Here is a 56,261-nt window from a genome sequence, read left to right on the forward strand (position 1 = left end):
CTCCGGCTTTTAACAGCAGGTTGGAGCCGTAGGCCATGGCAGAGACCATTTCACCCAAGTACACCTTCGTGAAAGAGGGTGTTTTTTACTTCAGTCGCCGCATCCCCAAGGAGCTTTGCCGCTACTACTCTTCTTCTCGGATCGCATTTTCTTTGCGTACTCACTCGGTAAACGTAGCGGCGACGATAGCAAGAAGAGCAGCTGATCAACTGGATGAGTATCGGTTTCATCTGAAGTCGAAGGATGCGCAACTGCGTGGAAAGTACATGTTGCGTCTTGGCGCAGCCAACTCCGCCGTAGCGCCAGTTGTTCTAAACGAGACTTCTGCTGCTTCTGTGCTGTTGTCAGAGGCAGTCGAGATTTTTCTTACACAGAAAGGTCAAGGACGCCCCGTGACGTTTCACCGGGGTGCCGAGAGAACGTGCGGCTACGTGATTGATGCCTGTGGCGACAAACACCTTGAAGTCTATATCAAAGCCGACGTGAACGGGTGAACAACCTGACGGTCTGACCGCGGATTACCTGATCAGGTCGGGCTTCCCGGCGATCTGGTCAGGTGAGCACAAGCAGTTTGCTGAACTCAGATCTACAGACCCTCCCAAGGTCACCAAACTCGTACCGCCGGAATGGCGAACTGAGACTGCGGCCCGAAATCGACCATTGTTGCGCATAAACTCGGGTCTCAGCTGGAGTAGCCGGATGATAACCTGCTGAAAACACGCGCTAATAGGCGGCCAAATTCTCAGTGCGTGATTCTAGAGAAAATCATGGCTGGGGTGGTAGGATTCGAACCTACGATACACGGTACCAAAAACCGCTGCCTTACCACTTGGCTACACCCCAACAGTGAGCGGCTATCTACGATTGTTGTTGGCGGGGATCAAGAGCGTTTTGTCAAAAAAACTCAGGTTGAACCGATTTTTTTCAGGGCAGTCATTGGGTGTCGATCAACACGGCTCCGGTCCGGTTTCCATCCTGCACCATTGCATGCGCAGATGCGCATTCTTCCAGTGCAAAGACCTTTTGAACAGGGCAGGTCAAAGCGCCATCCGTCAATGCCTTGTGAAGGGTCTTCACGGCATCGGTACGAAGATCCAGCGGAAGAAGGTAAATCAAAATGGTCTCAAGCGTCATGGCTTTGAACATCATCGGTCCGAATGGAAACGCGGGGGCCATGTCTTGGGCAGAGCCATAGGCGTTGATGCGACCGTTCTCGGCAATGACCGCGGCGTTTGTTTGAATATTCCGGCCGAATTCGACGTCGATAATTCGGCCGATTGTCTTTCCTTCATTTGCATCGAGAATTTCGGAGGAAAGATCCTTGCTGGCGTAATCAATCACGATATCTGCGCCGGCTTCTCGGACCCGGTCAAAGTTGCGAGGGCTGGCGGTCGCGATCACGCGCGCGCCTGCCCATTTGGCAAGCTGAACGGCCAGAAAGCCGACGGTGCCCGCGCCACCGTGTATCAAGATCGTTTGCCCATCGGGACAGCCGCCTGAAAACACCGCGTGGCAGGCGGTAAGACCGGGAATGCCCAGAATCGCGCCGGTCTGCATCGACACCGCATCCGGCAGAGCCACGGCCTGGGCATCGGGAAGGGTGATGTGGCTGGCGGCGGTGCCGAAAGGGCGTTGCCATTGCCCGTTCCAGATCCACACGCGCTGCCCGATCCGAGATGCGGATACTCCGTCGCCAACGGCCGAAATCACACCAGCGCCGTCACTGTGCGGGATGATCAGGGGGAACGGAGGCTCTGTCACGCCCGGTCTGGTCCCGGCGCGGGCTTTGACGTCGGAAGGGTTCACTCCGGAAAAGGACAGCTCTACCGTGACCTCGCCCGGACCCGGCGGGACCGGAGGGAGGTCCTTTATCCGCAGGACATCGGCCGGGTCTCCGAAGTTGGAATATGTAACTGCGCGCATGATCGCCTCCGTTTTGGTCGAGTTTCACAGCATATCGGCAGGAAACTCAAACACCTTGTCGCGTGTCCGCAACGCGGGGGAAGGTCGGCCCTGTGGTTATTCGCGAATCTCGGACGGGTCGACCCCCCAAAGGTTCGACTTCAAGGTCCAACCCCGATACCCGCCGGCGGTGATCCGGCACCAGTCCAGCGAACAGGTTCCCAGTCGGGCCACGACCCCGGATTCGAAATGCGCATTCACGGGGGAGGTCGGATCGGGTCGGGCATAGACAGGCAGCATTTCGGATTCAATCAGTACTGTCCGAACACCCGACAACAGGGCGTAGTGAACCCAGCCTCCGGCGCCGTCGCGGTCCTGAACCCGTCGCCAGTTGCCGTATTCGGCAGTGACTTGAAGCGGCATTCCGCGCCGTTTGAACACCCAGTCGATTCGATGTGTCAAAGAAGGTCCGCGTCGCACGTTGCCTTCTGCTGCTTTCATCGAGACATAACGGGGCAGGGGGAGGTTGGTGACGGATCCTCGTTTCACGTCGGCATGAGCAGCCCATGCGCCGAACATGATCAGAAATACGGATAGTGCCGCCAGACAGCGGCGATTTACCGGTCGAATACCACTCACTGACTGCCTGCTCTTATGCCTGTTGATCCGGTTCCGAAAAAAGGTCGACTCAATGCCAAAGGGGTTCTTGTGCCCCGCCTTATCCTGCGCCACGATGCCATGGCGCGCGTCCGTTTGCAAAGCAGTGGGAGGGCCGAGGTGCCAAGAGAACGTTTGAGTGTTGTCGTTACGCGACGGTTGCCCGAAGCGGTCGAAACACGTTTGAGCGAGTTGTTTGACGTGCGCTTGCGCGACGATGACACTCCGATGACGCGCGAAGAACTGGTGGCCGCAGTGCAGGACGCCGATGTCCTGGTGCCTACGGTGACTGATGCGATTGATGGCGGTCTGCTGGGGCAGGCGGGCGAAAGGCTGAAGCTCATCGCCAATTACGGTGCCGGTGTCGACAATATTGACGTGTCCACAGCGCGCCAGCGTGGGATTCTGGTGTCGAACACGCCGGGGGTTCTGACCGATGACACCGCCGACATGACCATGGCCCTGATTCTGGCCGTTACCCGACGCATTCCCGAAGGTCTGAGCGTGATGCAGCAGGGAGATTGGTCCGGCTGGGCGCCCACCGCGTTTCTGGGAGGCCGTATCGGTGGTCGTCGTCTGGGCATTCTGGGCATGGGCCGGATCGGGCAAGCGGTGGCGCGGCGTGCGAAAGCGTTTGGAATGCAGGTCCATTATCACAACCGCCGCAGGTTGCGCACCGAGACCGAGCAGGAGCTGGAGGCAACCTATTGGGAAAGCCTCGATCAGATGGTCGCGCGGATGGATGTGATCTCGGTCAATTGCCCCTCAACGCCGTCGACCTTCCATCTGATGAACGCACGTCGTCTGAAACTGATGAAACCCTCGGCAGTGATCGTGAACACGTCACGTGGTGAAGTTGTGGACGAAAACGCTCTGACCCGGATGATCCGCGCAGGTGAAATTGCGGGGGCGGGGCTGGATGTCTACGAACAGGGCACTGACGTGAACCCGCGCCTGCGGCAGCTGCCCAATGTGGTTCTGTTGCCTCATATGGGATCAGCCACGCTCGAGGGCCGGGTGGAGATGGGCGAGAAGGTCATCATCAACATCAAGACCTTCGAAGATGGCCACCGACCGCCGGATCAGGTTGTGCCAGCAATGCTCTAGCGCTCTGGAAAGGAGCAGGAATGGACGTCTATGAAGGAGGGTGCCGTTGTGGAAATCTGCGCATCAGGGCTTCGGGTCGTCCTCTGCGGGTCGGAATCTGTCACTGTTTGGACTGCCGCAAGCATCATGGCGCGGTTTTCTATGCGGCGGCCGTTTTCCCGGACGACAGAATAGAGGTTTCCGGCGAAGCGCGTAGTTATGCTAACAGGTATTTTTGCCCCGGCTGCGGCTCTCCGGTCTTTGCGCGCAGCGGAACCGAAGTGGAGGTGCATCTTGGATGCCTTGATGCGCCAGATCAGTTGGCGCCAACATATGAAAGCTGGGTCATCCGGCGTGAAGCTTGGTTGCCCGAGTTCCGCGGTATGACCCGCTATGATCAGGATCGATTGGTGGGCGACGCAAAGGCTTAACGCGTGCTGCGGACGCCGGCCATTTGCTGATGGCGTGCAGGTTGGACTTGTTCAGAGCGTGTTCGGCGCGCAGTTTTGATAATCAGGGATGTATCGGAGGATTTGATCAGATGAGACGTGTTTCAGTTCTACTGTTTTCTGCATTTTGTTTTGCAACTCCGGGGGTCGCTCAGGAAGCGGCCGATGCCGTTGCGCCCGAAACGGCCACGGAAGGGCAGGTACAGGCCATGACCGACGAGGTCATCGCGGCGCTCGAGGCCAAACTGGATGGCGTTCCGGTCACGTCCCAGAACTGGATGGTCGCCGCGGCCAACCCGCTGGCGGTGGAAGCCGGTGCCAGAGTATTGCGCGCAGGTGGGTCTGCCGCAGACGCCATGGTTGCGGTGCAGGTCGTGCTGGGCCTGGTCGAACCGCAATCCTCGGGCTTGGGCGGCGGTGCGTTTCTGGTCTGGTACGATGCAGCGACCGGTCAGATGACAACTCTGGACGGGCGAGAAACGGCGCCGCTGGCGGCTACACCGACCGTGTTTCAGGACGAAAACGGTGAGCCGCTGAAATTCTTCGATGCGGTTGTCGGTGGGCTGTCCGTGGGGACGCCGGGCACACCTGCTTTGCTGGAAGAGGCGCATCGCCGCTGGGGGCGTTCCTCGTGGCCCGGATTGTTTGCCGATGGAATCCGGTTGGCGGATGAAGGGTTCCTGGTGTCCCCGCGTCTGGCCAGCCTGGTCGAAAAAGATGCCGAGCGTTTGTCGCGCTTTCCGGAAACGGCCGCGTATTTTCTGCCAGGGGGCGCACCGCTGCAACAGGGGCAGCGCCTGATGAACCCGGCTTATGCTGAAACACTGCGTGTGCTGGCCCGCGATGGGGCGGCCGGATTCTATGGCGGTGAGATTGCCGCGGATATCGTGCGCACGGTTCGCAACGCTCCGGGCAATCCTGGTGTTCTGTCCGGTGCGGATCTTGCGCTGTATCAGGTGATCGAGCGCGAGCCGGTTTGCGCGGAATACCGCGCCTATGAAGTCTGCGGCATGGGCCCGCCGTCGTCGGGTGCGCTGACCGTGGGGCAAATTCTGGGGATGCTGAACGGCTATGATCTGGCGGCTATGGGGCCGGAAAGCGCCGAGGCCTGGCGGTTAATCGGGGACGCTTCGCGCCTCGCCTTTGCGGACCGGGGCCGGTACATGGCTGACAGCGATTTCGTGCCCATGCCGACCAAGGGGCTGGTTGATCCGGCCTACCTGTCGCAACGAGCGGAATTGCTGAACACCGAAGGCGCGCTGGCAGATGTCGGGCCCGGTCAGCCGGAGTTCGACCACGCGCTGAACTGGGCGGATGATGTGTCGCTGGAGCTGCCTTCGACCTCGCATATCTCGATTGTAGACAGCTATGGCAACGTGCTGTCGATGACCACGACCATCGAAAACGGCTTTGGCTCACGTCTGATGACGAACGGGTTCCTTCTGAACAACGAACTGACGGATTTTTCGTTCAAGACCCACAGCGATGGTGTGCCGATCGCCAACCGGCTGGAACCCGGAAAACGCCCGCGTTCGTCCATGAGCCCGACCATCGTGATGCAGGATGACGCGCCGGTTCTGGCGATTGGCTCGCCGGGCGGCAGTCGGATCATCGGCTATGTGGCCAAATCGATCATCGCATGGGCCGACTGGGGCATGGATGTGCAACAAGCCGTGTCGCTGCCGCATCTTGTCAATCGTTTCGGAACATATGATGTCGAGGCCGGGACCGCTGCCGAAGGCTTTTCCGACGGGCTGACCCAGTTTGGGTTCGAGGTAAACCCGCGTGACCTGACATCTGGCCTTCACGCCATCGAAATCGGAGACGGGCTGAGCGGTGGTGCCGACCCCCGTCGCGAAGGTATTGCGCTGGGCGAATAGGGCCTCGGTATTTGTGGGGATTGCCGGCGTTTGGCGGGCCATTTAGTGATGGACTGAACGGCCCGCAACGTGCTGGGACAGAGGAGGATTACGATGGTGCAGGCGACCGCTTTGCCTCGGAATGAAACAGGTATTGAAACCGTCATAGGCGTTCTGAAACAACGTTTTGGCGACAGGTTGCAAACGGGTACCGCGATCCGTGAACAGCACGGGCACACCACGACCTGGATCGAAAACCAGAGCCCGGATGCTGTGGTTTTCCCGCATACTACGCAGGACGTATCGGAAATTGTCAAAACCTGTGCCGCGCACCGGGTGCCGGTGATTCCCTTTGGCACGGGAACGTCGCTGGAAGGGCATGTGAATGCGCCAGCAGGGGGGATCTCGGTCGATCTGATGCAGATGGACAAGGTGCTGGCTGTCCACGCCGAAGATCTGGATTGTGTCGTGCAGCCCGGCGTCACGCGCGAGGCGCTGAACACCCATTTGCGGGATCAGGGTTTGTTCTTTCCGATTGACCCGGGGGCGAATGCCTCGCTGGGCGGTATGGCCGCGACCCGCGCGTCGGGCACCAATGCGGTGCGATACGGAACGATGCGGGACAACGTTCTCAGCCTCGAGGCGGTGATGCCGGACGGCCAGATCATCCGTACCGGTCACAGGGCCAAGAAGTCATCGGCCGGGTATGATCTGGCACGCCTTCTGATTGGGGCGGAAGGCACGTTGGGTATCATCACCGAGCTGACTCTGCGCTTGCAGGGCATCCCCGAAGCGATCAGCTCGGCCAGGTGTTCCTTTCCTTCGGTCGATGCCGCGTGCCGCGCGGTGATGATGACCATTCAGTATGGCATTCCGGTCGCCCGAATAGAGTTGCTGGATGAAATGTCGGTTCAGGCGGCAAACGCCTATTCCGGGCTGAGCCTGCCGGAAACGCCATTGCTGCTGCTGGAATTCCATGGCTCTGAAAGCGGTGCGGCGGAACAGGCTGAAACCTTTGGTCAGATCGCCCGGGAATTCGGCGGTACGGATTTTGCTGCGACCTCGACCACCGAAGAACGGAACAAGCTTTGGCAGGCGCGCCATGATATGTATTGGGCATGTCTGCAACTGCGCCCGGGCGCGCGTGGTATTTCAACGGATGTCTGCGTGCCGATCTCGCGCCTGGCGGAGTGTGTGACAAGCACTCAGCAGAAGGCAGCTGATCTTGGCTTGCTCGCGCCAATGGTGGGGCATGTGGGGGATGGGAACTTTCACTCGCTTCTTTTGATCGACATGCAGAACGCCGAAGAAGTCGCCAAGGCCGAAGAGTTTGTCGGGTGGTTGAACGACCTGGCAATTTCAATGGAGGGCACCTGTACAGGTGAACACGGAATCGGTCAGGGCAAGCGGCCATACCTCATCAAGGAACTGGGCGCCGCCACGCAGTATATGGCCGCAATCAAGGCTGCTTTGGACCCCGAGAACATCATGAATCCCGGCAAGGTTTTGGCGGGCCAATCCTAGCGGTTTTCGCGTTCTGGCCGGCATTGCGCCTTCAAATCGTCCACATGTTCTGGTCTCACCGACTCGGTTAGGAACAGGTGGCCGACATGAGCGCAAAATATCTGGCAGGGTTTGCAGCGATCTGCGGGGTCGCCGTTGTTGGGCTGGACTATTATCAGCAGGCCAAGGCATCCGAAAACGGGCTGGGCTTCAAAGGTTATGTTACCTCGGTATCCGCGCGTGTCGGGATTTCGGAAAGTCGGCTTGAAGCTGATGCCCAACTTTCACAGCCCGAGGAACCTGCGGCGAAGACACCGTCAGAGGAAGTTCGGAAACTTGTCTGCACCACGATCGGGACAAGCAAGCGCTGTCGCTCCAGCGGTTGAGATCACGGGTTTCATGACCGATCTGCGACCCGCATTCGATCATCGGGTCGTTTTTTTCATATCACTGGTCGGATGAATGTCGCGCGATCCCCCTCAAGTGCGCCATATGGTGTCAACTGATTTCAAGGGGAGACGCCCGGTTATGAAAACCCAAGTCAAAGCACTGGTTGTTGGCGGCGGCGCCGTTGGGACCTCGATTGCCTACCATCTGGCCAAAGCGGGCTGGGATGATGTGATGTTGATCGAACGGGACGAGCTTACGTCCGGGTCCACCTGGCACGCGGCTGGTCTGCTGCCATTGTTCAACATGTCCTATGCGACAACTCACATCCACAAGTACTCGGTCGACTTCTACAAGACGCTGGAAGAAGAAACCGGGCTGAACGCGGGCTTTGCCGTCGTCGGCAACCTGCGCATGGCACAGACGCAGGAGCGCATGGATGAGTACATGCTCTACGCCTCCACCGCCGAAACCTGCGATGTTGCCTATGAGTGGCTGACCCCCGAGCAGATCAAGGAACGTTGGCCGTTGATCGAGACATCGGATCTGAAGGGCGCGATCTACCATACCGAAGACGGGTATATTAATCCGGCTGATGTGACGCAGGCGATGGCCAAGGGGGCCCGTCAGCGTGGCGTCGAGATCGTGCGCAAGATGCAGGCGGATGCCTTCCACTGGAACGGCACCCATTGGGAAGTCACCTGCACCAAGATGGTGGAAAAAGGCGGCAACCTTGTCGAAAGCGACGAAAAGGTTGTGATCACTGCCGAACATGTCGTCACTGCATCGGGCAACCACGCACAGCGCACCGCCAAGATGCTGGGCATCAAGATGCCGGCGATCCCGGTCGAACACACTTTCATCGTCATGGACAAAGACCCTGAACTGGTCAAATGGCGCGAAGCAGGCAACCCCGAACACCCCGTCGTGCGCGACGCCGACAATGAATCCTACGCCCGTGAAGAACGCGGCGGCTGGATTCTGGGTATCTATGAACATGGCGCCCCCGCGCGGTTTGAACACGGTGTACCGGACAGCTTCCGCGCGGATCTGTTCCCGCTGGATTTGGATCGGATTGCGGATCAGTACATGGCGATGGCCGAACGTGTGCCGTCCTGTGCTGAATCCGGCCTGAAAGACGATTTCAACGGCCCGATCTGCTATACGCCTGACGGCAACCCGCTGGTCGGTCCTGCGCCGGGCCTGCGCAACATGTGGCTGGCCGAAGGTTTCAGCTTTGGTATCACTGCCGCAGGCGGCACCGGCTATTATCTGGCGCAGATGATGGTCGATGGCGAAGCCGAAATCGATATGGCCTCGCTGGACCCCAAACGCTATTCCAGCAACTGGATGACCACCGAGTTCGCGGCCCGCAAGAACGAAGAGTGCTATGAGCACGTCTATATCCTGCACCACCCGGACGAAGAGCGTGAAGCCTGCCGTCCGCTGCGGACCGTTCCGGCCTACGACCGTCAGAAAGCGCGCGGTGCCCAGTTCGGCTGGGTCAACGGCTGGGAACGTCCGAACTACTTCGGCCCTGTCGATGCGCCCGAGAACTTCGACAAAGAAGCACGCTCGTTCCGTCGTGGCGGCTGGTGGCAATATGCCGTCGAAGAAGCCAAGGCGATCCGCGAAGGCGTTGGCCTGATCGACGCATCGGCCTTCACCAAGCACGTCGTCAAAGGCCCCGGTGCGACTCAGTTCCTGGATTGGTTCACCTGCAACAAGCTGCCCAAGGTTGGTCGTATCAACCTGACCTACGCGCTGACATCGCACGGCACCACCCGCACCGAATACACCATCGTCCGCAATGGCGAGAACAACTATTACCTCGTCTCTGCCGGTGCCTGGACCGAGTACGACGCCGATTATCTGCGCAAGGCGGCCGAGGACAAGATGGAAGAGTTCGGTTACATCGAGATCCAGGACGTGACCACGCAATGGGGTGTTTTCGCCATCGCCGGACCCAAGTCGCGTGACGTTCTGAAAGAGGTCGTCAAAGATGCCGATCCGGAAACCGCACTGTCCAACAAGCGCTTCCCTTGGCTTTCGGCGCGCCAGATCGAACTGGGCATGTGCCCGGTCAACGCGATCCGCGTGGCCTATACCGGTGAGCTGGGCTGGGAACTGCACCACCCGATCGAGATGCAGAACTACCTGTTCGACCTGCTTGAAAAAGCCGGCGAGAAGCATGGCATGAAGCTGGTCGGTGCGCGAGCCCAGAACTGGCTGCGTCAGGAGAAATCCTATCGCGCATTCGGCACCGAACTGGGCCGCGACGCGACACCGCTGGAAGCCGACCTGCCGCGTTTTGTCGACCTGTCCAAGGACTTCTACGGTAAGGCCAAGCTGGAAGAGACCGGCGTGCGCGTCAAATGTTGCACCCTGCTGATCGACGGACCGGACGATGCCGATCCGTGGGGCCGCGAGGCGCTGTACACACCGGAAGGTGAACGCGTGGGTCGATTGACCTCGGGCGGCTACTCGGTGGCGTTCGAGAAATCCATTGGCATGGGTTACGTGAAGCCCGAAATGGCGGTCGAAGGCACCAAGCTGCAGGTCAAAATTCAGGACAAGCTGTGGGATGCGGTCGTCACCTGCGACAGCCCCTACGATCCGAAAAACGAAACCATCCGCAAGGACGGTTGATCTAAGAAAGGCCCCGAAAATCTTCGGGGCCTTTTCTTTTTTGTCATCCAGACAGTTCGTCGAAGCATTCCAGCGCCTTGGCCGCGTACATCATGGCTGGGCCGCCGCCCATCTGGATCGCCATGGCCAACACGTCGGACACTTCTTCCCGTGTCGCACCGGCCTTGATCAAAGCTTCGGTGTGCAGGGTGATGCAGGGTTCGCATCGCAGGGTGACTGACATGCCCAACGCAATGAATTCCTTGGTCTTGTAGTCGAGCGTCCCGCCCTCTTTGACGGCTTTGCCAAGCGCTCCGAATGCGCGTGTCGTATCGGGAATAGATCCGTTCAGGTTTCGCAAACTCTTTCGTGTTGCCGAGAGTTTTTCTTGCCATGCCATTGCTGAGTGCCCTTCTTCATATCTAGCAACTGGAATATGAATTGGGTTGCGGCTGTTTGACTTTGATCTCGATCAGACGTCAGGGCGTTCGGCAATGAACGCTAGATTGTTGGCAGGCATTTCGACCGGTGCCAGCGCGAGCAGGCCGACGTTTTCGAACAGGTTCAGAATGTCCACGTCGTTTTTATAGCCGATTTGCGGGTCTTGCTGAATCAAAGCCTTATGAAAGCGGACATCCCCGTCACTGATGAGTTTGCCCGAACGTTGGAACGGGCCGTACAAGATGAACCGGCCCATTGGTGACAGGGATTGTGCGACCTCTGAAATGATGGTTCTGGTTTCCTGCCAACTGATCAAGTGAATCAAGTTTATCAAAACGATCAGATCCTGGCCGAAAAACCGCCTGTGCCAGCCTGATGTCGCTGCATCCAGTTCTGCGACCCGCGCGACATTGGGCAGGTTGCGGGTATAGGCATCGATACTCACGCGCCGCTCAGGGTCAACTTCCGAAGGCTGCCAGGTCAGCCCGGGCAGCACTTCGGCGAAGGCCCTGACATGCTGACCAGTCCCGCTTGCGATTTCCAATGCGTGGCCCTGGGGCGGGCCCCATTCTTGCAACACAGCACACAGGGCGTCCGTGTTCCGGGATGCTGCCGGGGCCACCAGCTTGCCATCTTCAGACGCATTGGCGACGCTTGCAGACGAGGGGAGGCTGCGTTTGATCATCGTTCCAGCCTGTCAGGGGTCAACATGCCTATTATGTCAGGTTCCAGCTCGGGTGTGTTTCCGACAACAAGATCGCACAGCAGTTGCGAGGCCGCCGGTGAGGTTTGAAAACCATACCCGCCCTGGCCGCCACACCAGACAAACGAAGGGTCCAGCGGGTCGCGCCCAAGCACCAAGGTCCCGTCTGGGGCAAAACTGCGCAATCCTGCCCAATTCGTTTCCACCCTTGTGACAGGCTCGGTCATCAGTTCCTCATACCGTGCCAGACCTTCTGCCAGCACCATATCATCGGCATAAGCATCCTGTGGCGGAACTGGATCGGCTTCGGATGGTGAGACCAGCAGCTTGCCCGCATCCGGTTTGGCGTACCATGTTTCGCCGGCGCCCAGCATCATCGGCCAGATGGAAACGTCATGCCCTCCGGGGGCGGGAAGACGCGCCATCGACCGACGGCGAGGTGTGAGGCCGATACCGGGCAGCCCCGCAAGCTGTGCAACCTCATCCACCCAGGCCCCTGCTGCGTTGATCAGAGTGCGGGCTTCAAAGATCTCACCGGCCTCAACCACCCAGTGCTTTTCTTTTCGAATGCCGGTGACTCTGCTTTTCGTCGAAACCGTTCCATCGTTTTGCCGGATGGTCCGGGCGAAATCCTGCAACAGGCGATCCGTATCGATGTCAAAGGCCGCTTCGCTGATGGCTGCAAACCCGACCTTGTCCGGATCCAGAATCGGAACGCGCGATATCGCCTGATCCATCGGTATTTTCACCATGTTCAGATCGGCGCAATCGGCTTCGAACATGTCGGGCTGGTCAATTGCCCCGACCAGCATCAATCCGCGCGGGGTCAGGTAACCGCCATTCTGCGTATGAAGAAAGGCAGCCCCCGCTTTGTTCAATGCGACGACCGAAGGCGGTCCATAGCTTTCTTCGAACAACGCCGCTGACCGGCCCGAGGCGTGATAGCCCAGGGCATCTTCCGCTTCCAGAACCATCACGGTTCCGTGCTGCGACAGGCGCGCACCGGCGCTCAGCCCGGCGATGCCGCCTCCGATTATCAGGAAATCAATCATGACTTGCGATCCATCCTGTACAGAGACGCTACAGGTTCCTTGAGTTTCATGCTGACGCCAAAGCTCCTCATTCGCCACGCGTTTGGTTTTCCGGACTATAAGCAGCCTTGAAATTGTGCTTCAACCCGGTCAAAGAAGTATCAAAATAAACAGGAGGGTAAGGTGACCGCAGCAGACGTTCATCCAATGGCCACAGGGCATATTCCAGGATATGTTGTCGCAGCTGACGGAAGCGATTACCTTTTCTCCGCCATGGTCGTTTTTTTCGTCGTTCTCGTGGTGCTGATCGGTGTCGGATACCTGACGCTGCATTCGGTTCCTGAAAAAATGGCCCACGAAAACAATCACCCGCAATTTCAGTTGGTGGGTATTCTGGCGCTGCTGGCGCTATTTACCCATAATGGGCTTTTCTGGGTTGCTGCAATATTGGTCGCAGGGTTTCAGTTTCCGGATTTTGCCACCCCGCTTCGAAACATTGCCGATGCCATTCGTTCTCTGGGTCGGTCACCTGTTCTGGAACCAGTGCCTGAAACAACGGTGCCGGCATCGTCAGAATCCGAACCCAGCGACGCGCAGGAGCAAGCCATATGATCGAGACCATGCTCTGCGCCCTGATAACGGTGCTGCCCGACTATCTGTTCCGCCGTTTTGTACAGGGCAAGCGGATCGGTCACGAGATTACCTTGTTCACCATGTGGTACGAACTGCGCTGGGGTTTGACCACCTGTGCCATTCTGGCGCTGACCGTCATTACCACACTGTTTTATTTTCATCCGGCCAGCAAAACCGCGGCATCCTATTTCCGAACGGTGACCATTCTGCCGCAATTGGGCGGTCGTGTTTCCGAGGTTTTCGTCAAGAACAACGAACAGGTAACCGCAGGACAACCGATCTTCCGGATCGAGGATTTCAGCCAGACTGCTCAGGTTCAGGCGGCAAATGCGCAGATTGCACAGGTGCAGGCCTCGCTTAAGGTTGCGGAAACCGATTTGGCCGAGGCGGAAGCTGGAATTGCAGGTGCCAAGGCAGCGCTTGCGCAGTCAATGGAGGATCTTGAGCGCAACACAACCTTGCGAGATGAGGGTTCAAGCGCCGTAAGACTGGCCGAGATTGAGAGGCTGGAAAACCTTGTCGCCGAGCGAGAGGCCCAGGTTCTTGCAGCGGAATCCAAACGTGCTGCGGTTGAGCAGCAGATCGAAGAACTGATCCCCGCGCAGCTGGCCAGTGCCATTGCGCAACTGGATGCTGCGCAGACCGAGTTGGACAAGACGGTGATCACCGCGGGCGTCACAGGGCGGGTCGAACAGTTCGGCCTTCAGGTCGGTGACTACGTAAGCCCATTGTTGCGCCCCGCGGGCATTCTTGTGCCATCGCACACAGGGCATGATCGTTTTCAGGCCGCTTTCAACCAGCTCTCTGCCCAGGTTATCAAGCCGGGCATGATTGGTGAATTGGGCTGCATGACAAAGCCATTCACCGTGATCCCCACCGTGGTGGTCGAGGTGCAGGATGTCATCCCGTCCGGCCAGATCCGCCCATCGGACGAATTGCGGGACGTGCAGACCAACAACAATCCGGGCTCGATTCTGGTCTATATGGAGCCGCTATACAAAGGTATGGCCGATGACATTCCGCCGGGCAGCAATTGTCTGGCCAATGTCTACACAGACAACCACGAGCGGCTGGAGCACGAGGATCTGGGCTTTTGGGAGGCGGCCTTTCTGCACGTGGTCGACACGATCGGCGTGGTACATGCCGCGGGTCTGCGCCTGCGTTTGATCCTGATGCCGGTGAACACTCTGGTTTTGACCGGGCATTGATCTGATCTTGGCAATCCGAACGCGAAGGGCCCGGCAAGTTTTGCCGGGCCTTTTGGTTTCTTAAAGCGCTGCTTTGAACAGCTGCGTCAGGTTGTCTTTCGTCAACTCAATCGGGTTGCCGCCGCATGACGGATCGATGATCGCCCCTTCGACAAGCTCTGGGATAGAAGCTTCGGTCACACCCAATTCGGACAATGTGCGGGGGATGCCAAGGCTGTCGTTGAAATTCTGCGCGAAGGCGCGGAAACCATCGAAGCCGCCGTCGATGCCCAGATATGCCGCAGCTTGCTGGAACCGGTCTGCAATGGCCGGGGCGTTGAAGTCCAGCACAGCGGGCATGCAGACGGCGTTCGTGGTGCCGTGATGGGTGTTGAATACCGCACCTATTGGGTGGCTCATCGCGTGGATCGCGCCAAGGCCCTTCTGGAAAGCCGTTGCGCCCATGGCAGCGGCGCTCATCATCTGGGCGCGGGCCTCGATATCGGTGCCGTCTGCATAGGCACGGGGCAAATACTCCTTCACCAGTCGCATACCCTCCAGCGCGATGCCCTGGCTCATCGGGTGATAATGCGGGCTCGAGAAGGCTTCGACACAATGCGCGAAGGCGTCCAGGCCAGTTCCTGCCGTGATGAACTTGGGCATCCCGACGGTCAGCTCCGGGTCGCAAATCACCACGGTGGGCAGAACCTTGGGATGAAAGATGATCTTCTTGGCATGGGTCTCGGAATTGGTGATGACGCTCGCGCGGCCCACTTCCGATCCTGTCCCTGCGGTGGTCGGAACGGCAATGATTGGCGCGATCACGTCGGCATCGGCTCGTGTCCACCAGTCGCCGATATCCTCGAAATCCCAAACGGGGCGCGTCTGACCGGCCATGAAGGCGACCATCTTGCCCAGATCCAGACCAGAGCCGCCGCCAAAGGCGATCACCCCGTCATGACCACCTGCGTTATAGGCCGCAACTCCGGCTTCAAGGTTCTTCTCATTCGGGTTGGGGTCCACATCGCTGAACAGGCCGCAGCCCAGTCCCGCGGCTTCCATGATGTCCAGTGTCGCGCTGGTGATGGGCAGATCGGCCAGCCCCTTGTCCGTGACCAGCAATGGTTTCTTCATTCCGGCGGCGGCGCAGGCTTCGGGCAATTCCCTGATGCGCCCGGCTCCGAATTTGATGGCGGTCGGATAGGACCAGTTTCCAACAAGTGTCATGTCAGGTTTCCTTTGCAAAATAAGGCCTGCTTCGGCGAGGGGGTGGGTCCGAAGCAGGCCGTCGTCCTTAGCCCGTTACCTTTTTGAGGTGGTAGGATTTGGGACGTGTCAGGTTGTGATATCCGATGACGGACAAACCGCCGCCGCGCCCGGTATTCTTGCAGCCCGTCCAGCACAGGCCGGGGTCCAGATAATCGGCGCGGTTCATGAACACGGTCCCGGTTTCGATCCGGTCACCTACCCGCGCTGCACGATCCACATCGCGGGTCCACAGGCTGGCAGTCAGGCCAAACTCACTGTCATTCATCAAGGCGATGGCCTCTTCGTCCGAGGACACTTTCATGATGCCCACCACGGGCCCAAAGCTTTCGTCCCGCATCACGCGCATGTCATGAGTGACATTGGTCAGGATTTGCGGTGTCAGGTACGCGCCACCATCGTCTTCTGCGAAGGTGTCGATATGCGCGACCGCACCGGCTGCAACCGCCTCGGCGATCTGGGCTCGCACCTCATCGGCAAACCGCACATTGGCCATCGGGCCAATCGTTGTCTCGGCATCCAGCGGATTGCCCAGCTTGTAACCCTTCACAATGTCCACGGCCTTGGCGACGAAGTCATCATAAAGGGTTTCGTGGACGTAAATCCGCTCGATTCCGCAGCAACACTGGCCCGAATTGAACATCGCACCGTCAATCAGCGTGTCGACCGCCGCATTCAGGTCGGCGTCGTCCATGACATAGCCGGGATCCTTGCCGCCCAGCTCGGTGCCGACGCCGGTAAACGTGCCCGCCGCGGCACGTTCCATCGCCTGACCGCCGCCGACTGATCCGGTGAAGTTCACGAAGTCAAATGCGTTGCCCGCGATCAGGTCGTTGGTCACGTCATGGCTCAGGAACACATTCTGGAACACGTCCTCGGGCACACCTGCCGAATGGAACGCCTTTGCCATGCGCTTGCCCACCAGCAGCGTCTGTGTCGCGTGTTTCAGGACGACCGTATTGCCCGCGATCAGCGCCGGTGCGACCGTGTTGATCGCCGTCATATAGGGATAGTTCCAGGGCGCCACCACAAAGACCACCCCATGAGGAATGCGCTTGATGTAGCGTTTGAACGTTTCGTCTTCGCCGACGGCGATATCTGCCAGGGACGTCTCGGCAATCTCCGCCATATGGCTGGCGCGTTCGTTGAATCCACCGAACTCGCCGCCATAACGCACCGGGCGTCCCATCATATGGGCCAGTTCCGGCACGATCTCATCGTTCATGGCGCCAACGGCGGCCACACCCGCCATCACAAGATCGATCCGCTCCTGCAACGGACGGGCTGCCCATTCCGCCTGAGCAGCCCGAGCACGCGCCGCGGCCCCGAACGCGGCCTCTCGCGACAACACTTCACGTTCGGCAAAAACCGATCCGTCGATCGGCGAGACACATTTCAACATCTGCCCCATTTTCACTCCATTTCCGAAAGAAACAGGATCCCTGCTTCATCTGGCCCAAAATATCCCGGGGGTCTGGGGGCAGAGCCCCCAGCGTGACCCGACCTCACGCCCGCTCGAACCCGCGGGCAATTTCCCAATCCGTGACCACGCGTTCGAACTCCTCGATCTCGACCTCTGCGGCACGGGTATAGTGGTCGACGACGTCATCGCCCATGGCCGCGCGCAACATGACCGATCCGTGCAGCGCATCCCGCGCCGCACGAAGGTTGCCCGGGATCATGGCAGTCTCACCCTGATAAACGTCGCCCTTGGTCGGCGGTTGCAGATCCAGCCCTTCCTCGATGCCCGCGATCCCTGCCGCCAGCATGCCAGCCATCGCCAGATAGGGGTTCATATCTGAGCCCGGAATTCTGCACTCGACGCGTACGGCCTTGGTGCCGTCACCGCACAGGCGGAACCCGGCGGTGCGGTTGTCCACAGACCAGATGATCCGCGTTGGCGCGAAGGTGCCTTTCATGAAGCGTTTGTAACTGTTGATGTAAGGTGCCATGAAATAAGTGTAATCAGGGGCATATTTCAGCAGCCCAGCCATATAGCTTTTCATCAGCGCCGACATGCCCAGATCGTCCCCGGCGTCACAGAAGGCAGGCTGTCCATCCGCCCACAGTGACTGGTGCACGTGGGATGAACTGCCGACTTTCTCGTGGTGCCATTTCGGCAGGAACGTCGCTGCGTGACCATGTTGCCACGCGATCTCTTTCACAGCGTTCTTGGCGATCGAATGATACTCGGCCGTTTCCATCGCGGGCGCGTATTTGATGTTCAGCTCTTCCTGTCCGGTCTCGGCCTCACCTTTGGAGTTCTCAACCGGAATGCCCGCATCCCACAGATGGTTGCGGATCGGACGCATCACATGCTCTTCCTTGGTGGTCTGAAGGATGTGATAGTCTTCGTTATAGCCCGAGATCGGCTCCAGATCCCGAAATCCTTCCTTGCGGATCTGGTCAAAGCTTTTCTCGAACAGGAAAAACTCAAGCTCGGTCGCCGTCATGGCGTCATAACCCATTGCTTTCAAACGGCTGACCTGTTTTTTCAGGATTGAACGCGGCGCGTGCGGCACTTCCTCGTGCGTGTGATGATCCAGCACGTCACACATCACCATCACCGTGCCTTCAAGCCACGGCACCGGGCGCAGGGTGCTGAGGTCCGGTTTCATGACATAATCGCCATAGCCCCGTTCCCAACTGGTCGAGGCGTAGCCATCGGGTGTCGCCATCTCCAGATCGGTGGCCAGAAGGTAGTTGCAGCAATGGGTCTCTTCCCATGCGCCAGCCACGAAATGGCCCGCGTGAAAACGCTTGCCCATCAACCGGCCCTGCATGTCCACCATGCAGACCAAAACCGTATCAACCGAACCTTCGGATACCTGCGTTTTCAGATGTTCGAACGTGAGCATGTGCCACCTTTGTCTTTGCCGAAATCCTTCATCGGCCATTCGTTCTGTCAGACCCGCCCCCATGCAAGGGGCGGGTCGCTTGGCCAATTCTTAGCCGTAGCGGTAGGGCCGTCCAGCCTTGAGCATGTCGGCGTTGTACTGTTTGAAGATTTCAACAACCTTCGCCTTGGTTTCGGATTCGGCTGCGATCTCGTCCCAGAAGGCAACGGCAGCGGCTTCGACGGTTGCCCATTCTTCGTCCGGAATCGACGTCAGCTGCATCTTGTCTCCGTTGACGCGCAGGCTGGCTTCGCCGCCCCAGTACCACCACTGACGATAATAGTGTGACTGATCGGTGCAGACGCGGAACAGGGTCTGCAAATCTTCGGGCAGCTCGTTCCAGCGGTCCATGTTGGCAAAGAACGAACCGGCCCAGGCGCCCGAGATGTTGTTAGTCAGGAAGTAGTTGGTCACATCCGCCCAGCCGACTGTGTAGTCTTCGGTGATGCCGGACCACGCGATGCCGTCCAGCTCTCCGGTTTGAACCGCGACTTCGATGTCTTCCCAGGGCAGGGTGACCGGCACAACGCCGAACTGAGACAGGAAGCGGCCCGCGGTCGGGAAGGTAAATACACGTTTGCCCTGAAGGTCTGCCAGGCTGTTGATCGGGTCCTTCGTTGCAAAGTGGCACGGGTCCCAGGCACCGGCCGAGATGTGCTTGACGCCGACTTTCGAGTATTCCTCGTCCCAGATCTCGTTCAGCCCGTACTGGTTGAACAGAACCGGCACGTCCAGCGAGTAGCGCGAGGCAAAGGGGAAATAGCCGCCGAACACGGTGACCTCGGTGGGCGACGCCATCGAGTCATCATCCGACTGCACGGCATCAATCGTGCCGCGCTGCATGGCACGGAACAGCTCGCCCGTCGGAACCAGCTGGTCGGCATAGAACAGCTCGATCTGCATCCGGTCTCCGGCGATCGTGTTGAACATCTTGATGGCCGGGTCGATCACGTGTTCGGCCAGCGCCGGGCCGGCATAGGTCTGCATCCGCCATCTGATGGTCGATTGCGCCAGTGCAGGCGTCGCCAGAGCAGCGGCGGGAGCGGCCGCAGCACCTTTCAGAAATGTACGTCTGTTCGTCATTCTCTCTCTCCGTTGGTCAGTTTCGATTGTGCGGGGATTGCCCGCGAAGCCCCGGTTTGATCCGGGATCATTTGTTGTAGATGTATTCAGGCAGCCACAGCGCGATCTGCGGGAATGTCATGATGATCGCCAGCGCCAGCGTCATCACCATCACGAAGGGCAGGATCGAACCGTAGATGTCGCGCAGCGATATCTCTGGCGGCGCCATCGCGCGCATCAGGAACAGGTTGTAGCCGAAGGGCGGCGTCATATAGGCGATCTGGGTGGTGATCGTGTACAGAACCCCATACCAGATCAGGTCGAACCCCAATGCACCCACGAGCGGCACGTACAAAGGCGCGACGATCACCAGCATGGCCGTATCGTCCAGAAACGTGCCCATCAGAATAAAGCTGAGCTGCATCAAGATCAGGATCACCCACGGGTTGAGGCCCAGCCGTTCGGTAAACAGGTTCTCGATTGCCCGAACGGCGCCCAAACCGTCGAAAACAGCGCCAAAGGCAAGCGCAGCCAGAATGATCCACATGAACATACAGGTGATGCCCAGCGTTGACCGTACAGACGTCTCGAAAACCTCACGTGTCATACGGCCCTTGAGGATGGCCGCGGCGAACGCCGTCAACGCACCGATGGCCGAGCTTTCAACAAGCGAGGTCCAGCCGTTGACGAAGGGCACCATCATTGCGGCAAAAATACCCAGGGGCAGCAGGCCCGCGCGCAACAGGCGCAGTTTCTCTGCCATGGGCACGTCGCGCTCCTCGGCTGACAAGGCGGGCCCTAACGCCGGGTTGATGCGGCAGCGGATCACGATGTAAAGGATGAACATTGCGGCCATCATCAGCCCGGGAAGCAGCCCTGCAAGCCAGAGCTGCCCGACAGGCTGGCGCGCGATCATCGCGTAAAGAACCAGCACGACGGAGGGTGGCACAAGAATACCTAATGACGATCCGGCTTGTATCACCCCGGTCACCATTTTCTTGTCATAGCCGCGTTTCAGAAGTTCCGGCAGCGCAATGGTCGCGCCGATGGCCATGCCTGCGACACTCAACCCGTTCATGGCCGAGATCAGCACCATAAGACCGATCGTGCCAATCGCGAGCCCACCGTTCAGGCCGCCCATCCAGACGTGGAACATCTTGTACAGATCGTCTGCAATTTTGGATTCGGCCAGAACATAGCCCATGAAGATGAACATCGGCAGGGTCAGCAGCGGGTACCATTTCATCAGCTTCATGGCGGCCGAAAAGCCAATGTCATAGCCGCCGCGATCCCCCCACAGAAACAGGGCGGCCATCACGGCGACAAATCCAATCGCGCCAAAAACGCGCTGCCCGGTCAGCAGCATCAACATCATGGTCGAAAACATCAGGATGGCGATCAATTCGTAAGACATCAGATCACCTCGCGCGGGATGTCATCGCCCCTGAGGCGCAGAATATCTTTGAACAGTTCCGAGATCGCCTGAAGCAACATCAGGAACAGACCCACGACCATGATGACCTTGATTGGCCACAGGTATGGACGCCACGCGGTCGGGCTGCGTTCGCCATATTGCAGCGAATAGCTCAGCGAGTCGTATCCGCCGTAGATCATCACGCCCAGGTAGATGATTAGAAAAAGGACGGTGATCGCATCCGTCCACGCGCGACGACGGTCGGACCATTCGCCGTACAGAAGGTCCATGCGGACGTTGGACCCCATCTGGATCGAATAGGGGCCGCCCAGAATGTAATAGGCGACCATTGCGAACTGGGCCATTTCCAGGGTCCAAAGCGATGGCAGGAAAAAGGTTTTTGAAATCGAGGACCAGAGCAGAATGCCCATCATGACGAAGATGCCGTACATGACGAAGCGTCCGATCCAGCGGTTCGTGCGGTCAATGACCGCCACATATCCCCGCATGAAATTCATCCCGATACCTCTGCTCTCATGGTTTCGCCTCTGCGTGCGATAAGTCTTGGATGACCGATTGCAGAATTGGCGTCAGCAATCCCGCAATGCGGTTCACGCCGTCTGCTGTGTCGATCAGATCGTTTCGAACTTCGATCATGACATTTGGAAGCCCGCGCCGGACCGCGTGTTCGCGCAACGTGTGCGTGACGCCATCCGTGGCCGAGTAAGGTTCGTTCAAAGCCACGCGCAATCCCGAGCTTTCCGCGTGGCTCAGCATCAGCTGTGCGGCGCGGTCGTCTTCGTCATGAAGAATCCCCAGCTCCACCGTTCGGGGGGTTCCCTTGTAGACGGGCGTGAAACTGTGGATCGTGATGACAACCGGAGGTTCGGGCCGTTCGTCCAAAGTGGATGAAACCAGTGTTTTGAAAGGTTCATACACGTCGCGAACCCGCTGGGCGCGCTGAGCATCTGTTAGGTTCATGTTTCCGGGAATGGAAAACACTTCGCTGACCTGCGGCATGGCATCGTCGCGTTCGGGCGGGCGGTTGCAGTCATAAACAAGGCGACTGACGCGCGAGTGGACCAGCGGCGCATCCAAAGCGCCCATCAGCTCCACCGACAGGTCCAGCGCGCCGATGTCCCAGGCCGCGTGTGAGCTGGCCGCCGCCTCATCCAGCCCCAGTCCATCCAGCGCGGCCGGAATAAACCGGCTTGCATGTTCGCATATCAGCACGGCAGGCGCGCAACCGTGCGCATTGAGCACGCGGGCTGCCGGGGCTTCGGTCGGCAAAAGCAATGATGACTCGGTCTCGTGACACATAGGTAGCATTTGTTACAGCAACTTCTCACCTGTCAAGAAAATTTCTGTAGACAAAATTTCAAACGAACATATTCTGTAACAAATTCAAGAAACGAGGGCGCCGATGGCCACCGTTGCCAAACTTGTCAAACAGCGGATTCAGGATGAACTGGACGATCTGACACGGTCTGAACGTCAATTGGCCTCGGTCCTGTTGCAGGATTATCCCATGGCCGGTTTGCAATCGATCACCAAGCTGGCCGCTGCGGCGCAGGTTTCGACCCCGACCGTCATTCGCATGGCGCGAAAGCTTGGGTTTGACGGGTTCCCCGACTTGCAGGATGCGCTGCGCGAAGAGGTTGCGGCGCAGATCAAAAAGCCGATCTCGAAACGGGACGCCTGGGTTGTGGATGATGAGGCAGAACATCCGACAACGCGCTTTGCCCAGGCCGTATGGACCAACATGCGCCACACGCTGGAACGTTTGGACAAAGAGATGTTCGATGCCGTCGCGCGTCTTTTGGCCGAGACAGAGCGCCATCTTTATGTCGTTGGTGGCCGCATCACGCGGTCAAATGCGGATTATCTGTTCAATCACATGCAGATCATCCGGCCCAACGTGACGATGCTGGGCAATTCGGCGAATGTCTGGCCGCAATACCTTTTGGATATGGATAAATCATCCGTTCTGGTGATCTTCGACATCCGCCGCTACGAGGCGCATCTGGAGAAGCTGGCACAGGTTGCCTCGGGCCGCGGCGTCAGCGTTGTTCTGTTTACGGACCAATGGGGATCGCCGATCGGAAAGACCGCCAATTATTCCTTCCACGCATTGGTCGAGGCGCCTTCCAGTTGGGATTCGACCATTGCCTTGCAGTTGATCTCGGAAACGCTGATTGCCGAAGTGCAGGAGGCGCGTTGGGAAGAAAGCAAGGAGCGGATCGAAGAACTGGAGCGGTTCTTTTCCTCGACCCGGATATTTCGCAATCAGGACTGACGGGCCGAGCCGTGTCGGAAAAATTGCGCCACTAAATTTGCCACTTCCGGCTTGACGATCCCGAAAGCATGACTTAACCAGCGCAAACCATTTGCGGGTATAGCTTAATGGTAAAGCCCCTGCCTTCCAAGCAGGCTATGTCGGTTCGATTCCGTCTACCCGCTCCACGCCTTCCCTGAAATTCTGCGTCAAATGGCCCTTTCGACCTGCCGATTGTGGTTGTGATGCTTGACCATACTTGACTGTACCTCCAAGAAAGCGGTCACTCAGTACGGTTCAGGACACAAGGGCCAGACATGGCAAGACAAGCCGCCAGCAAGCCAACGCATACCGCCGCGCCCGGAGCTTCCGAGGAACGCGCCCGTTCAAAGAAAATTGGGGTTCTGGCCTCGCTTTGGCCGTTCATGAAACCCTACAAATTCCTGATGATCGGCGCGACGCTGGCGTTGATTCTGACGGCCAGCATGACCCTCACGCTGCCATTGGCGGTGCGGCGCGTGGTCGACAATTTCCGAATTCAGGATGGAGAGCTTCTGGATTGGTATTTTCTGGCCGCGCTGGTCATCGCTGCCGTTCTGGCCGTGGGCACCGGTATTCGGTATGCGCTTGTGACCCGTCTGGGCGAACGGGTGGTGGCCGATATCCGCAAGGCGGTGTTTGATCGGGTCATCGGTATGAGCCCGGAATTCTATGAGCGAATCATGACCGGAGAGGTGCTGAGCCGGATCACCACTGACACGACGCTGATCCAATCTGTTCTCGGCTCGTCCGTGTCCATTGCCCTGCGAAACATGCTGATGTTCATTGGCGGACTGGTTTTGATGCTGCTGACATCCGCCAAGCTGACCGGGCTGGTGTTGTTGCTGATCCCAGTGGTCATCGTGCCGATCCTTGTACTTGGTCGCCGTCTGCGCGTGATCAGCCGCGAGAATCAGGACTGGATCGCGGCCTCGTCCGGCAACGCGGGTGAGGCATTGGGCGCGGTACAGACCGTTCAGGCATTTTCTCATGAACTGGCCAGCCGCCAGCAGTTCAGCGAGATGACCGAGACATCTTACGCCGTCTCGCTGCGCCGTATTCAAACCCGCGCGGTGCTGACCGTCATCGTAATTTTTCTGGTCTTTTCCGGCATTGTCGGCGTTCTGTGGATGGGTGCCAATGACGTACGCAATGGCGTGATGACCGAAGGTGTTCTGATCCAGTTCGTCATCTATTCGATCATCATGGCGGGTTCGGTCGCCGCCCTGTCCGAAATCTGGAGCGAACTTCAGCGTGCGGCGGGGGCCACCGAACGTCTGGTCGAGCTACTGCATGCAGAAGATACCGTGACCGACCCTGCCAATCCCAAAGCGCTTCCCAAGAACATTCAGGGCGAAATCCGGTTTGAAGATGTCAGCTTCCGCTATCCCGCGCGGCCCGATACGGTTGCACTGGATCATCTGTCGCTTCTGGTGAAACCTGGCGAGACGGTCGCATTCGTCGGGCCATCCGGGGCGGGAAAAACAACCGTGATCCAACTGATCCAACGGTTCTATGATCCGAACTCGGGCCGCGTGACGCTGGACGGTCTTGATCTGCGCGACATCAACCGGTCTGATTTCCGCCGCCACATGGCTCTGGTGCCTCAGGATCCTGTGATCTTTGCCGCATCCGCGCGGGAAAACATCCGCTTTGGCCGTCTGGACGCCTCGGATGCAGAAGTTGAGGCCGCCGCGCGGGCCGCTGCCGCGCATGATTTTATCGCGGCTTTGCCGCAAGGATATGACAGCTTTGTCGGCGAACGCGGTGTCATGCTGTCTGGGGGGCAGAAGCAGCGTATTGCCATTGCCCGCGCAATCCTGCGCGACGCGCCGGTTCTACTGCTGGACGAGGCGACTTCGGCGCTGGATGCGGAAAGCGAACGCGCAGTGCAGGGCGCGGTGGACAAGATGCGCGCCGGTCGCACGACCCTAATCGTCGCGCACAGATTGGCGACCGTTAAGAAAGCCGACCGCATCGTCGTGCTGGAGGAAGGCCGCATCGTGGCACAAGGCCGCCATGAGGATCTGGTGTCTCAGGACGGGCTGTATGCACGCCTTGCCCGGTTGCAGTTCACCGATGGTGTCGCCGCAGAATAAGAGTGACGCTCCGGCACTTGCGAATTCGCCGTAGCGTCATTCTACATTTTACTCCCCTTGAGGGCTAAGGCCTCGCTTGCGCGAGGTTCGTTTTGCTTCCATCTTGGTTGCGAACAACAAGCCCGCGCAAAACGCGGGAGAATAATACGGGAGGAACCACATGGCCTTTGTGGGTTTGGAAGACAAGAAGCGCATGGAACAGGAAATGCCGTGGGAGGATCGGGATTTGCCTGTCACCTTCCACCAGCTTTTGTCGCGCACCGCAGGGAAGTTCCCCAACCACAATGCCATGAGCTTCCAACTGTTCTCGGGCCCGAAGGACAAGGCCGAGACCCTGACCTGGTCGCAACTTCTGGCTCAGGTCAACCAGGCGGCGAACCTGTTCCGCTCGCTGGGTGTGGGTGAAAAGGACGTGGTCGCCTATGTGCTGCCCAACTGCAACGAGACACTGGTCACGATGATGGGCGGCGCGGTTGCGGGGATCGTGAACCCGATCAACCCCTTGCTTGAACCGGAACAGATTGCCGCGATCCTGCGCGAGACCGGTGCCAAGGTCGTGGTGACGCTGAAATCTTTTCCGAAAACAGATGTCGCGCAGAAGGTCGAAGAGGCGGTGCGCCACGCACCCAAGGTCAATACCATTCTGGAAATCGACCTGAACCGGTATCTGACCCCGCCCAAATCATGGCTGGTGCCGTTTCTGCGCCCCAAGATGGGCGACAAGGAAAAGCTTGCCCATGCGGATTACAAGAACTTCCACACGGAACTGGCCAAGCAACCGACGAAGCTGACCTTTGAAGACAGCAAGGAAGATCGTGTCGCCTGTTATTTCCATACCGGCGGTACCACGGGTATGCCGAAGGTGGCGCAGCACAAGTATTCCGGCCTGATCTACAACGGCTGGTTGGGGAACACGCTTCTGTTTGACGAAAACGACGTCATCATGTGCCCGCTGCCCATGTTCCACGTTTTTGCGGTGCATGTGATTGTGATGGCGGCCGTATCATCCGGTGCCCATGTGGTTTTCCCGACGCCACAGGGATATCGCGGCGACGGGGTGTTCGACAATTTCTGGAAGCTGATCGAGCGTTGGAAGGTGAGCTTCATCATCACCGTGCCAACCGCGATTTCAGCCAAGATGCAGCGCCCGGTCGATGCCGATATCTCAAGCGTAAAAACGGCCTTCTCGGGCTCGGCTCCGCTGCCCGTGGAACTGTTCCGCCGCTTTGAAGAAGCGACCGGCGTCACCATTGTCGAAGGGTACGGTCTGACAGAGGCCACGTGTCTGGTTTCGTGCAACCCGGTGGATGGTGAGAAAAAGATCGGATCGATCGGTATTCCGTTCCCCTATACAGACGTCAAGATCTTGCAGGATGGGCCAGATGGACCGACCGAGTGCGACACTGATCAAATCGGTGAGATCTGCATCTCGAACCCTGGTGTCTATGCGGGCAATACTTACACTGAGGCCGACAAGAACGTTAACCTGTATCACTTCGACAAGTACCTGCGCACGGGCGATCTGGGGCGCTTCGACGAAGATGGATATCTCTGGATCACCGGTCGCGCCAAGGACCTGATCATTCGTGGCGGTCACAACATCGACCCTGCCGAGATCGAAGAGGCTTTGCTGGGTCACGAGGCCGTTGCTTTTGCCGGTGCCATCGGCCAGCCGGATGCGCATTCCGGTGAAGTTCCCTGCGCCTTTGTCGAGCTGGTCGAGGGCGCGTCTGTCACCGAGAAAGAGCTGATGGATTACTGCAAGGTTCACGTGCATGAACGCGCAGCGCAACCCAAGCACATGACCATTCTGGATGAGCTGCCCAAAACGGCCGTTGGCAAGGTGTTCAAGCCTGATCTTCGGAAACAGGCCATCACTCGTATCTACAACGGTGCCCTCGAGGATGCCGGTTTGGCGGCGCGAGTAGTTTCTGTCATTGATGATAAGAAACGCGGCCTCGTCGCGCAGCTTGACGCGAACGGATCTTCGGAAGACGATGTTGCAAAAGTGCTGGGCGTATACACCCGGCCATGGGAGTGGTCTGAATAAGCCGGAGGGACAATGGACTATGAACGCCTGATCGACGAAGAAACCTGGGCGTTCATACGTCGCACGGCCGAAAGCTATCCCGATGACGCGGTCGAGCTGTCGATCGAGGATCAGCGCCGTGTCTATGACACCATGTGTCAGGACTTTCGCCAACCACGCCCGGCTGGCGTGGAAACTCAGGACCGGGCGGCCGATGGTGTTCCGGTTCGAATTTACTCTGCCGGGCAACCAACCCGAACCGTCATCTATTTTCATGGTGGCGGGTTCGTTGTTGGTGGTCTGGAAAGTCACGACGATGTTTGCGCTGAATTATGCGCCCAAACCGGGTATCGGGTCGTCGCCGTCGATTACCGGCTGTGCCCTGAACATGTGCACCCGGCACAGTTTGACGACTGTTGGAGCGCTGCGAACTGGGCCGCAAACGAATTCGGAGACCCTTTGATTTTGGCCGGTGATAGCGCCGGTGGAAACCTGGCTGCTGCTGTATCCCACTACGCGCGCGGGCGTTTGGACGGGATTCTTGGGCAGGTTCTGATCTATCCGGGCCTCGGAGGGGACCGCAGTCAGGGGTCCTACCAGGAACATGCCCAGGCCCCCTTGCTGACGCTGGACGAAATCAGGTTCTATGAAACCATCCGATGCGCGGGCGATCCGCCCCAGGGCGATCCGACCTATGCGCCATTGCAGGACAGTGACTATTCAAACCTGCCACCGACCGTGGTTGTAACGGCTGATTGCGATCCGCTGCGTGACGACGGGCAAGTTTATTGCAGTCGGATCAATGCGGCGGGCGGGCAGGCCCACTGGATCAATGAATTCGGTCTTGTGCACGGATATCTGCGCGCACGAACTGCGGTGAAACGTGCGGCCGACAGTTTTGAGCGTATTTCGGTTGCGATAGAAGCGCTGGGGCAGGGGATCTGGTCCTACGACTGATGCAATGAATTGAAGGCTCAGGTCCTTTTGAGGCCTGTATGCCGAAAATCGGCTGGCTGTGGTAAGCTCACTCAAAATTTCCAAGGAGATCTTACCTTATGGCCGACCCCTTTCAGAACGTCGATGCCGCAGGGCCGGAATTCATCAAGCTGTTTGCGGATTCGATGGACCAGCGGCAAGCGGACCCGACGATGGAACAGATCGTTGCCGCGTATCTGGGCCACCTGAACGTCACGGATGCATCGACGGTTGTTGAGGTTGGCGCCGGTGCAGGCGCCGTCACACGTCGCATCGCATCACACTGCCACCCGGCGAACGTCATAGGTTTCGAGCCTTCAAAAGGATTTGTCTCGGAAGCCAGCACGCGGGCCAAGGAATATTCGAACCTGACTTTCAAGGTTGCCGACGGTGCCGCGCTTCCGCTGGAGGATGATGCCGTCGATGCGGTCATCATGCACACGGTGCTCACGCATGTAGAAGACCCCAAATCGTTGGTTGCCGAGGCCTTCAGAGTGCTGAAACCCGATGGGATCTTGATCGTCTGTGACGCTGATTTCTCAAAAGCGACCTTCAGTGCTTTTCCGAATGATCCACTGGATATGTGTGCAAAGGAATTTGTACGCGAGTTTGTGACCGATCCTTTTGTCGTCGCAAAACTCAGGTCAATGATTTCCGATGCCGGACTTTCCGTGCAACATTTCGACGTACAGAGCAGAGTTGTCTCGACACCCGAGCAGATGTTGCCTTGGGTCGACCTGACCACCAAGCAAATGTACGAGCGGGGTGATATCGGAAAAGAACTGGCAGAGGGGCTTGTAGCCGAGCACGAAAGACGTGCTCGAAACGGGTCACTTTATGGATATCAGGTGTTTGCGACAGTGGTGGCTGCGAAGGCCGCATAAGTGACCCCGAAGCTGCGTGCGCATTACCGCAGAAACGGTTCGGCCTTCATTGTCTCAGCAATGGGGGCACCCATTCGGCTCAGGATGGTCGGGGCCAATTGCAACTGGCTTATGACGGTATCTGCGTCTGGCCCTTCGGCGTCGCCGAAATAGTACAGCGCCGTTTCCTGTTGCAGCGGGCCGCGCCCGCCGTGGTGCCCACGCTCGTCCTGGCCGTGATCCGCGGTGACGATCACTTCATATCCCAACTGGCGCCAGCGGGGGATGAAAGGGGCGAGCATTTCGTCGGCGACAAAGCAAGCGTGATCCATTTCTTCACAATCGTGGAAGAAACGGTGGCCCATACTGTCCAGCGTGCAGGTGTGCAGAATGCCATAGTCCAGCCCGAAACGCAGGCACAGATTGGTCAGAGTGGCATACAGGTCGACATCGGATGGCGTCATCTGGTTGGCTTTGCCATAGCCCGTCATGCTGTGAAAACGGCCATGGTTGATCGTCGCGCTTTCGGGTTCGTCATATTCGATGTCGCGGACGTAATCGAAGGGATGACGGTTGAAGAATTGCGACCAATAGCTGTGTGTGACCGCCCCGGTCACACCACCGGCTTCACGCACCTGGCTGAACACGTCCTTGTGGTTCAGCCGGAAGACGTTTCCATTTCCGGTGCAGCCATGCTCTTGCGGCGTCACGCCGGTGTGGATCGACGCATAGCAACTGGCCGATATCGAGGGCAGCACGGCATGCAGTTTCCAGACGCGTGCTTCTCCGCTGTCGACCCAGCCTTCGAGATTGCCGAACAGGCGGCGAAAGTTGCGATAGGGGACACCGTCCAGAATGATAAGGAGTAGCTTGCGGTCCATGTCGAGGCCCTTCGAGAGACATTGCATTCCGGCGACCCTAAGAGATTCGACGTCCTCAGGCTGCCACTTTGCGCCCCCAATAGCAAAATCCCGACACCTGTCTTCACACAAGATGCCGGGATTTCAAACCTTCATTGAAATGTCACGAACCGGATCAGTTGCCAGCGCTTTCCATCTTGCGATGAGCGACAACCTCTTCCAGCCAGCCCAGATGCATTTCAGGCACCGAACTGAGCAGCAGGTCGGTATAATCGTCGAAGGGCGGGCTCAGCACCTGGCTCTTCGAGCCATAACGGGCCACGCGACCCTGATACATCACCGCGATGCTGTCGCTGATCGCGCGGACCGTCGCCAGATCATGGGTGATGAACAGATAGGCCACATCTTCGATCTTTTGCAGGTCCAGCAGCAGCTTGAGGATCCCGTCTGCCACCAGCGGATCCAGAGCCGAAGTGACCTCGTCACAGATGATCATCTTGGGCTTGGCTGCCAGTGACCGGGCGATACAGACACGCTGTTTCTGACCTCCGGACAGTTCCGCAGGATAGCGGTCGATGAACTTTTCGCCCAACTCGATCTCATCCAACAGCTCGATGATCCGCTTGCGCTTTTCAGCGCCACGCATGTTGAAATAGAACTCCAACGGGCGGCCGATGATGGTGCCGACGGTTTGGCGTGGGTTCATTGCCACGTCTGCCATCTGATAGATCATCTGCAACTCGCGCAGATCCTCCCGAGAACGCCCCGCAAGGTCCGGCGACAGCGTGCGACCGGCAAAACGGATCTCGCCATCGCGCGGCGGCAACAGGCCGGTGATCACCCGGGCCAGCGTGGATTTGCCCGAACCGGATTCGCCCACGACCGCCAGCGTTTGCCCCGGATGAAGCTCGACATTGACGTTGTGCAGCACGTCGAAGTTCAGCCCCTTGTAGCGCGCGGTGATCCCGTCAACGGTAAGCAGCGGTTCCGGTGTGGGCTGCTTTTCTTCGTGCTCGATCGAACGCACCGAGACCAAAGCCTGAGTATATTCTTCCTGTGGGTTGTTGATGATCTGATCGGTGCTGCCGTATTCGACTGTGTCACCCATCCGCAAAACCATGATATCGTCGCTGACCTGCGCAACCACGGCCAGGTCATGGGTGATGTACAAAGCGGCAACGCCGGTGTCGCGTATGGCATCCTTGATCGCCATAAGAACATCGATCTGGGTGGTAACATCCAGCGCCGTGGTCGGTTCGTCGAACACCACCAGATCGGGTTCAGGACACAGTGCCAATGCGGTCATACAACGCTGCAACTGACCGCCCGAAACCTGGTGCGGATAACGGTTGCCGATGTTGTCAGGGTCAGGCAAACCCAGCTTTGCGAACAGCTCGCGCGCGCGGGCCTCGGCCTCTTTGCGCGAAAACTTCTTGTGCTCGACAGCCGCTTCGACAACCTGATCCATGATCTTCTTGGCCGGGTTGAACGACGCGGCGGCAGATTGCGAGACATAGGCAACCTCGCCCCCGCGCAGATTCCGAATATCGCCATGCGTTGATTTCAGGATGTCGCGCCCGTTGACCCAGACTTCGCCGCCGGTGATTTCAACGCCACCCCGGCCATAGGCCATCGAGGCAAGACCGATGGTGGATTTCCCAGCGCCGGATTCACCGATCAGACCCAATACCTTGCCGCGCTCGAGGTCAAAGCTGACCCCGTGCACGATTTCGATGTCATGGGGTTTCTCACCCGGTGGGTAAACGGTTGCACCGATCTTGAGGTCACGGACCTTGAGAAGGGAATCACTCATCCCCGACCTCCTTTCAGCGATGTAGTACGGTTCAGGATCCAGTCAGCCACAAGGTTGACCGAGATCGCGAGCGTCGCGATGGCCACCGCGGGGTACAGGGCCGCGCCAATGCCATACACGATGCCGTCCTTGTTTTCCTTCACGATGCCACCCCAGTCGGCCAGCGGCGGTTGAACGCCAAGACCCAAGAAAGACAGGGTAGAGATGAACAGCACCATGAAGATGAACCGCAGGCCGAACTCGGCCACCAGCGGTGACAATGCGTTCGGCAGGATTTCCCGGAAGATGATCCATGTCCGCCCCTCACCACGCAGTTTCGCGGCTTCGACATAATCCATCACGTTGATGTCCACGGCGACGGAGCGCGAAAGGCGATAAGGGCGTGTCGCATCCAGAAGGCCCATGACGAGGATCAGGATCGGGACAGTTACCGGAACGATGGCCAGAATGACCAGCGCAAGGATCAGGGTTGGGATCGACATGATCAGATCGACCGTCCGGCTAAGCGCCTGATCCGCCCAACCGCCCAGAACGGCGGCCAGAAGACCAAGCGATGTACCGGTCAAGAAGCTGAGCAATGTCGCGGCGGCGGCAATGAAGATCGTCGTGCGCCCGCCATAGATCATGCGGGTCAGCAGGTCGCGGCCGATATTGTCGGTGCCCAGCAGGTGTTCGGCGCTGGCCGGCTCCCATACATCGCCGACCACTTCTGCCATCCCGTAAGGCGCGATCAACGGGGCAGCAATGGCCACGAAGAAATAGGCGCCGGTGAATATGAGGCCAATCAGAGCCGAAAGAGGGATGTTTTTCATTTCGGATGCCTCAGTCTTGGGTTGGCGAGGATCGAGACGATATCCGCGACCATGTTCAGGCCGATGTAAACAGCCGCGAATACCACGCCGCAGGCCAGAACAACCGGCACGTCACGCTTGGTCACTGCGTCCACAAGGTACTGCCCCATGCCGGGATAGACGAACACGACTTCAACCACGACGACGCCAACAACGAGGTAGGCGAGGTTCAGCATGACAACGTTCACGATGGGTGAGATTGCGTTGGGAAAGGCATGCCGCGCGATGACCTGAAATGTGCTCAGGCCCTTGAGTTCGGCCGTTTCGATATAGGCTGATTGCATGAGGTTCAGAATTGCAGCGCGGGTCATCCGCATCATCTGCGCGAGGACCACCAGTGTCAGAACGAAGGCCGGCAGCGCAATCGCGTTCAGCTTTTGCCAGAACGACATCGAGTCGTTGATCATCGCAAGCGAGGAAAACCATCCCAGCTTGACCGAGATGTAGTAGATCACGACGTATCCGATCAGGAACTCGGGGATGGAAACCGTTGTCAGCGTGACGGCGGAAATCAGTTTGTCGGGCCAGCGATTGCGGAACCGGACAGCCAGCAGACCCAGAAAGATCGCAAGCGGGACGGATACGATTGCCGCGACACAAGCCAGGAACAACGTGTTTCCGAGGCGTTTTCCGATGCTCTCGGCAATATCAAGCTTGTTGGTCAGCGATTGGCCAAGGTCGCCCTGAACGATGCCGCCCAGCCATTCAAAATAACGGGTCAGGGCCGGGCGGTTCAGGCCCATTTCTTCTCGAAGGTTGGCCAAGGCCTCGGGGGTTGCGGACTGCCCCAGGACGGCTTGCGCGGCGTCTCCGGGAAGAGCTTCGGTCAGGCCAAAAATCAAGGCCGAAGCGCCGAACAGCAATAGAATTCCCAGCGCGAGGCGCTGGGAAACCAGTTTTATGATAGGATGCATTATCCGATGCCCGTATCAGACGAACCACATTTTGCGGGACATGTTGCCGTTCATCATTTCCTGTGTCGGGTCGCTTTCCCAACCATCCAGTTGGTTGCTGACACCTTCAACAAAATCGTTGAACATCGGGCAAATCAGACCGCCTTCATCACGGACCATGCGGCCCATCTGGCTATAGATGCCCTTGCGTTTCTCGACATCCAGTTCTGCACGAGCCGCGAACAGCAGGTCGTCAAATGCCTGAACTTTGAAACGTGTATCGTTCCAGTCCGCCGTCGACAGATACGCGGTCGAGTACATCTGGTCCTGTACCGGACGACCGCCCCAGTAAGAGGCGCAGAAGGGCTGCACATTCCAAACCTCGGACCAGTAGCCGTCATTCGGCTCGCGCTTGATTTCCAGCGGAATTCCAGCCTGGGCGGCTGTCTGTTGGAACAGGGCTGCAGCATCCACCGCGCCCGGGAAGGCGCCGTCTGCAACACGAAGGACAATCGGCGAGCCGTCATGACCGGACTTCTTGTAGTGCTCGGCTGCTTTTTCCACGCTGAACTCGCGCTGTTCGATTGTCTCATCAAACAGTGGATAGGCTGCGTTAATCGGCATGTCGTTACCGATCGAGCCATAACCGCGCAGTACTTTGTCCACCAGATCCGCACGGTTGATGGCATACTTCAGGGCCGTGCGCAGTTCGTTGTTGTCGAACGGTGCGGTATCGCAGTGCATGATAAAGACATAGTGGCCGCGGCCAGCGGTCGAGTGCACGGTCAGATTGGGTGCGCGCCCCAGCAGGTCCGCGACCTTTGGTTCAACACGGTTGATGGCGTGGACCTGACCCGATTGCAATGCAGCGGTACGCGCAGTTGCGTCATTGATAACCACGACTTCAACACTGTCGAAGTTACCAAAATCAGAGTTCCAGTGATTCTCGTATTTTGTGAACAAGTGGCGCACACCGGGTTCGTCCACTTCCACCTTGTACGGTCCGGTTCCGATACCTGCTCCGGGATTGTCCATGCCGCCATCGGGCTGAATGATCAGGTGGTAGTCGGCCATCAGATACGGAAGGTCAGCGTTTGGCTCGGACAGAGTGACCTGGAAATTGTCGCCATCGGCTTTCATTGACTCGATGCCCTTCATGATGCCGAGGGCACCAGACTTGGAGTCTTCGTTCGAGTGGCGCTGCATTGTCTTCAGCACGTCCTCGCTGGTCATGGTTTTGCCGTTGTGGAATTCGACACCCTGACGCAGTTTGAAGGTCCAGACCTTGGCATCCGCGCTGCCTTCGACGCTTTCCGCCAGGCGCGGTTCGATGGACCCATCGGGTGCAACTTCTACAAGCTGGTCGCCAAACTGCTTGCCGTTCTGGAACGGAACCGAGCTGGCATAGGTCGCCGGATCCAGCGAGTTGGTCGACTCACCACCTTGCAGACCGAACTTCAGATCACCACCCTTTTTCGGGCCTGCTGCGCGTGCTGCGTCCGCGAACATCGTGCTGGCCACGGCAGCCGAAACGCCCAGGGCCGCGGCTTTCCCCATGAATTCGCGGCGAGTCATCTTCCCGGCTGTGACCTGACCGGCCATATGCGTTATTTGTTCATTCATTGAGTGTTCTCCCTATTGAGTGGTTCCAGCCCCTTTGGGGGCTTTTTGTTGACGCATGAGTCAACGTTGGCTTATTTCCGCGAACCGGGCAAGGTTATTTCTCTTAAATACCGAAGGCCAAAGCCATCGCTTTGTTGTCCGGTGTGCGGCAATTGCTGAGTGGGTGTTCAGGTACATTCTGCATTTTCGGGTAGTTTCCGGTCGATTGCGGGCCAAAGCGGCATGATAAGCGTCAAATCATCCACGTATCGCGACAACCAGGTCCATGACGTTGGTGCCGGTTGGTCCGGTTGTCAGCAGGCCGTGCGCTTTTTCCAGGAATGATCCGCTGTCGGCTTTGTGAAGAGCGCGTTCGGCGCCATCACTCCAAGTCTTTCCTGTTATGATTCCACCCGCCGCATTTGTCGGGCCATCCGTGCCGTCGGTGCCGCCCACGATCACCGCGAGATCCGTCTGCCCCGCGATCTCTTTTGCCAAAGCAAGCGCAAGGGCTTGATTTCTGCCGCCACGTCCCGGGTGATCAGGCAAGACCACGGTCGGTTCTCCGCCAAAGATCATCACGCCCTTTTCCATTCCACGCAGCAAGGGCCCAAGACGCGCCGCGACCTGCAAATAGTCGTCGTGCAGAGCCTCATCATTGGTCAAGACCCTCAGCCCCATTGTTTCCGCTGCTTTGGCAGCGGCACTGCGGGCATGCGCGTTCGAAGCAACGATCCGGGTGCTGGCGGCAAAGGAATGATTGTCGGGCAATGCTCCGATTCCCGAACCGATGACGTTCAGATCGTCTCCGGGCACATCCGATATCGCCAGAACAGTGGCGCGGTCTCCGGCGAAATGGGACAGCAGGCCGCCGCCCTTGATGCGCGACAGCTTGCGCCGCTCGGCATTCATTGCGCGGATATCCAGCCCTTTGGACAGCAGTTCGCGGTTCAACGCCTCGAGATCCGCCAGCGATGTTCCGGGAAGCAGGTCTTCGGCCAGGGATGACGCGCCGCCCGAGACCAGCAGCAGAACATGTGATCCGGGCCCCATCTGATCCATGGCCAGGCGCAGCGCCCGCCCGCCCGCCACGCTGCGGTCGTCCGGAACGGGGTGTGATGCTTCGATCACCTCGACCCCAGCCGGCAGGTCGTGGCCATGCCCGTCTTTGGTGACCACAAGCGTGGGGATGGCGCCGAAATGTTCCAGCGCAGCCCGCGCCATGGCTGCGGCGGGTTTGCCCACGGCCAGAATACGGTCTGGTTTCGGGACATCAGGCAAGGCGGCCAGGGTGGCCTTATACCCGCCGACGGCATCAACACCGGCCTGCCACAACCTGACAGCTTGCTTTTCAATATCCATCAATTCTCCACCCAGATCGTGACCGGCCCGTCATTTACAAGCTCAACCGCCATGTCCGCGCCGAACTGTCCGGTTTCCACCGCGATCCCCTGCGCGGCAAGGTGCTCTGCGAAGACCTTGTACAATTGCTCTCCCAACTCGGGCGGGGCCGCGTTTGAAAATCCGGGACGATTGCCGCTGGAGGTGTCCGCCGCCAGTGTGAACTGGCTTACCACCAAAGCAGAGCCTTCAACATCCAGAAGCGAGCGGTTCATCTTGCCGGCGTCATCCTTGAAAATCCGCAGTTTTGCGGCTTTCTCGGCCAATTTTTCTGCCTGTGCCTTGCTATCGCCCTGCATGGCGCAGACAAGAATCATGAGCCCGGGACCAGTTTTGCCGATGACGGTGCCTTCGACCGACACTTTGGCCTGTGTCACCCTTTGCAGCAATGCGCGCACTTGGTTCCTCCCCCGAAACGTTGAGCCTGCCTGAGCGACGGTTTAGCCGCGCCAGTCCACAAAGTCACCCAATGCCGCGCGTTCCGTACGGAAGCTGTTTGCAGGATGATCCATATCCGAATAGCCAAAGGAAATTGCGCACAGGATCAACCGGTCATCGGGGATCTGAAAATACTGATGCAAAAACGGGCTGTACGCCGCCAATGCCGCTTGCGGGATGGTCGCCACGCCCAAAGCCTGAGCGGCGAGCGCAAAAGCCGTGACAAAGCCGCCGCAATCCATTGCACCATAAGGTCCCAGCTCTGCCGGGCTTGAGATGATGGCACAATGTGGTGCGCCAAAAAGGGCGAAGTTCTGCATCATTTGCTGCGCCGATCCTTTACGGTCCCCCCGTTCTACGCCAACCGCGCGGTAGAGCGCCCAGCCGCACGTCCGGCGGCGGTCTTGATACACGCCGGAGTAGGAAACGGGAAAAGGAAGATCGGGGGCCGGCGTGCCGTTCCTGGCTTCGTTTGACATCGCGTCGCGGAACCTGTCGGTTTCGTCTTTGCTGGTGATGACCAATTGCCAAGGTTGCGCATTGCACCAGCTCGGCACCCGGGACGCGCTGGTCACGATCTGTTCGATGTCACCACGTGGCACCGGGTCAGGCCGAAAGGCGCGGCAGGAATGGCGCGCAGTCAGAAGCGTGTTCAGATCGGCCAGGGTCACGTCGTCTTCTCCTCCGGGGCAGCCGGCGGCAGGATGGGTGAGAAGCCGGGGATGTTCAAGGGGTTCCGCCGCACAGATTTAGGCTGCGGCCCCCGAAGGTCATTGCTGTCCGGTCGCCATGAGGTATCCGATGCCTGCCGCAATCAGCAGGCCAAGCACAACGGCGATCGTGACCTTGATTGCCGACCAGGGGCGTTCTCCCTGAACCCGGCCGGTCCGGCCGTTCACCACGAAACGATAGGTCTGACCGCGATACTTGTACGCCGCCAACCAGACCGGCAGCAGGATATGCTTGAACGTGACATCGCGCACATCGGTGTCCACTGCATGGATGCGTTGCCTGTCGCCCCCAATATCAAACCGCACGTCCCGCTCGATCACGCGGGCCATATAAGCGCGTGCCTCGGCATATCCATCTTTCAGCTCGACCGTATAGGCCTCGGCCCGAAAACCGGCGAGGTACTCTGGCTGGTAGGGTTCCAGAGCCGGGAGATCCCAAGGCTCCAGAGCATCCGTGTAAGCCTTGGGCAGGGACCTTGAGGCCAACACCAACACGTCGTCAAAAAACCGCGCCACCCGGCCGGACTTGGGCGTCCAGCGGACCTTGGGCACCTGTTGTTGCACCCGTTTGCCATCCCGCATGACGGTGCGGGTTTCATAGTAGACTATTCCGCGCTCTCCGCGATAGGCCGACTTCGTATCGGCGTCGAAGGTCCAGTACGGCACATAGATGCCCTGCATCCTGCGGCCCTTGCGGGCATAATCCTTCAACCCGTTCGGCGCGAACCACAGCCGCCCCAGCCAGTCGCTCATGGCTTTGTGGGCGGCGCGTTCGTCCAGCGCAAAAGGCAGAACGCCCTTCGGTTTGATATGCCGGTTCATCCCGGTGTCCGTCACGACCGGGGTGGCGCAGAACGGGCATTCCGAAGCATGGGTGTTGGGATCGAATTCAACCTGCGCTGCACAGTTCGGGCAGGACAGAACCCGCGTCTCTTCGATTTCGCTGTCGGGCAGGCGGTCGGCGATGGCAGCGTCGAAATCCAGCTCGCGCAGGCTGGCGCCGCCCCAGGGGCCGGCACCGATCGGTTCGGAATGGCCACAGTGATCGCAGATCAGCGTGCCGGATTTTGGATCGAACCGATAATCGGCGCCGCACTGGTCACACGGGAAACGATGTTCCGCGAAATCAGGCGATGGGGCAGGGGCATCCGTCATGCTACGCTCAGTCCTTGAGAGGGAAGTAGAGATAGTCCGCGCGGTCTTCCGCAGGCAGGACATGCGGCAGCATCGCGGCCTCGCAGGCCCCGATCGTCTTGAAGTTTTTACGCCCCTCAGCCAATGTCAGGCCGTGATTGGCCGCCGAAGGCTCGCGCAGGTTCGTGTCATATTGGATGTCCTCGTCCTCCCAGAAACAGATCGGGCAGATCAGGTACTGTCCACGTTCCGAAAGGGTGACATAGTCGCAGCAGGGGCAGACGAAATGCGGTTCGGGCCGCGTTCTGCGCCTGCCCTTTTTCGAACGCTTTCCAAGGCCGGCCATGCGGTGCCCTCATGCGCCGGGCGGGGGCGGAGGCAGAATGGTGAACAGCTGCGCCAGTTCCTGCACCTCACCCGCCTTCTTCCAGCCGTCCTGACCGGGCGTCCACACGTAGGTGTCGCGCGTGATCTCGCCCTCACTGGCCATGCGGCCCATCTTGGCCTTCGAGAACGGGCCGCTGGTCTGTCCGTCCACCGCAATGTGCCAGACATGCTCGACCGGCGGCGGAGGCGGCGGGGCCACATGTGCGGCCGGTTGCGCGGCAGCGGGCGCGGGCGCGCCCCACGGGCCTGACGACTGACCCGCTGCCATGTTCGACATCTGGTTCGCCATCGCCATGCCCATTCCCATACCAAGGCCAGCGCCCATGCCGCCGCCTCCGCCCGGGGAACTGGCTGCCGCCGTCATCGCCTCGGCCGCGGAATACTGGGTGAACTTGCCCAGATCTCCCGCCAGACCCATCGAGGTGCGCTTGTCCAGCGCCGCCTCGACCGCCGGCGGCAACGAGATGTTCTCGATGTAGAACTCCGGCATCTCCAGCCCATAGCCGTCCAGTACGGGCGAGACCTCGGCCGCAATCAGCTTGCCCAGATCGGCGGTGTTTGCAGCCATGTCCAGAACCGGGATGCCCGAGCCCGCGATCACTCGGCTGAATTCCTGCACGATGATGTTGCGGATCTGAAAGCTAATCTCGTCCATGGTGAACTCACCGTCGGTGCCCACGATCTCGACCAGGAAACGGGCCGGGTCCTTCACCCGGATCGTGTAGGTGCCATAGGCGCGGATCCGGGTGGGGCCGAATTCGGGATCGCGCAGCATGATCGGGTTCTTGGTGCCCCATTTCAGGTCGTTGAACCGGGTCGTGTTGACGAAATAGATCTCGGACTTGAACGGCGACTGGAACCCGTGATCCCAATGTTGCAGCGTCGTCATGATCGGCATGTTGTTGGTTTCAAGCATGTAGAGGCCCGGCGTGAACACGTCGGCCAGCTGGCCTTCATGCACGAATACGGCCGCCTGGCCCTCGCGCACGGTCAGCTTGGCGCCATACTTGATCTCGTGGCCCTCACGTTCGAACCGCCAGACCATCGTGTCACGGGTGTCGTCCACCCAATGAATGACATCAATGAATTCTCCGGTCAGAAAATCGAAAATTCCCATCTGGGTTCTCCTGTCATCGGGGTCATAGCGGCTGCCCCATCAATTCATGTGCGATTATTCGTACAATGGGTCGCGCTTCATCAACGTCTATGCCGGGCTGCAACCGTGGGTCATACAACATCGTCAGCAGCTTTTCGTCGTGACTGGTCAGCAGGGCAAATTCGTCATCATCATTGAAAATCGAAGGCCGCGCTGCCGGGCTGTCATTGGACAAACCAAGACCCTGAGCTATTTCTTCGTGAATGCAGCTTTGGCGGCCCAGATCCGTCAATTCGGCCCGGATAAGGGAAACGGCACGCACGTATCTGTGTGGTGAAGACGTCGTTGCCGATGCAATCACCAGGCAATCGAAATTGGCGCGTGGATTGGCCACCAGATTCAGCGAGTCCTGACTGATATTCGGGATCAGCTGTTTCAGGCGGGACACGATATAGGCGCTGTCGTCCTTGCCTGCAATAAAGACATGGAAATTGGCGTTGCGAGAGACGACGGAAACCGGATGATCCGTCAATCTGGCCAGTCGGGTGGCAAAGGACCGAACCTGATCCGCATCTTGCTGCCGTGCAGAAGGAAGCACGGAGGGCCCGAACTCGGTCTGTATGCGGACAGAGCCGGACCACCGGCTGAGTTGCCCGTCGGTCTGACGCGAGCCAGCCGCGACGCTTTGCGTCGGATATTCGCTGTAGAACGCAATCGCTTCGAAATTCCGCGCCAGATCATCGGCATCATAGGGGGTGTCCGGACCGCCCCCATCGGTGCGTAAAAGCCCCCGCACCAGCAAATCCCGTTCAACCCGCTGATAAAAACGCGCCAGATCCTGACTTGCGGCTGACGGTGGCACATAGGCATTGGCTGCCACGGGTGCGGGTGTCGGGCGAGGTTGCGGAACAACAGATGACGTCAGGGTTTCATCGCAATTGGCCAGAGCCAAGAGCGACACCATCCCCAAGGTTCCTTTCAAGTAACCGAAGGCCCGCACGCCGATCCCGCCCTCAGCCGGGAACCGCCGTACCGGCATTGTCGCCGGTTCCGTCGCGGCGCGCTTTGGCGGCCGCCAAAGTGTCGCGCAGTTCCTTTTCCATCTTCTGCAACTCAGCCTCGGCTGCGGCGCGTTTGGCTTTGCCTTCGTCCGCAATGGCAAGGCTTTCGTTGATGGTGCCAATCAGGTCGGCATTGGCCTGCTTGACCGCTTCGATGTCGAACACGCCGCGCTCCATCTCTTGGCGGATCATCTTGTTCGATTCGCGCAGGTTGGCCGCATTCGAAGTCAAAAGCTCGTTCGTCAGGTCGTTGGCGTCCCGCACCGCGGCGGCGGCTTCGGCGCTGCGTTGTATCGTAACCGCCTGGGCCAGCTGCGTTTCCCACAGCGGTACCGTGTTTACCAGCGTCGAGTTGATCTTGGTGACCAGCGATTTGTCGTTTTCCTGAACCAAACGGATCGACGGCAGCGACTGCATCGTGACCTGTCGTGTCAGTTTCAGGTCATGAACCCGGCGTTCTAGGTCGTCACGCGCCGCACGGATGTCACGCAGTTCCTGTGCCTTCATCACTTGCTGGTCTTCCGGAGCGGCCTGAACTTCGGCTTCCTTTTCAGGGATGTCGTGGCTGTCCAGCTCGGTCAGCTTCTCTTCGCCCGCAGCGATGTACAGCGCCAGTTCGTCATAAAAGCCCAAGGTCTTCTCATACAGCAGATCCAGAGATTTGATATCCTTGAGCAGCGTATGCTCATGTCCCAGAAGATCGTCGGTAATGCGATCGATCTGGCCCTGAACCTCTTCGTACTGGGCGGTAAATTTGGCAAAAGGCGCAGCCCTGCCCAACAGTTTCTCCCACCAGCTGCGCTCGCGCCGCACGTCAAGTTCACTGACCGAGAAACCGCGGATTGTGGTCACGATATTGCGCAGGCTGTCACCGGCCGGGCCGACATCCTTGTTGCGCACATCCGCAAGCATGGCCTGGCTGATCTCCTGCAACTCGGCCTGCGCGGACGAGCCGAACGCGACAATCGAATTGGTGTTGCCCATGTCGATTTCATCCATCCGCTTGCGGATTTCGGCGCTTACGGGTTCGTCGGCTTCCTCCAACGACACGACCTCGGCCTGCGGTTCGGGCAGGGCAACTGCGGTGACTTCCTGTACCAGTGTTTCGGCCTGAACTGCCTTGTTCTTGATCTCATCGGACATGGGTATGTTCCTCGCTCAAATAATGGCCGGTCAGTCCAGCCGGACGCCTTCGCGCTGCAGTCTTTCACGCAACACGTCAATTTCGACCGTCAGATCACTGCGGTCATCCAAAAGCATTTTCCGCGTTCGCGCGGCGAAATTCTGTTCCAGATCGTCCAGCAAAGCAGAGTAATCCGCAAGCGCCTGCGCATCGCGGGTTCGGGCGTAGACATCAGCAAACTTAACGGTCGCGTCGCGTGCGCCCTGCAAGTACACGGTCAGGTACTTTCTAGCACCGGCCAGATCTCGCGGGTCTTCCTCGACCGTGCGAAACAAATCCCGCGCGGTGTTCTGAAACCGTTCGACGCGGGCTTCGACCCTGCGGTCACCAGCGCGTTTTATGGCATTCGTCATTTCCGACAGATGTTTCTCGGCATCATCGACCACGCGGGCCACGCGGTCCTGCTGAAAAGTGTCGACCCCTTCCATGCCCTTGTTCTTCATCGGATCAAGCCCGAATGAGACAGAATGCAGAACGGTCGCTGCAACACCAAACAGCACGGGGGCCAACAAACTGACCTGCGCTGCCGCTTCAGCGTCCAGAAACTCGGACCTGTAAGACGCAAGGCCAGCGCCAAGGCCGGTGAGAACACTGGCAAATATCTTCCGCGGAAAAGCAGGACGTCGGGCGGTTTTGCGGGCATTGTACGCGGCCTCAGCTCTCAGACCTTCTCGCAGCAAAAATGCGGCCGCCGTCAGAAAACCAGCGGCGACCAGCCCCAGTGTCATGCCAATCGCGCCGTCGTTCAGGGACAGAAACACCAATGGAATGGCGGGTAGAAACAGAATATTCGCACGTGCGCCAGCGGGCTCGACCCGTGCGCCGTCAAACTGACCCCTCGGCAGTGGGGTGTTTTCCGATTCATCCCCCTGTGGGCTGTATTTGCCGCCGAACCGCTTTGCCATGGCTTACAGACCTCCGAGCAAACCAGTGCAGACGCCAAACAACAGCACCAACAGCACAGCGTAGGCCAGTTTTTGCACTCCGCTTCCGGACATCACGCCCCCCAAATAGCAGCTTTCACTGAAAATTTAGGGTATGCGCGGGCTTAGCGCTAGGGGGAAGGTTGCCGAACCCACATCACTTACGGGGATTCTTGCCGATCAGAGGCCGTTTTCTTTTGGGCCGTGACGGGCGTTTGGGCGCGTTGCCGGGTTTGTCTTCGGCGTCCAGACCCAGCTGGTCCCGCATGACCCGGCGACGGACTTCTTCGACCTCGCCCTGTTTCAGCGTCCCAAGCTGGAAGGGGCCGTAGGACACGCGCAACAGACGATTCACGGTAAAGCCGATATCTTCCATCGCGCGGCGGATTTCGCGGTTCTTGCCTTCGCGCAAGCCGATCGTCAGCCATGCATTTGCGCCCTGCTGGCGATCCAGTGTGACGGTCATTGGCTGGAACCGTTCTCCCTCGATCACCAGCCCCTTGCGCAGCGGTTCGAAATCCTCGTCCTTCGGGCGACCGTTAACCCGCACGCGGTACTTCCGCAACCACCCGGTCGAGGGCAGTTCCAGCTTGCGCTTGATGCCGCCATCGTTGGTCAACAGCAGCAATCCTTCGGAATTCAAGTCCAACCGACCAACGCTCATCACTCGTGGCATGTCGTCGGGCAGCTTGTCGAATATTGTATCTCGTCCTTTTTCGTCGCGGGTCGTCGTCACCAACCCGGCGGGCTTGTGATACAGCCACAGACGCGACGGTTCCGGTTCCGAGACCGGCTTGCCGTCGACTGCGATCTTGTCTTTCGCGGTCACGTTCAGGGCGGGGCTGTCGATGGTCTTGCCATTCACTGCCACGCGGCCTGCTTCTATCATGCGTTCAGCCTCGCGCCGGGATGCTACGCCAGCGCGGGCCAGGACTTTGGCGATCCGATCGCCGGGGGGTGGGGTCTTGTTCATGTCAGGGCCATACCGCATCCCGGGCGCTTGCGAAAGGCGGGTTTCTGCGGCAGTCAGGGGGCATGGTGTTCAAATCGCATATGCAACAGGCCCTGGCCGAGGCGCGCGCAGCCGCTGACCGCGGCGAGGTGCCCGTGGGGGCCGTTGTCGTCGGACCGGACGGAACGGTCGTGGCCGCGGCCGGGAACCGGACGCGCGAGTTGAATGACCCCACGGCCCATGCGGAAATCTTGGCCTTGCGTGCCGCCTGTGCGCAGGCGGGCTCTGAACGGCTGCCGGATCATGATCTCTACGTCACGTTGGAGCCTTGCGCGATGTGCGCCGCGGCCTTGGCGGCCGCGCGCATCCGGCGGATCTATTACGGTGCGGCAGACCCCAAATCCGGGGGCGTGGCGCATGGCGCGCGCGTGTTTTCGCATGCACAGGCGCATCACGTGCCCGAAGTCTATGACGGAATTGCAGGCGAAGAGGCTGCCGCGCTTTTGAAGGCCTTCTTCGAAGCGCGCCGCCAGGACAAGCCGGGCTGACGCGCTGCGCTGTCGTCAGACGGTGATGGCTTTCATGACCTCAGGTTCGATCACGTCGACCCCGGGCAACCCGTCGATCAATGCCTGTGCGGATTGTTCCAGAATGGGGAACGTCTGGTAGTGACATGGGATGACCGTCTTGAAGTCAAAGTACCGTTTCGCGGCATAAGCGGTGGCTTTCATATCCATGGTGAAATGCCCGCCAGCCGAAAGGATGCCGATATCGGGTTTGTAGTAATCCCCCATCCATTCCATGTCGGCCATGATGTCGGTATCGCCCGAGACGTAGAGCATACGCCCCTCGGCCGCGATCATGAAGCCGACCTCACTGCCACCAGTGCGCAGACCGTCCGGTGTTGAAAAAGTCGAGCTGTGAGAGGCCGGTACCATTGTCACCATGACGCCGTTCAGGTCGACGGTGCCGCCTTTGTTGAAACCGATGGTCTCAATGCCTTCCGCTTCGCTCCAGTATCCCATCAGGTCATACTGTCCGACAACGGGGATTTTCAGGTGCTTTGCCAGAGGAAGTACATCGGCCACGTGGTCAAAATGCGTATGGGTCAAAAGAATGTGGGTCGCCCCTTCCAGCACGGCATCATGCCGATCTTCGGGCAAGACCGGGTTGCCGGTCAGCCACGGGTCGATCAACAGAACCTGCCCCTGAGTTTCTATGCGAAAACTGCCATGGCCCAGCCAGATAATGTTCATTCCGGAATTCCTCTCAAGTCTTGTCTTGGCAGCAGCCTAGCATTGGCTATGTAAATTTCCATGGACTGGATTCGAGAAATTGATGGCTATTGCGAACGCGTGTCGCCGGAGTATTGGGCCGAGCCGATCAACGCGATCACAAATGCGGCTTTTCTGATTTCCGCATGGGTCATGTGGCAGCGCGTGCGCGATCAGGACATGCCGCTGGCCAAAGGTCTGGTCGTGATTTTGGCCATGATCGGGGTTGGAAGCTATCTGTTTCACACCCATGCCCGGGTTTGGGCGGCTTTGGCGGATGTGGCGCCGATCCTGCTGTTCATATTGGTCTATATATTTACGGTGAACCGCGACATCTGTCGCATGTCGTCCGGAATGGCGATCTGCGGTACGCTTCTGTTTCTTCCTTTTGCGGCACTTGTTGCGCCTTTGTTCCAGCTTGTGCCGGGGTTTGGCGGGTCGGCGGTTTACGCGCCGGTTCCTTTGTTGATCCTGATCTATGCGTTCCTGCTGCGGGGCCAAGACATGATCCTGGCCAAAGGGATGACAATCGGGGCCTTGATCCTGATTCTGTCGATCACGTTCCGGGCGCTGGATTTGCCTTTTTGCGGGCAATGGCCGGTGGGGACGCATTTCATGTGGCATATCCTGAATGCCATCATGCTGGGATGGATGATCGAGGTGTATCGCGCAGCTCTTGTCAGGGGCCGTTTTAGCAAAGGCCCGGCGCCTTGAGGCGCGGAAGGATCGCGTGTGTCTTCCGAGCCTCATGGCAAGAAGCCAACGAAACCGCCCCGGTCCGATTCTAGTTCTGAAAGGCTGCGGCCAGATGGTCGGGCAGATCAAATTCGCTCAACACCCGAGCGCGGCCTTCGGGCGACATCTTGCGGGCCGTTTTTTCAACGATGCTCTGGATTTTCTCGGCCGAGTGTTTTGCGGCAAAGGGCTGGAAATACCATTTCAGAAACACAAAGCAGATCACGTCTTCCAACGCCTGCACTTCCGCGTCGCGCTTGATGCCTTGTTTGCGCAACATGCGCCCTGCGGCCTCGATCTGTTCTGAATCGTAACCTTCGCGGGCCATCAACCCCATGACCACGTCGGAATGGTGTTCGCCCTGCGCCTTGCGCCATGACAGATATCCAACCCGGCCTTCGGGGTATTCACTGCGGGCAAGTTTCCAACGTTCCACATGCTGCCCGCGCGCGGCGATTTGAAGGGCGTCGGAAGCATCCGGAAACAGGCGGCCCAGCTCGGCACTCATGCGTTCGCCATACAACAGTGCCGCGGGGCGGCCCTCGTCTTGGTTGGGGTCATTTGCATTGGCTGCGTCGATTGCGTCCAGAACCGCTTGTTTTTGCGCGCTCATCATCTGCTCCACTGGCTTGCCTGAACTACGAAACCTCGGCGCAGTTCTGTTCTGTATTCGACGTCATGCTAGCGGCTTGCTCAGGGATGTGCATCCTCGAAAATGCAAAACAGCCGGGTCAGAGAGGGGATATCTGACCCGGCTTGGACCTGCGCGTTACTTGGCAGGTTTAACCTGATCCTGCGTGACCGGTTCCGCGATAGGGGACGGGAAGGTCAACGTGCGTGTCAGGTTGCTTGTGTCGATACCCAAAGCCATGGCCGGTGCGGCCAAAATCGTGGCGGACAAGACTGCGGCTGTTATCAGGGGTTTCATGTTTTTCTCCGGTTTGCGTTATGTCGCATAAATAAAATGAACAGTACAGTACAGTTTTCAAGATCGATAATGAACTATTCGGTTTACTTTTTTGCATACCAGTCATTCAGTTTTGAATAGCCTCATAAGAGGGGGGGATTCCAAACTCGGACCTGCCCAAGGCACCCCGGTCTTGCGACTGCCGCTGCAGACGGGTAAACGCCCCCTAACGTAGATGAGGGAAGCCGATGTCGATTGACCAAAGCACCGCCGCCAAAGTGGCCAAACTGGCCCGGATCAAGGTCGAGGATGACGCGCTGCCGGCGCTGGCATCCGAGTTCAACACCATCCTTGGGTTCATCGAACAGCTGAACGAAGTGGATGTGGAAGGTGTCGAGCCGATGGTTTCGGTCACACCCATGCGCCTCAAGCGTCGTCAGGACGAAGTCACCGATGGCAATCAGCAGGACAAGATTCTGGCCAACGCCCCCGACGCCCGCGAAGGGTTCTTCGCAGTCCCCAAAGTGGTGGAGTAAGACATGAGCGATCTGAACAAATTGGGCCTGGCCGAGGCCCGCGACGCGTTGCGAGCCGGCGACGTCACCTCTGTTGAGCTGACAGAAGCCTGCTTGAAAGCCATTGATGAAGCAGATGCGCTGAACGCATTCGTCCACAAGACGCCCGAGATCGCGATGGAGCGCGCCAAGGCTGCGGATGAACGGATCAAGGGCGGGGACGCTCCGTCAATGTGTGGCCTGCCGATCGGCATCAAGGACCTGTTCTGCACCAAGGGCGTGCCGTCACAAGCCGCGTCGGGCATTCTTGAAGGCTTCAAGCCGGAATACGAATCCACCGTGTCACAGCAACTGGCCGACGCAGGCGCAGTCATGCTGGGCAAGCTGAACATGGACGAATTCGCCATGGGCTCGTCCAACGAAACATCGGTCTATGGCAACGCGGTCAGCCCGTGGCGTCGTGGCAACGATGATGCGCAGCTGACACCGGGCGGTTCGTCGGGCGGGTCCGCGGCCGCTGTGGCCGCCGACCTGTGCCTTGCGGCAACGGGCACTGATACCGGCGGTTCCATCCGCCAGCCCGCGGCTTTTGTCGGGATCACCGGCATCAAGCCGACCTATGGCCGATGCTCGCGCTGGGGCATTGTGGCGTTTGCGTCCTCGCTGGATCAGGCCGGTCCGATGACCAAGAACGTCCGCGACGCCGCGATCATGCTGGAAACCATGTGCGGCCATGACGCCAAGGATTCGACCAGTGCGGACCTGGCCGTCCCGAATTTCGAAGCGATGTTGACTGGCGACATCAAGGGCAAGAAGATCGGTATCCCCAAGGAATACCGCATGGACGGAATGCCCACCGAGATCGAAAAGCTCTGGGCCGATGGTGCCGCGATGCTGAAGGATGCGGGGGCCGAGATTGTCGATATCTCGCTGCCGCACACCAAGTATGCGCTGCCTGCCTACTATGTGATCGCCCCGGCCGAGGCGTCTTCGAACCTCGCCCGCTATGACGGTGTCCGCTATGGGCATCGTGCACAGATGGCGCAGGGTGATGGCATCACCGAGATGTACGAAAAAACCCGCGCCGAGGGCTTTGGCCACGAAGTGCAGCGCCGGGTCATGGTCGGCACCTATGTTCTGTCGGCTGGTTTCTATGACGCTTATTACAACCGTGCCCGCAAGGTGCGCACGCTGATCAAGAAAGACTTCGAAGACGTGTTCGCGGCCGGTGTCGACGCCATCCTGACCCCGGCAACCCCATCGGCGGCCTTCGGTCTGGGCGAAATGACCGAAGCAGATCCTGTTCAAATGTATTTGAACGATGTCTTCACCGTGACCGTGAACCTGGCCGGACTGCCCGGTGTCTCGGTCCCCGCAGGGCTGGACACACAAGGTCTTCCGCTGGGATTGCAGCTGATCGGACGTCCCTGGGAAGAAGGCGACCTGCTCAATACCGCCTATGCGCTGGAAAACGCGACCGGTTTTGTGGCCAAGCCCGGGAAATGGTGGTAAGCCTCGGGCAACTGAAGCACTAGACACGGAGCCAAACTATGCGCGTTTTGCTTTTGGTCCCCGCTCTTGCACTGGCAGCGGCGTGCACGGATGTCGCACCGCTGACCAGCACGGGTTTCAACACGCCTGAATACCAGGCGCAGCGCGAGGCTCAATTGGCAGGTCAGGGTGCGGCCGGCAACCCTCTGCTGGCCCCGGTCGAAGTTTCACAACAACCGCTGGGCGCCCCTGGTACGGCGCCTGTTGCCACGGGTGAAAACGCGGATATCGCCAACCAGACCGCGGCGGCATTGGCCAGCACATCTGGCCAAAACCCAGCCGCGGTTACGGCGGTTCCCGTGGCGAACACTGGCGCGATTTCGGATGAACAGGACTTTGCCGCCGTGTCCGAACGCCGCAGCATCGAATCCGACGCCGCCCGGATCGAGCAGAACCGCCAGACGTATGAACTCGTGGCCCCGACGGCAGTGCCCGAGCGCACGGCGAGCGGCCAGACAAACATTGTGCAATATGCGCTGAGCACGTCCAATCCGGTAGGTGTGCAACTCTACAGCCGCTCGGGCTTCAACCTTCAGGCCAAGGCTCAGAGGAACTGCGCGCAATTCCCATCCTCTGATCAGGCTCAGATCGAGTTTCTGTCCAATGGCGGCCCCCAGCGCGACCGCAAAGGTCTGGACCCGGATGGGGATGGTTATGCGTGTGGCTGGGACCCGAGCCCGTTCCGCAGTGCCGTCAGCAACTGACCCCCTGAACCCGATCTGGCATCCGTCACCCAATTTTGGTGAACGCCGAGATGGTCTGACACCATCCTTGATCGTGATCCATTACACGGCGATGGACAGCGCGCAGGCGGCTCTGGATCGTCTGTGCGACCCAAAGGCCGAGGTCTCGGCCCATTACCTGATCGGCAATGACGGCACGCTGTGGCAGATGGTGCGCGAAGAAGAACGTGCCTGGCATGCTGGGGCAGGGGAGTGGCACGGTCAGACCGACATCAACTCTCGTTCCATAGGCATCGAGCTGGACAACACCGGCAAGCATCCGTTCCCTGAACCCCAGATGCACCGGCTGGAACAGCTGTTGCGCCAGATAATGCACCGTTGGGCCATCTTGCCAAACGGTGTTATCGGCCATTCGGACATGGCGCCCGGGCGCAAATTTGACCCCGGTCCGCGATTTGACTGGTTGCGACTCGAGCGCAACCTGCTGGCCGCGCCCCGCGGATATGCCGCTGGTCCGCTAACTGCATCAAAGGGCCAGTTCCGAAGCCTGGCTCGGGCCGCCGGTTTCAGCGCTGACGTAGACGATGATACGCTGTTGCATGCCGTCCGCCTTCGATACCGCCCATGGGGCAGGGGGCCTTTGCAGCAAGCCGACCTCGCTCCGTTGATCCCGCACTCCTGATCCGCCCTTCATCTGGCTGAAAATATCCCGGGGTTGAATTGGTCGCAGGCCAAGAAGGGGCTGGCCCCTTCTCTGAACCATCAACCCTTGACGCCGCCGACCGCAGAGCCTACCCAACCCACGCGCGGAGGGCCGGATGGCCGCTGGGGTCGCAAGGCCCGAGAGGAAAGTCCGGACTCCACAAGACAACGGTGCCGGGTAACGCCCGGGCGGGGCAACCCGACGGAAAGCGCCACAGAAATCAGACCGCCCGGAACCTAGGTTCAGGGTAAGGGTGAAACGGTGGGGTAAGAGCCCACCGCGCCTCTGGCAACAGGGGCGGCACGGCAAGCCCCACCGGGAGCAATGCCAAATAGGGTCCCCGCGCGGGCCGGTCGGCGCAAGCCGATACCGCCGCTAAGCGCGTCTTGGCCGAGAGGGACCGGGTTGGCAGCTTGAGCCGCGCAGCAATGCACGGCCTAGAGGAATGGTCATCGAAGGGGGCAACCCCGGAACAAGATCCGGCTTACAGGCCCTCCGCGCGTATTCCATTACCCACCGGGCGGTGTGTACGCACCTGTGAGCTTCGCGGCCTTCTCTGCGACCGAAACGAACTCATCTGATGTCCAGGCACGTACCGTTTCTATGTTGGTCACCGCGCCGGATGCCGCGACAGCCATGCCAACGGCCACGGCGTCTGTCCCATCTGGGGCTTCGCTGATCACAACCACGTCGTTGCTGCCGGTTGTCATGTAGAAGGACAGCAGCCTGCCACCTACTTTTTCCAGCAAGGCTTTTACTGGGCCGGTGCGGTTCTCGGGTTTCTGCAACATGCCTTTGACACCGGCTTGCGAGTAAGATGCGTAAGTAATGAAAATGGGCATTGATACCTCCTGTTACATCAAATCGTTTTTGGGTCTTCAAGTCAGCCGACCCCAGGGCCGTTCAAAATCAGGTGCCAGAAAACAACAGTGCCGTGATGAACCAAAGGCCAGCGCCGATCAGCGCAAAACCTGTCACCGGCACAAACCACCGGGCCCCGGGCAGAAGCTTTTCCAGCGCGACGTACGCGGCAATTCCGACAATCCAGTAGAGGTTCATGATCCCTCCGACGAAAAGCAGCAGCATCAGTGCCCAGCAGCATCCCAGACAATACGTGCCGTGCAGGATACCGGTGCGGAATGCACCGAATGTTCCGGGCCGGTTGTGATCGGCCAGAAAACGTGCGGGGCTCTGACAGTGGCGCAGGCATGCGTTTTTCAAAGCTGAAAACTGATAGGCGCCAGCCGCCAGCAGGATGCTTCCTGCGAAGACACCCGAACTAATCGTCATCATCGGCCCGTCGGACAACCCGATTTGTTCCAACCCCCATTGCAATGCGGTTGCAATCAGGCTGAACGCCCCCCAGGCCACCAGATAGCCGGATAAAAACCACAGGCTGAACGCAACCGTCCGGTGCTTTTCAGGCCCTGTCCGCTTGACCGCGATGAACAGAAGAACGGCAGGCGCAGCGCTTGGGGTCATCATGGCGATCATCATGACCCACCACATCAGAAAAATCAGCAAGGCATAGCTTGCGCTCCACGCTGCTGCCGGGCCCATTTGCATCGGGTCTCCGACAGGGCCGGCCATCCGGGTCATCTCGACCGCGGACATGTTCATCCCGACGCCAGCTATCGTGTACCAGGTTGCACCGAGGATGATAAAAAGAACGCTTCCCAGAACAATCGCGCTGTCCTGTCTCAGCAACCACTCAACCGTCCCGCCCCGGGGCGATGCGTTCTGTTTGGTCATGGGTGTTCTCTGATTATGCGCCCAAGACGCCATGGCCCGAGATGTTCAGATGCGCCAGATGAGCATGGGTTGCGTCAAAGGTCAGCCGGATCTGACCACCCGTTGTAGTCGCACTGCCCGATGCCGCCTCGGCATGGCGGTATTCAAAGCCATTCGGCAACTGTATCGACGCGCGGTGAGGTGCGCCCGATACGATATGAGGGATCGGATTGACCTCAACATCGAAAACTCCGGTAACTTTGGCGTATCCGCTGCGCTCTTCGCGGTTCCAGTTCAGTTCAATCGGAACAAACAGAGTTTCATGTTTCAAAGGCGCCATGGCGCTGAAGACATACCAGAACGTGGCCATTTCATCAGTATCCCGACCGGTCATGATTGCTTGCAACGCAGCCCGCTGTTCAGCTGTTGCGCTGTCATCAATGATAAGCTGCATCTGACCGTTGCCCTCATGAATTGGTCCCGGCCAATGATAGACCCCTGCCGCCCGAAGACCGCCCAGATCAGTTTCACCGTAGTGACCGCTTTGAATGTCAAAGACCACAACCGCCTCGCAATTGCCGTGTGACGGCAGTACGCTGAACTGACACGGGCAACCAAAGTTGCAATTGCAATTGGCCAGTTCTTCGGCCTGAATAGCCCATTCTGTCATGATAGCCCCCCAAGAAAAGTCGCCTAAAACAACTCTGCTCGTTGCAGGTTTAACGCATTCACGCTGCCTCGGCCTTCGAGCCTGAATTCGGCTTCTTGGATGGGCGAACCTATCACGAATCCGTGATATGTACAAACAAGATCGCAAATTACATGCCTTCTTTGGGCTTTATCATGTGCCGGGCTATGGGCCGGTCGCGTTCAGGTTGAGCACGGTATTCGGGATTGCATTCGGCTGTTAGACTTTCGGAACCAATTTGAAGATATGGGAGGTTGATTATGAGCTTTATGAAAACGCTGGCGTCCGTGGCCATTGGATTTGCTGCGGCCAAGGGCATGGAAAAATATCAGAAGATGGGCGGCATGGCCGGACTGCAAGACATGATGCAAGGTGCCGGCGGTGGTTTGGGCATGGATCAGTTGGGCAAAATGGCAGAACAATTTGGTCTGCCCGGAGGCGCGTCAGGCTTGCAGGACATGATGAGCAAGATGGGGGTTGGCGGCAGCACAGCCGGAGCCGCTGGTTTGGGTGGGTTGTTGAACGCCATGCAAGGGGCTGCCAAAACTGCCAATCAACACACAGGTGACATGATGGAAACCGTGTTCGGCGGCACGCCCGCGGGTGCAGCGATGGAAGAGCAGGCAAAACTCATGCTGCGCGCAATGATTCAGGCTGCCAAGGCAGATGGTGAACTTGACGAACAGGAAAAGGAAATCATCCTGGGTGAATTGGGCGATGATGTCAGCGAGGAAGAGCGCGCATTCGTGCAAGAGCAGCTGAACGCACCGATTGACGTCATGGGATTGGCGGCTGATTCTGGTGCGCCGCTCAAGACGCAGATCTATGCAACTTCCCTGGCTGCGATCCGTCTGGACAATGCGCGCGAAGCGTCTTACCTGCGGCAATTGTCCACCGCTCTGGGTCTTTCCGACGCGGAAAGGGACCAGATTCACACGTATATGGCCGCGCCAACCTTGCCTAGTTGAACCTGCATCAGATTCCTGTGCCTGTATCATCCGATTGGCCTTGACATAGGCGGTGCAGCGCGTAAAAGCGCACGCTCATAGGAATTCAACCGAAAGGCCCCTGCCTTTTCGGACGCAGGAGATAACCATGGCGAAGCCGACGACAATCAAGATCCGTCTGAACTCGACCGCGGGCACGGGCCACTTCTATGTGACCAAGAAGAACGCGCGCACCATGACTGAGAAAATGACCATTCGTAAATACGACCCGGTCGTTCGCAAGCATGTCGAGTACAAGGAAGGCAAGATCAAGTAATCTGCCATTCCATTTGGAAAATCCGAAAAAGGGCTCTGTTGCACAGAGCCCTTTTTCAGTTCCGGTTTCCTGATTTCGGCGGATGGCAGGCTGCGGCGGTCCGTTGCAGTGGCGCATCAGCGTTTGGGACAATCGCATCCCCTGCGGCTTGCTTTTTATGGGAACCTGCAAGTACGCTTCAGCAAACCGCCACAAAATGTTGACCGCCATGAAAAAAATCTTGTTATCCACAATTGCCGTTCTGACCCTAGCGGCCTGTGAAGACCCGTTTAACCGCGAAGGTGTCGGGTTTACTGGAATCGATGGCGAACCGCGCACGATTTCGGACGTACCCGGGGCCGTCGCCTTTCTGCCAGACGCGACCAACGTTCCGGCAGAGCTGGCGGAACTGCGGACAGTCACGCTTTTGAGTGATGAGGTTGACCCGTCCAAGGTGGCTTCGGTTGCAATAGACAATGGCGGGCAGACGCCAAACACTGCTGTTCAACTGCAAGGAAGCGACACAAACCTGTTCCTCAGCACTGTCAGCGTCAACGGCACCTTATTTGGTGTGCTGCGTACGCGCTCTAACAGTGTGAAGGTCGACAATTCGGTCGGTGTAGGCTTTGCGGAAGAAGCAGAGCGTTTTACCGGCTGTCTGCCGGCTGGTCAGGTCTACCGCAAAGGCACCTCGGAAAAGAGCTCGGGCTTTGCCGTTCCGCTGAATTGCAGCTAACAGATTTCTCTCTCAAGTCCCAAACCCCCGCCGAATTCGGCGGGGGTTTTTGTTTGGTTTACGGCAAACAAAAAGGCGGACCCGTAAGGCCCGCCCTTGGAAGTCGGCTATTCCGGTCGCTTATTCTCGATTGCCAAACAGTTGCAGCAGGAACATGAACATGTTGATAAAGTCCAGATACAGGCTCAGCGCGCCCATGATCGCGGCTTTGCCCAACCATTCTTGATCGCCCGAATGGGCCATTTGCAGATAGGTGTTTTTGATGTTCTGCGTGTCATAGGCTGTCAGGCCGGCAAAGATCAGTACGCCCAGAACCGAGATCGCAAACGCCATCGCCGACGAGGCGATGAAGATATTCACGATCGAGGCGACAATCAGGCCGATCACACCCATGATCAGGAATGTGCCCATTGCCGACAGGTCTTTCTTGGTCGTGTAGCCATAAAGCGACAGACCGGCAAAGGCGATTGCAGTGATCAGGAACACCTGAATGATCGATTCACCGGTGAACACAAGGAAAATCCAGCTGATCGAGACACCCATGACCGCAGCAAAGGTGTAGAACACCAGCTGAGCAGCCGCGGCCGACATACGATTGATCCCGGCGCTAAAGCCAAAGACAAACAGCAGCGGGGCAAACATGATGACCCATCTCAGAGGCGACGCAAACAGCGAGTAACCAAACGACGTCAGGTACTTGCTTTCGCTCAGTTGAGCGGCGGCTGCCGACGGATCGGTTGTGGTTGCCAGACCGGCAATTGCCCAGGCCGCTGCAAAGGTGATCAG

Annotated in this window: 57 protein-coding genes, 2 tRNA genes and 1 other RNA gene (1 of these 60 running past the window's edge); 25 read left to right on the forward strand and 35 right to left on the reverse strand. The window is 58.7% G+C overall.

What is annotated here, in order from left to right; genetic code table 11:
• Positions 1–35: 35 nt before the first annotated feature.
• Positions 36–494, forward strand: a complete 459-nt coding sequence (locus I9184_RS01150; RefSeq protein WP_209832386.1) for a DUF6538 domain-containing protein — start codon at positions 36–38, stop codon at positions 492–494.
• 274 nt (positions 495–768) lie between these two features.
• Here I9184_RS01150 and I9184_RS01155 read toward each other — a convergent pair.
• From I9184_RS01155 to I9184_RS01165, 3 genes are all read right to left on the reverse strand, one after another.
• Positions 769–843, reverse strand: a tRNA-Gln gene (locus I9184_RS01155).
• A 90-nt stretch (positions 844–933) separates the two neighbouring features.
• On the reverse strand, positions 934–1,923 hold the full coding sequence (locus I9184_RS01160; RefSeq protein ID WP_209832388.1) for an NADPH:quinone reductase: 990 nt from the start codon (positions 1,921–1,923) through the stop codon (positions 934–936).
• A 96-nt stretch (positions 1,924–2,019) separates the two neighbouring features.
• Positions 2,020–2,481, reverse strand: a complete 462-nt coding sequence (locus tag I9184_RS01165; protein ID WP_171205541.1) for an SH3 domain-containing protein — start codon at positions 2,479–2,481, stop codon at positions 2,020–2,022.
• A gap of 198 nt (positions 2,482–2,679) precedes the next feature.
• Here I9184_RS01165 and I9184_RS01170 point away from each other — a divergent pair, with 198 nt between their 5' ends.
• From I9184_RS01170 to I9184_RS01195, 6 genes are all read left to right on the forward strand, one after another.
• The gene (locus I9184_RS01170) at positions 2,680–3,666 is read left to right on the forward strand and encodes a D-glycerate dehydrogenase (RefSeq protein ID WP_171630745.1); all 987 of its coding nucleotides are present in this window, start codon (positions 2,680–2,682) and stop codon (positions 3,664–3,666) included.
• A gap of 20 nt (positions 3,667–3,686) precedes the next feature.
• Complete coding sequence (locus I9184_RS01175) at positions 3,687–4,076, forward strand: GFA family protein (protein ID WP_209832390.1); 390 nt, start codon at positions 3,687–3,689, stop codon at positions 4,074–4,076.
• Positions 4,077–4,186: 110 nt separating this feature from the next.
• Positions 4,187–5,974, forward strand: coding sequence for a gamma-glutamyltransferase (gene ggt, locus I9184_RS01180; RefSeq protein WP_171722838.1), 1,788 nt, complete (start codon positions 4,187–4,189; stop codon positions 5,972–5,974).
• Between the two features lie 93 nt (positions 5,975–6,067).
• Positions 6,068–7,477: an FAD-linked oxidase C-terminal domain-containing protein gene (locus I9184_RS01185; protein ID WP_171630751.1), complete on the forward strand. Its 1,410-nt coding sequence runs from the start codon at positions 6,068–6,070 to the stop codon at positions 7,475–7,477.
• Between the two features lie 86 nt (positions 7,478–7,563).
• Entirely contained in the window at positions 7,564–7,842 is a 279-nt protein-coding gene (locus I9184_RS01190) for a hypothetical protein (protein ID WP_209832391.1), read from the forward strand.
• Positions 7,843–7,984: 142 nt separating this feature from the next.
• Positions 7,985–10,492 (forward strand): FAD-dependent oxidoreductase, encoded by a 2,508-nt coding sequence (locus I9184_RS01195; protein ID WP_209832393.1) that lies wholly within the window; start codon positions 7,985–7,987, stop codon positions 10,490–10,492.
• A gap of 43 nt (positions 10,493–10,535) precedes the next feature.
• Here I9184_RS01195 and I9184_RS01200 read toward each other — a convergent pair whose 3' ends face one another.
• From I9184_RS01200 to I9184_RS01210, 3 genes are all read right to left on the reverse strand, one after another.
• On the reverse strand, positions 10,536–10,871 hold the full coding sequence (locus I9184_RS01200) for a carboxymuconolactone decarboxylase family protein (protein ID WP_152458825.1): 336 nt from the start codon (positions 10,869–10,871) through the stop codon (positions 10,536–10,538).
• Positions 10,872–10,943: 72 nt separating this feature from the next.
• Positions 10,944–11,597, reverse strand: coding sequence for a DUF938 domain-containing protein (locus I9184_RS01205; RefSeq protein ID WP_209832395.1), 654 nt, complete (start codon positions 11,595–11,597; stop codon positions 10,944–10,946).
• The gene (locus tag I9184_RS01210) at positions 11,594–12,667 is read right to left on the reverse strand and encodes an FAD-binding oxidoreductase (RefSeq protein WP_209832397.1); all 1,074 of its coding nucleotides are present in this window, start codon (positions 12,665–12,667) and stop codon (positions 11,594–11,596) included. The genes I9184_RS01205 and I9184_RS01210 overlap by 4 nt, the downstream gene beginning before the upstream one ends.
• 162 nt (positions 12,668–12,829) lie before the next feature.
• Between I9184_RS01210 and I9184_RS01215 the strand changes: the two genes are divergently transcribed.
• Both I9184_RS01215 and I9184_RS01220 read left to right on the forward strand, forming a co-directional pair.
• Positions 12,830–13,258, forward strand: coding sequence for a hypothetical protein (locus I9184_RS01215; RefSeq protein ID WP_348539496.1), 429 nt, complete (start codon positions 12,830–12,832; stop codon positions 13,256–13,258).
• A complete protein-coding gene (locus I9184_RS01220) occupies positions 13,255–14,487 on the forward strand; it encodes a biotin/lipoyl-binding protein (protein WP_209832399.1) in 1,233 nt (410 codons plus the stop codon). The genes I9184_RS01215 and I9184_RS01220 overlap by 4 nt, the downstream gene beginning before the upstream one ends.
• Before the next feature lie 60 nt (positions 14,488–14,547).
• Here the strand turns inward: I9184_RS01220 and I9184_RS01225 are convergent, their stop codons facing one another.
• The 7 genes from I9184_RS01225 to I9184_RS01255 form a co-directional block, all read right to left on the reverse strand.
• Entirely contained in the window at positions 14,548–15,693 is a 1,146-nt protein-coding gene (locus I9184_RS01225; protein WP_209832401.1) for an iron-containing alcohol dehydrogenase, read from the reverse strand.
• Between the two features lie 67 nt (positions 15,694–15,760).
• Complete coding sequence (locus I9184_RS01230) at positions 15,761–17,143, reverse strand: aldehyde dehydrogenase family protein (RefSeq protein ID WP_209832403.1); 1,383 nt, start codon at positions 17,141–17,143, stop codon at positions 15,761–15,763.
• Between the two features lie 94 nt (positions 17,144–17,237).
• Positions 17,238–18,590: a glutamine synthetase family protein gene (locus tag I9184_RS01235; protein ID WP_209832405.1), complete on the reverse strand. Its 1,353-nt coding sequence runs from the start codon at positions 18,588–18,590 to the stop codon at positions 17,238–17,240.
• 90 nt (positions 18,591–18,680) lie between these two features.
• A complete protein-coding gene (locus tag I9184_RS01240; RefSeq protein ID WP_170343589.1) occupies positions 18,681–19,712 on the reverse strand; it encodes a TRAP transporter substrate-binding protein in 1,032 nt (343 codons plus the stop codon).
• A gap of 67 nt (positions 19,713–19,779) precedes the next feature.
• Positions 19,780–21,105 (reverse strand): TRAP transporter large permease subunit, encoded by a 1,326-nt coding sequence (locus I9184_RS01245; RefSeq protein WP_171205339.1) that lies wholly within the window; start codon positions 21,103–21,105, stop codon positions 19,780–19,782.
• Positions 21,105–21,623 carry a TRAP transporter small permease subunit gene (locus I9184_RS01250; protein WP_152458809.1) on the reverse strand — a complete coding sequence of 173 codons (519 nt, stop codon included), beginning with the start codon at positions 21,621–21,623 and terminating at the stop codon, positions 21,105–21,107. The genes I9184_RS01245 and I9184_RS01250 overlap by 1 nt, the downstream gene beginning before the upstream one ends.
• Positions 21,624–21,639: 16 nt before the next feature.
• Positions 21,640–22,401, reverse strand: coding sequence for an N-formylglutamate amidohydrolase (locus I9184_RS01255; RefSeq protein WP_245217954.1), 762 nt, complete (start codon positions 22,399–22,401; stop codon positions 21,640–21,642).
• 127 nt (positions 22,402–22,528) lie between these two features.
• Between I9184_RS01255 and I9184_RS01260 the strand changes: the two genes are divergently transcribed.
• The 6 genes from I9184_RS01260 (at position 22,529) to I9184_RS01285 (ending at position 29,406) form a co-directional block, all read left to right on the forward strand.
• Positions 22,529–23,401 (forward strand): MurR/RpiR family transcriptional regulator, encoded by an 873-nt coding sequence (locus I9184_RS01260; RefSeq protein WP_209832409.1) that lies wholly within the window; start codon positions 22,529–22,531, stop codon positions 23,399–23,401.
• Positions 23,402–23,494: 93 nt separating this feature from the next.
• Positions 23,495–23,568 (forward strand) — tRNA-Gly (locus tag I9184_RS01265).
• 129 nt (positions 23,569–23,697) lie between these two features.
• A complete protein-coding gene (locus I9184_RS01270) occupies positions 23,698–25,518 on the forward strand; it encodes an ABC transporter transmembrane domain-containing protein (RefSeq protein WP_209832411.1) in 1,821 nt (606 codons plus the stop codon).
• A gap of 160 nt (positions 25,519–25,678) precedes the next feature.
• Positions 25,679–27,568: an acyl-CoA synthetase gene (locus I9184_RS01275; protein ID WP_171630777.1), complete on the forward strand. Its 1,890-nt coding sequence runs from the start codon at positions 25,679–25,681 to the stop codon at positions 27,566–27,568.
• Between the two features lie 12 nt (positions 27,569–27,580).
• Positions 27,581–28,504: an alpha/beta hydrolase gene (locus I9184_RS01280; RefSeq protein WP_209832413.1), complete on the forward strand. Its 924-nt coding sequence runs from the start codon at positions 27,581–27,583 to the stop codon at positions 28,502–28,504.
• 98 nt (positions 28,505–28,602) lie between these two features.
• Positions 28,603–29,406: a methyltransferase domain-containing protein gene (locus I9184_RS01285; protein ID WP_209832414.1), complete on the forward strand. Its 804-nt coding sequence runs from the start codon at positions 28,603–28,605 to the stop codon at positions 29,404–29,406.
• Between the two features lie 23 nt (positions 29,407–29,429).
• Here the strand turns inward: I9184_RS01285 and I9184_RS01290 are convergent, their stop codons facing one another.
• From I9184_RS01290 to I9184_RS01360, 15 genes are all read right to left on the reverse strand, one after another.
• Positions 29,430–30,266 carry an alkaline phosphatase family protein gene (locus I9184_RS01290; protein ID WP_209832416.1) on the reverse strand — a complete coding sequence of 279 codons (837 nt, stop codon included), beginning with the start codon at positions 30,264–30,266 and terminating at the stop codon, positions 29,430–29,432.
• Between the two features lie 154 nt (positions 30,267–30,420).
• On the reverse strand, positions 30,421–32,058 hold the full coding sequence (locus I9184_RS01295) for an ABC transporter ATP-binding protein (RefSeq protein ID WP_209832418.1): 1,638 nt from the start codon (positions 32,056–32,058) through the stop codon (positions 30,421–30,423).
• Complete coding sequence (locus I9184_RS01300) at positions 32,055–32,870, reverse strand: ABC transporter permease (RefSeq protein ID WP_171630787.1); 816 nt, start codon at positions 32,868–32,870, stop codon at positions 32,055–32,057. The genes I9184_RS01295 and I9184_RS01300 overlap by 4 nt, the downstream gene beginning before the upstream one ends.
• Positions 32,867–33,823 (reverse strand): ABC transporter permease, encoded by a 957-nt coding sequence (locus I9184_RS01305; protein WP_152458791.1) that lies wholly within the window; start codon positions 33,821–33,823, stop codon positions 32,867–32,869. Before I9184_RS01305 ends, I9184_RS01300 begins: the two co-directional genes overlap by 4 nt.
• Positions 33,824–33,838: 15 nt before the next feature.
• A complete protein-coding gene (locus I9184_RS01310; protein ID WP_171167064.1) occupies positions 33,839–35,425 on the reverse strand; it encodes an ABC transporter substrate-binding protein in 1,587 nt (528 codons plus the stop codon).
• 237 nt (positions 35,426–35,662) lie between these two features.
• A complete protein-coding gene (locus tag I9184_RS01315; protein ID WP_209832420.1) occupies positions 35,663–36,766 on the reverse strand; it encodes a DUF4147 domain-containing protein in 1,104 nt (367 codons plus the stop codon).
• Entirely contained in the window at positions 36,766–37,203 is a 438-nt protein-coding gene (gene dtd, locus I9184_RS01320) for a D-aminoacyl-tRNA deacylase (RefSeq protein ID WP_209832422.1), read from the reverse strand. The genes I9184_RS01315 and dtd overlap by 1 nt, the downstream gene beginning before the upstream one ends.
• Before the next feature lie 42 nt (positions 37,204–37,245).
• A complete protein-coding gene (locus I9184_RS01325; protein WP_209832424.1) occupies positions 37,246–37,914 on the reverse strand; it encodes a nitroreductase in 669 nt (222 codons plus the stop codon).
• Between the two features lie 99 nt (positions 37,915–38,013).
• Entirely contained in the window at positions 38,014–39,129 is a 1,116-nt protein-coding gene (locus I9184_RS01330; RefSeq protein WP_209832426.1) for a TFIIB-type zinc finger domain-containing protein, read from the reverse strand.
• A 7-nt stretch (positions 39,130–39,136) separates the two neighbouring features.
• Complete coding sequence (locus I9184_RS01335) at positions 39,137–39,454, reverse strand: CPCC family cysteine-rich protein (RefSeq protein ID WP_171722854.1); 318 nt, start codon at positions 39,452–39,454, stop codon at positions 39,137–39,139.
• A 9-nt stretch (positions 39,455–39,463) separates the two neighbouring features.
• A complete protein-coding gene (locus tag I9184_RS01340; protein ID WP_209832428.1) occupies positions 39,464–40,612 on the reverse strand; it encodes an SPFH domain-containing protein in 1,149 nt (382 codons plus the stop codon).
• Positions 40,613–40,634: 22 nt separating this feature from the next.
• A complete protein-coding gene (locus I9184_RS01345) occupies positions 40,635–41,555 on the reverse strand; it encodes a DUF2927 domain-containing protein (protein WP_209832430.1) in 921 nt (306 codons plus the stop codon).
• Between the two features lie 49 nt (positions 41,556–41,604).
• Entirely contained in the window at positions 41,605–42,795 is a 1,191-nt protein-coding gene (locus tag I9184_RS01350) for a toxic anion resistance protein (protein WP_171630802.1), read from the reverse strand.
• A gap of 30 nt (positions 42,796–42,825) precedes the next feature.
• Positions 42,826–43,740, reverse strand: coding sequence for a 5-bromo-4-chloroindolyl phosphate hydrolysis family protein (locus I9184_RS01355; protein ID WP_171630804.1), 915 nt, complete (start codon positions 43,738–43,740; stop codon positions 42,826–42,828).
• Between the two features lie 175 nt (positions 43,741–43,915).
• Positions 43,916–44,731, reverse strand: a complete 816-nt coding sequence (locus I9184_RS01360; protein ID WP_171630806.1) for a pseudouridine synthase — start codon at positions 44,729–44,731, stop codon at positions 43,916–43,918.
• Positions 44,732–44,793: 62 nt separating this feature from the next.
• Here I9184_RS01360 and I9184_RS01365 point away from each other — a divergent pair, with 62 nt between their 5' ends.
• Positions 44,794–45,258, forward strand: a complete 465-nt coding sequence (locus tag I9184_RS01365; RefSeq protein ID WP_171630808.1) for a nucleoside deaminase — start codon at positions 44,794–44,796, stop codon at positions 45,256–45,258.
• A 15-nt stretch (positions 45,259–45,273) separates the two neighbouring features.
• Here the strand turns inward: I9184_RS01365 and I9184_RS01370 are convergent, their stop codons facing one another.
• Positions 45,274–45,966 (reverse strand): metal-dependent hydrolase, encoded by a 693-nt coding sequence (locus I9184_RS01370; RefSeq protein WP_171630810.1) that lies wholly within the window; start codon positions 45,964–45,966, stop codon positions 45,274–45,276.
• A 60-nt stretch (positions 45,967–46,026) separates the two neighbouring features.
• Between I9184_RS01370 and I9184_RS01375 the strand changes: the two genes are divergently transcribed.
• Positions 46,027–46,698: a ceramidase domain-containing protein gene (locus I9184_RS01375; RefSeq protein ID WP_209832432.1), complete on the forward strand. Its 672-nt coding sequence runs from the start codon at positions 46,027–46,029 to the stop codon at positions 46,696–46,698.
• A 70-nt stretch (positions 46,699–46,768) separates the two neighbouring features.
• Here the strand turns inward: I9184_RS01375 and I9184_RS01380 are convergent, their stop codons facing one another.
• Together I9184_RS01380 and I9184_RS01385 are read right to left on the reverse strand one after the other, a co-directional pair.
• Complete coding sequence (locus tag I9184_RS01380) at positions 46,769–47,332, reverse strand: DUF4202 domain-containing protein (RefSeq protein ID WP_171630815.1); 564 nt, start codon at positions 47,330–47,332, stop codon at positions 46,769–46,771.
• Between the two features lie 156 nt (positions 47,333–47,488).
• Positions 47,489–47,647 (reverse strand): hypothetical protein, encoded by a 159-nt coding sequence (locus tag I9184_RS01385; RefSeq protein ID WP_170343617.1) that lies wholly within the window; start codon positions 47,645–47,647, stop codon positions 47,489–47,491.
• 227 nt (positions 47,648–47,874) lie between these two features.
• Here I9184_RS01385 and gatC point away from each other — a divergent pair, with 227 nt between their 5' ends.
• The 5 genes from gatC (at position 47,875) to rnpB (ending at position 51,581) form a co-directional block, all read left to right on the forward strand.
• The gene (gatC, locus tag I9184_RS01390) at positions 47,875–48,162 is read left to right on the forward strand and encodes an Asp-tRNA(Asn)/Glu-tRNA(Gln) amidotransferase subunit GatC (protein ID WP_117868236.1); all 288 of its coding nucleotides are present in this window, start codon (positions 47,875–47,877) and stop codon (positions 48,160–48,162) included.
• A 3-nt stretch (positions 48,163–48,165) separates the two neighbouring features.
• Positions 48,166–49,653: an Asp-tRNA(Asn)/Glu-tRNA(Gln) amidotransferase subunit GatA gene (gene gatA / locus I9184_RS01395; RefSeq protein WP_209832434.1), complete on the forward strand. Its 1,488-nt coding sequence runs from the start codon at positions 48,166–48,168 to the stop codon at positions 49,651–49,653.
• A 38-nt stretch (positions 49,654–49,691) separates the two neighbouring features.
• Positions 49,692–50,396: a hypothetical protein gene (locus I9184_RS01400; RefSeq protein WP_209832435.1), complete on the forward strand. Its 705-nt coding sequence runs from the start codon at positions 49,692–49,694 to the stop codon at positions 50,394–50,396.
• The gene (locus I9184_RS01405; protein ID WP_245217955.1) at positions 50,347–51,057 is read left to right on the forward strand and encodes an N-acetylmuramoyl-L-alanine amidase; all 711 of its coding nucleotides are present in this window, start codon (positions 50,347–50,349) and stop codon (positions 51,055–51,057) included. Before I9184_RS01400 ends, I9184_RS01405 begins: the two co-directional genes overlap by 50 nt.
• A gap of 124 nt (positions 51,058–51,181) precedes the next feature.
• Positions 51,182–51,581, forward strand: an RNA gene (gene rnpB / locus I9184_RS01410) — RNase P RNA component class A.
• A gap of 6 nt (positions 51,582–51,587) precedes the next feature.
• On the opposite strand, the gene I9184_RS01415 is transcribed toward rnpB, so the two are convergent.
• From I9184_RS01415 to I9184_RS01425, 3 genes are all read right to left on the reverse strand, one after another.
• Positions 51,588–51,920 (reverse strand): GYD domain-containing protein, encoded by a 333-nt coding sequence (locus tag I9184_RS01415; RefSeq protein WP_209832437.1) that lies wholly within the window; start codon positions 51,918–51,920, stop codon positions 51,588–51,590.
• Between the two features lie 67 nt (positions 51,921–51,987).
• Positions 51,988–52,830, reverse strand: coding sequence for a DUF2182 domain-containing protein (locus tag I9184_RS01420; RefSeq protein WP_209832439.1), 843 nt, complete (start codon positions 52,828–52,830; stop codon positions 51,988–51,990).
• A gap of 13 nt (positions 52,831–52,843) precedes the next feature.
• On the reverse strand, positions 52,844–53,479 hold the full coding sequence (locus tag I9184_RS01425; RefSeq protein ID WP_209832441.1) for a DUF1326 domain-containing protein: 636 nt from the start codon (positions 53,477–53,479) through the stop codon (positions 52,844–52,846).
• Between the two features lie 278 nt (positions 53,480–53,757).
• On the opposite strand from I9184_RS01425, the gene I9184_RS01430 reads away from it, so the two are divergent.
• The 3 genes from I9184_RS01430 (at position 53,758) to I9184_RS01440 (ending at position 55,475) form a co-directional block, all read left to right on the forward strand.
• The gene (locus tag I9184_RS01430; protein WP_209832443.1) at positions 53,758–54,465 is read left to right on the forward strand and encodes a DUF533 domain-containing protein; all 708 of its coding nucleotides are present in this window, start codon (positions 53,758–53,760) and stop codon (positions 54,463–54,465) included.
• Positions 54,466–54,592: 127 nt separating this feature from the next.
• On the forward strand, positions 54,593–54,760 hold the full coding sequence (gene rpmG, locus I9184_RS01435; RefSeq protein WP_037309480.1) for a 50S ribosomal protein L33: 168 nt from the start codon (positions 54,593–54,595) through the stop codon (positions 54,758–54,760).
• A gap of 208 nt (positions 54,761–54,968) precedes the next feature.
• Positions 54,969–55,475 (forward strand): hypothetical protein, encoded by a 507-nt coding sequence (locus I9184_RS01440; protein ID WP_171630828.1) that lies wholly within the window; start codon positions 54,969–54,971, stop codon positions 55,473–55,475.
• A gap of 120 nt (positions 55,476–55,595) precedes the next feature.
• Here I9184_RS01440 and I9184_RS01445 read toward each other — a convergent pair whose 3' ends face one another.
• On the reverse strand, positions 55,596–56,261 hold the 3' portion of the coding sequence (locus I9184_RS01445; RefSeq protein WP_171630830.1) for a Bax inhibitor-1/YccA family protein. The gene runs 111 nt beyond the window's last position; only the last 666 of its 777 coding nucleotides appear in the window; its start codon lies beyond the right edge, outside the window; its stop codon occupies positions 55,596–55,598.

Source organism: Ruegeria sp. HKCCE3926, from assembly GCF_017872515.1.
Lineage (GTDB): Bacteria > Pseudomonadota > Alphaproteobacteria > Rhodobacterales > Rhodobacteraceae > Ruegeria.

Bases quoted from the DNA above. Each gene is read 5' to 3' on its own strand.
- I9184_RS01340 (WP_209832428.1), bottom strand. From the start codon at position 40,612: ATGGGAATTTTCGATTTTCTGACCGGAGAATTCATTGATGTCATTCAT.
- I9184_RS01230 (WP_209832403.1), bottom strand. From the start codon at position 17,143: ATGGGGCAGATGTTGAAATGTGTCTCGCCGATCGACGGATCGGTTTTT.
- gatC (WP_117868236.1), top strand. From the start codon at position 47,875: ATGTCGATTGACCAAAGCACCGCCGCCAAAGTGGCCAAACTGGCCCGG.
- I9184_RS01375 (WP_209832432.1), top strand. From the start codon at position 46,027: ATGGACTGGATTCGAGAAATTGATGGCTATTGCGAACGCGTGTCGCCG.
- I9184_RS01205 (WP_209832395.1), bottom strand. From the start codon at position 11,597: ATGATCAAACGCAGCCTCCCCTCGTCTGCAAGCGTCGCCAATGCGTCT.
- I9184_RS01245 (WP_171205339.1), bottom strand. From the start codon at position 21,105: ATGTCTTACGAATTGATCGCCATCCTGATGTTTTCGACCATGATGTTG.
- I9184_RS01150 (WP_209832386.1), top strand. From the start codon at position 36: ATGGCAGAGACCATTTCACCCAAGTACACCTTCGTGAAAGAGGGTGTT.
- I9184_RS01270 (WP_209832411.1), top strand. From the start codon at position 23,698: ATGGCAAGACAAGCCGCCAGCAAGCCAACGCATACCGCCGCGCCCGGA.
- I9184_RS01300 (WP_171630787.1), bottom strand. From the start codon at position 32,870: ATGAAAAACATCCCTCTTTCGGCTCTGATTGGCCTCATATTCACCGGC.
- I9184_RS01440 (WP_171630828.1), top strand. From the start codon at position 54,969: ATGAAAAAAATCTTGTTATCCACAATTGCCGTTCTGACCCTAGCGGCC.
- I9184_RS01220 (WP_209832399.1), top strand. From the start codon at position 13,255: ATGATCGAGACCATGCTCTGCGCCCTGATAACGGTGCTGCCCGACTAT.
- I9184_RS01385 (WP_170343617.1), bottom strand. From the start codon at position 47,647: ATGAAACCCCTGATAACAGCCGCAGTCTTGTCCGCCACGATTTTGGCC.
- I9184_RS01165 (WP_171205541.1), bottom strand. From the start codon at position 2,481: ATGTTCGGCGCATGGGCTGCTCATGCCGACGTGAAACGAGGATCCGTC.
- I9184_RS01190 (WP_209832391.1), top strand. From the start codon at position 7,564: ATGAGCGCAAAATATCTGGCAGGGTTTGCAGCGATCTGCGGGGTCGCC.
- I9184_RS01235 (WP_209832405.1), bottom strand. From the start codon at position 18,590: ATGCTCACGTTCGAACATCTGAAAACGCAGGTATCCGAAGGTTCGGTT.
- I9184_RS01345 (WP_209832430.1), bottom strand. From the start codon at position 41,555: ATGGTGTCGCTCTTGGCTCTGGCCAATTGCGATGAAACCCTGACGTCA.
- I9184_RS01330 (WP_209832426.1), bottom strand. From the start codon at position 39,129: ATGACGGATGCCCCTGCCCCATCGCCTGATTTCGCGGAACATCGTTTC.
- I9184_RS01210 (WP_209832397.1), bottom strand. From the start codon at position 12,667: ATGATTGATTTCCTGATAATCGGAGGCGGCATCGCCGGGCTGAGCGCC.
- I9184_RS01295 (WP_209832418.1), bottom strand. From the start codon at position 32,058: ATGAGTGATTCCCTTCTCAAGGTCCGTGACCTCAAGATCGGTGCAACC.
- I9184_RS01305 (WP_152458791.1), bottom strand. From the start codon at position 33,823: ATGCATCCTATCATAAAACTGGTTTCCCAGCGCCTCGCGCTGGGAATT.
- gatA (WP_209832434.1), top strand. From the start codon at position 48,166: ATGAGCGATCTGAACAAATTGGGCCTGGCCGAGGCCCGCGACGCGTTG.
- I9184_RS01240 (WP_170343589.1), bottom strand. From the start codon at position 19,712: ATGACGAACAGACGTACATTTCTGAAAGGTGCTGCGGCCGCTCCCGCC.
- I9184_RS01420 (WP_209832439.1), bottom strand. From the start codon at position 52,830: ATGACCAAACAGAACGCATCGCCCCGGGGCGGGACGGTTGAGTGGTTG.
- I9184_RS01200 (WP_152458825.1), bottom strand. From the start codon at position 10,871: ATGGCATGGCAAGAAAAACTCTCGGCAACACGAAAGAGTTTGCGAAAC.
- I9184_RS01250 (WP_152458809.1), bottom strand. From the start codon at position 21,623: ATGAATTTCATGCGGGGATATGTGGCGGTCATTGACCGCACGAACCGC.
- I9184_RS01380 (WP_171630815.1), bottom strand. From the start codon at position 47,332: ATGAGCGCGCAAAAACAAGCGGTTCTGGACGCAATCGACGCAGCCAAT.
- I9184_RS01175 (WP_209832390.1), top strand. From the start codon at position 3,687: ATGGACGTCTATGAAGGAGGGTGCCGTTGTGGAAATCTGCGCATCAGG.
- I9184_RS01415 (WP_209832437.1), bottom strand. From the start codon at position 51,920: ATGCCCATTTTCATTACTTACGCATCTTACTCGCAAGCCGGTGTCAAA.
- I9184_RS01365 (WP_171630808.1), top strand. From the start codon at position 44,794: ATGGTGTTCAAATCGCATATGCAACAGGCCCTGGCCGAGGCGCGCGCA.
- I9184_RS01195 (WP_209832393.1), top strand. From the start codon at position 7,985: ATGAAAACCCAAGTCAAAGCACTGGTTGTTGGCGGCGGCGCCGTTGGG.
- I9184_RS01225 (WP_209832401.1), bottom strand. From the start codon at position 15,693: ATGACACTTGTTGGAAACTGGTCCTATCCGACCGCCATCAAATTCGGA.
- ggt (WP_171722838.1), top strand. From the start codon at position 4,187: ATGAGACGTGTTTCAGTTCTACTGTTTTCTGCATTTTGTTTTGCAACT.
- I9184_RS01315 (WP_209832420.1), bottom strand. From the start codon at position 36,766: ATGGATATTGAAAAGCAAGCTGTCAGGTTGTGGCAGGCCGGTGTTGAT.
- I9184_RS01425 (WP_209832441.1), bottom strand. From the start codon at position 53,479: ATGACAGAATGGGCTATTCAGGCCGAAGAACTGGCCAATTGCAATTGC.
- I9184_RS01430 (WP_209832443.1), top strand. From the start codon at position 53,758: ATGAGCTTTATGAAAACGCTGGCGTCCGTGGCCATTGGATTTGCTGCG.
- I9184_RS01400 (WP_209832435.1), top strand. From the start codon at position 49,692: ATGCGCGTTTTGCTTTTGGTCCCCGCTCTTGCACTGGCAGCGGCGTGC.
- I9184_RS01355 (WP_171630804.1), bottom strand. From the start codon at position 43,740: ATGGCAAAGCGGTTCGGCGGCAAATACAGCCCACAGGGGGATGAATCG.
- I9184_RS01290 (WP_209832416.1), bottom strand. From the start codon at position 30,266: ATGGACCGCAAGCTACTCCTTATCATTCTGGACGGTGTCCCCTATCGC.
- I9184_RS01275 (WP_171630777.1), top strand. From the start codon at position 25,679: ATGGCCTTTGTGGGTTTGGAAGACAAGAAGCGCATGGAACAGGAAATG.
- I9184_RS01405 (WP_245217955.1), top strand. From the start codon at position 50,347: ATGCGTGTGGCTGGGACCCGAGCCCGTTCCGCAGTGCCGTCAGCAACT.
- I9184_RS01370 (WP_171630810.1), bottom strand. From the start codon at position 45,966: ATGAACATTATCTGGCTGGGCCATGGCAGTTTTCGCATAGAAACTCAG.
- I9184_RS01310 (WP_171167064.1), bottom strand. From the start codon at position 35,425: ATGAATGAACAAATAACGCATATGGCCGGTCAGGTCACAGCCGGGAAG.
- I9184_RS01350 (WP_171630802.1), bottom strand. From the start codon at position 42,795: ATGTCCGATGAGATCAAGAACAAGGCAGTTCAGGCCGAAACACTGGTA.
- I9184_RS01285 (WP_209832414.1), top strand. From the start codon at position 28,603: ATGGCCGACCCCTTTCAGAACGTCGATGCCGCAGGGCCGGAATTCATC.
- rpmG (WP_037309480.1), top strand. From the start codon at position 54,593: ATGGCGAAGCCGACGACAATCAAGATCCGTCTGAACTCGACCGCGGGC.
- I9184_RS01260 (WP_209832409.1), top strand. From the start codon at position 22,529: ATGGCCACCGTTGCCAAACTTGTCAAACAGCGGATTCAGGATGAACTG.
- I9184_RS01160 (WP_209832388.1), bottom strand. From the start codon at position 1,923: ATGCGCGCAGTTACATATTCCAACTTCGGAGACCCGGCCGATGTCCTG.
- I9184_RS01360 (WP_171630806.1), bottom strand. From the start codon at position 44,731: ATGAACAAGACCCCACCCCCCGGCGATCGGATCGCCAAAGTCCTGGCC.
- I9184_RS01185 (WP_171630751.1), top strand. From the start codon at position 6,068: ATGGTGCAGGCGACCGCTTTGCCTCGGAATGAAACAGGTATTGAAACC.
- I9184_RS01335 (WP_171722854.1), bottom strand. From the start codon at position 39,454: ATGGCCGGCCTTGGAAAGCGTTCGAAAAAGGGCAGGCGCAGAACGCGG.
- I9184_RS01280 (WP_209832413.1), top strand. From the start codon at position 27,581: ATGGACTATGAACGCCTGATCGACGAAGAAACCTGGGCGTTCATACGT.